The 57,671-nt window shown below is 47.1% G+C and carries 23 protein-coding genes and 1 pseudogene (1 of these 24 running past the window's edge); 5 read left to right on the top strand and 19 right to left on the bottom strand.

Annotation, left to right across the window (positions count from 1 at the left end):
• Positions 1–90: 90 nt before the first annotated feature.
• Genes IXB50_RS10080 through IXB50_RS10090 form a run of 3 tightly spaced genes read left to right on the top strand, consistent with a single transcriptional unit; the run spans position 91 to position 8,150 of the window.
• Positions 91–2,745: a two-partner secretion domain-containing protein gene (locus IXB50_RS10080; protein WP_215608837.1), complete on the top strand. Its 2,655-nt coding sequence runs from the start codon at positions 91–93 to the stop codon at positions 2,743–2,745.
• A gap of 12 nt (positions 2,746–2,757) precedes the next feature.
• Positions 2,758–5,391: a two-partner secretion domain-containing protein gene (locus IXB50_RS10085; RefSeq protein WP_215608838.1), complete on the top strand. Its 2,634-nt coding sequence runs from the start codon at positions 2,758–2,760 to the stop codon at positions 5,389–5,391.
• Positions 5,388–8,150, top strand: a complete 2,763-nt coding sequence (locus IXB50_RS10090; protein ID WP_215608839.1) for a CHAT domain-containing protein — start codon at positions 5,388–5,390, stop codon at positions 8,148–8,150. The genes IXB50_RS10085 and IXB50_RS10090 overlap by 4 nt, the downstream gene beginning before the upstream one ends.
• A gap of 65 nt (positions 8,151–8,215) precedes the next feature.
• On the opposite strand, the gene IXB50_RS10095 is transcribed toward IXB50_RS10090, so the two are convergent.
• The 13 genes from IXB50_RS10095 to IXB50_RS10155 form a co-directional block, all read right to left on the bottom strand.
• Complete coding sequence (locus tag IXB50_RS10095; protein ID WP_215608840.1) at positions 8,216–8,995, bottom strand: DUF928 domain-containing protein; 780 nt, start codon at positions 8,993–8,995, stop codon at positions 8,216–8,218.
• A 142-nt stretch (positions 8,996–9,137) separates the two neighbouring features.
• Positions 9,138–11,444 (bottom strand): CHASE2 domain-containing protein, encoded by a 2,307-nt coding sequence (locus tag IXB50_RS10100; protein ID WP_215608841.1) that lies wholly within the window; start codon positions 11,442–11,444, stop codon positions 9,138–9,140.
• Positions 11,444–12,772 (bottom strand): AAA-like domain-containing protein, encoded by a 1,329-nt coding sequence (locus IXB50_RS10105; protein ID WP_215608842.1) that lies wholly within the window; start codon positions 12,770–12,772, stop codon positions 11,444–11,446. The genes IXB50_RS10100 and IXB50_RS10105 overlap by 1 nt, the downstream gene beginning before the upstream one ends.
• A gap of 282 nt (positions 12,773–13,054) precedes the next feature.
• On the bottom strand, positions 13,055–14,440 hold the full coding sequence (locus IXB50_RS22440; RefSeq protein WP_215608843.1) for a calcium-binding protein: 1,386 nt from the start codon (positions 14,438–14,440) through the stop codon (positions 13,055–13,057).
• A 576-nt stretch (positions 14,441–15,016) separates the two neighbouring features.
• On the bottom strand, positions 15,017–27,364 hold the full coding sequence (locus tag IXB50_RS10115) for a Calx-beta domain-containing protein (RefSeq protein WP_215608844.1): 12,348 nt from the start codon (positions 27,362–27,364) through the stop codon (positions 15,017–15,019).
• Between the two features lie 106 nt (positions 27,365–27,470).
• The gene (locus IXB50_RS10120; RefSeq protein WP_246564358.1) at positions 27,471–28,919 is read right to left on the bottom strand and encodes a CHAT domain-containing protein; all 1,449 of its coding nucleotides are present in this window, start codon (positions 28,917–28,919) and stop codon (positions 27,471–27,473) included.
• 45 nt (positions 28,920–28,964) lie between these two features.
• Positions 28,965–29,936: an endonuclease/exonuclease/phosphatase family protein gene (locus IXB50_RS10125; protein WP_215608845.1), complete on the bottom strand. Its 972-nt coding sequence runs from the start codon at positions 29,934–29,936 to the stop codon at positions 28,965–28,967.
• A gap of 249 nt (positions 29,937–30,185) precedes the next feature.
• Positions 30,186–32,975, bottom strand: coding sequence for a CHAT domain-containing protein (locus IXB50_RS10130; RefSeq protein WP_215608846.1), 2,790 nt, complete (start codon positions 32,973–32,975; stop codon positions 30,186–30,188).
• 10 nt (positions 32,976–32,985) lie between these two features.
• Positions 32,986–36,210, bottom strand: coding sequence for a two-partner secretion domain-containing protein (locus tag IXB50_RS10135; protein ID WP_215608847.1), 3,225 nt, complete (start codon positions 36,208–36,210; stop codon positions 32,986–32,988).
• Between the two features lie 146 nt (positions 36,211–36,356).
• Positions 36,357–38,561: an NHLP family bacteriocin export ABC transporter peptidase/permease/ATPase subunit gene (locus IXB50_RS10140; RefSeq protein WP_215608848.1), complete on the bottom strand. Its 2,205-nt coding sequence runs from the start codon at positions 38,559–38,561 to the stop codon at positions 36,357–36,359.
• Positions 38,562–38,634: 73 nt separating this feature from the next.
• Positions 38,635–39,732, bottom strand: a complete 1,098-nt coding sequence (locus tag IXB50_RS10145) for a tetratricopeptide repeat protein (protein WP_215608849.1) — start codon at positions 39,730–39,732, stop codon at positions 38,635–38,637.
• A 63-nt stretch (positions 39,733–39,795) separates the two neighbouring features.
• A complete protein-coding gene (locus tag IXB50_RS10150; RefSeq protein ID WP_215608850.1) occupies positions 39,796–40,206 on the bottom strand; it encodes a hypothetical protein in 411 nt (136 codons plus the stop codon).
• Between the two features lie 248 nt (positions 40,207–40,454).
• Complete coding sequence (locus IXB50_RS10155) at positions 40,455–41,756, bottom strand: M23 family metallopeptidase (RefSeq protein WP_215608851.1); 1,302 nt, start codon at positions 41,754–41,756, stop codon at positions 40,455–40,457.
• A gap of 997 nt (positions 41,757–42,753) precedes the next feature.
• On the opposite strand from IXB50_RS10155, the pseudogene IXB50_RS22765 reads away from it, so the two are divergent.
• Positions 42,754–43,311: pseudogene (locus IXB50_RS22765) on the top strand (CBS domain-containing protein); the annotation flags it as partial.
• Between the two features lie 24 nt (positions 43,312–43,335).
• Entirely contained in the window at positions 43,336–46,350 is a 3,015-nt protein-coding gene (locus IXB50_RS10160; protein WP_246564359.1) for a PAS domain S-box protein, read from the top strand.
• A 19-nt stretch (positions 46,351–46,369) separates the two neighbouring features.
• Here IXB50_RS10160 and IXB50_RS10165 read toward each other — a convergent pair whose 3' ends face one another.
• The 6 genes from IXB50_RS10165 to IXB50_RS10190 form a co-directional block, all read right to left on the bottom strand.
• Positions 46,370–52,696 (bottom strand): non-ribosomal peptide synthetase, encoded by a 6,327-nt coding sequence (locus IXB50_RS10165; protein WP_215608853.1) that lies wholly within the window; start codon positions 52,694–52,696, stop codon positions 46,370–46,372.
• Between the two features lie 57 nt (positions 52,697–52,753).
• Entirely contained in the window at positions 52,754–56,116 is a 3,363-nt protein-coding gene (locus tag IXB50_RS10170) for a type 2 lanthipeptide synthetase LanM family protein (protein WP_215608854.1), read from the bottom strand.
• Between the two features lie 102 nt (positions 56,117–56,218).
• Complete coding sequence (locus tag IXB50_RS10175; protein WP_215608855.1) at positions 56,219–56,485, bottom strand: hypothetical protein; 267 nt, start codon at positions 56,483–56,485, stop codon at positions 56,219–56,221.
• An 86-nt stretch (positions 56,486–56,571) separates the two neighbouring features.
• Positions 56,572–56,847, bottom strand: coding sequence for a Nif11-like leader peptide family natural product precursor (locus IXB50_RS10180; protein ID WP_215608856.1), 276 nt, complete (start codon positions 56,845–56,847; stop codon positions 56,572–56,574).
• Positions 56,848–57,228: 381 nt separating this feature from the next.
• Positions 57,229–57,480 carry a Nif11-like leader peptide family natural product precursor gene (locus IXB50_RS10185; protein ID WP_215608857.1) on the bottom strand — a complete coding sequence of 84 codons (252 nt, stop codon included), beginning with the start codon at positions 57,478–57,480 and terminating at the stop codon, positions 57,229–57,231.
• A gap of 79 nt (positions 57,481–57,559) precedes the next feature.
• Positions 57,560–57,671: the end of a hypothetical protein gene (locus IXB50_RS10190; protein WP_215608858.1), read on the bottom strand. The gene runs 158 nt beyond the window's last position; 112 of the gene's 270 nt are visible here — the last part of the coding sequence; its start codon lies off the right edge, out of view; the stop codon is at positions 57,560–57,562.

Here is a 57,671-nt window from a genome sequence, read left to right on the forward strand (position 1 = left end):
CTCTGCCGATACTTTCTAGACTCACCTGCCACGATCTCAGTTAGGACCTAAGCATGGAGTTTTTCAGGGGCGACTAGATAAGCTCAATCGTTGAGTTGGCTGTATGAATTTGATGTTTTTCGGGTGGCAAGACCGATGAAATGCTGTTGTTTAAGCAATCTATGTCTTTATAGTTTGGCTAGCAGCATTGTTCTCGTAGCCAGTGCCGTCGCCCATGCTCAAATTTTGCCCGATAGCTCCTTAGGGGGGACTCCTTCAACTATCAGAACTGAGATTGGTTCAGGACGTCTTTTAATCGAGGGGGGTGCAGATCGGGGATCATCCTTATTTCATAGTTTTCAAGAGTTTAATATCGCTCCAGGTGACAATGCCTATTTTATCAATCCAGTGGATATCGAGTTAATTCTCACTCGTGTGACTGGTAACAACCCATCTAATCTCCTGGGGACGTTTGGCGTTTTGGGAGAGGCCGATGTCTTTTTTATTAATCCGAATGGCATCGTATTTGGTCCCCAGTCATCGTTGGATATGGGGGGCTCTTTTGTTGCCAGCACAGCAGAGGCCATCGGATTGGGCGATGGGGGTACCTTTAGTGCCGTAGCGCCAGAGACTCCACCCTTATTAGTGGTTAATGTACCGACTGGGCTGCAGTTTGGAGGGCAACTTGCTCCTATTCTTTATCAGGCACAGCGAGCTAGTCGCAGTCGAGGTCTCAGGACACAGCCTGGTAGGACAATCGCATTGTTAGGAGGAGGATTAGACTTTCAAGGCGCTTTTTTATCAGCCCTCAAAGGTCGGATTGAATTGGCCAGTATTGGATCTGCTGGTCAGGTAGAGGTAACCCCCAACAATCAAAGCTGGAGTTTTGATTACTCTGATATCAGTACCTTTGGTGATTTATCAGCGATCTTGAGCTTTTTCGATGTCAGCATCCTTCCACAAACGTTATCAGTAAATCCAAATCTGACTGAGCGTGGAATTACGTTGCAGGCTTCTGATATAAGCCTGGGACGAAGCACCCTTTTCAATAGCCAGACTCAGACTGATTTAACAGCAGGTGATATTGTTGTCAATGCTCGACAGTTAACCATGAATGATGGGTCTAGCCTGAATGCTAGGGCATTTGCCACAACGACAAACGATATTCGGGGAAATGCCGGGAATATAACGATTAATGCTAGTGAGTCAGTGGTGGTTGAGGGTGGGATAGACTTTGGTTTTTTCTCGTTTCCAACTTTGATTAGTACAAGCTCCAATGGAGAAACTATCGGTTTTTTTAGTGGGATTCCAAATGGTATTTCTTTTGGTGAGGGTGGTGATATCAATATCAATACCCAGCAGCTATTAGTCACAAAAGGGGCAGGGATTACGGCCAGTGGATTATCTGTTGGTGATTCTGGAGATATCAATATTTTAGCTACTGAGTCGATCATCGTAGACGATAGAATATCTGCTACTAATCCAAATAACCCGACTATAATATTGACTGAAACTCGTGGATCAGGCGCTGGCGGTAATCTTAGACTTGATACCGGTTTGTTGCGCGTCAGTAATTCAGCAGAAATCAGTGCCAGTTCCATCGGAGAGGGGCCAGGGGGGGATATTTTAATTAACGCAGACACCGTTGAGGTTGTTGGCAATGCCGAGGTGCAGGCAGGATCCGCAGTCTTTAATCCGGTCAGTGTGATTGGTACGGTGACTTTTGGCGAAGGAGAGGCAGGGGTAATTAACATCAATGCCCAACGTTTGCGGTTAGAGTCTGGCGGCAGTATCACGTTATCTGCTTTTCCAGGTAGTAGTGGTAATGGCGGTGAATTAAGGGTAAATGCCTCTGAAGAAGTGGTGATTGATGGGGTGTCAAAGGAGGGTTCAGCGAGTGGACTATTCGCCAATACGCTGGGTTCTGGGGATGCTGGGACAGTGTTTGTGGAAACCGATGAACTCAGGATTGACAATCAAGGGAGAATCTCGGCTTCAACGGTTAGTAACGTTGCTCAGTCTTCAGGGGGAGTTGATTTAAAGCTTGACCGTTTGTTTTTAGACAACGGTAGTCAAATTCTTGTAGAGACCTTTGCTCAAGAAGGGAGCAGGGCAAATATCACAGTTTCAGATTTTGATGTAATTTTGTTGCGTAATGGTAGTTTGATTACGGCTGAAGCAATCAATAGTGCCAATGGTGGTAATATTCGTTTGGTGTCAGACGATGGTTTTGTTGTGGCTCCATTAGCTGAAGACAGTGACATTATTGCCAGATCAAATTTGGGTGATGGTGGTGAAATTGAGATTGTTGCCCAAAGCATTTTTGGCTTAGAAGAGAGGGTGGCAATTCCGGATAATGGTACGAACGATATTGATGCTAGTTCCCGGTTTGGCCAGGCCGGAACGGTGCGGCTGAATGAGCTAGCGACAAATCCAAATCAAGAAGCTGCAAACTTACCGGATACCACTGGAGTTCCTCAAATTAGTCAGCGATGCAACGCTACTGGAGTATCTAGTTTTGTGGCGACTGGACGCGGTGGGGCACCTCCTGAGACCGCTATGGCTGGGTTATTGTGGGAAACGTTTGAGGATGTGGATGCCCCGGCTCTGTCCGATCAGATTGAGGCTGTTCCTGCTAATGTGAATGCCCTGACAGAGGCTCAAGGCTGGGCCGTTAATGCGTTTGGTCAGGTGGTTTTGACGACCGATGGTGTAGATGCGCTGCCCTATGCGATCGCATCCACACCGCTGTGTACCTATCCATAGTGGGGACTAAGGATGGATAGGTACCTGACAAACATATTGACGACTGGTGTGACTGGAGCGATCACTTTAGTGGCTGGCTTCTGGCCATCTGTTGCCCATGGTCAGCTCTTGTTGCCTGACGATTCTTTGGGAGCAACGCCATCAACCGTTACAGTCACCCCAAATGCCAGGCGTTTTTTGATTGAAGGCGGTGTAGCAAGAGGATCAACCCTATTCCATAGCTTTCGTGACTTTAATATTGCGCCTAATACGGGCGTTTACTTTATAAATCCAGCGATTACTGAGCAGATCGTGGCGCGGGTGACGGGTGATCTACCGTCTAACTTGTTAGGAACGTTTGGAGTCTTGGGCGATGCCGACATGGTTTTTATCAATCCGAATGGGATTGTCTTTGGACCTCGATCAAGATTGGATATGGGTGGCTCTTTTCTGGCTAGTACCGCCGAAGCTGTTGTATTTGGCGATGAGTTTACCTTTAGTGCAACCACATTAGATACTCCGCCACTACTTACGGTAAATGTGCCCAGTGGTTTACAGTTTGGCCAGCAGCCTGGCCCAATTTTATATCAGGCGGTAGGAGGGATTCCTAATCGAGGGTTGACTGTGCAGCCTGGTGAGACCCTGGCCTTGTTGGGTGGGGCGTTAAACCTTGAAAATGCCAGGTTAGAAGCGATCAGGGGGCAAATTGAACTAGGTAGCATCGCTGAAGCAGGTCAGGTGGCCATCGTGCCAAGGGAAATTGGTTGGGCATTTGACTATAGCGACATACAAGTATTTGATAATTTGTTGTCATCCCGTAGCATTATCAGAACAGCGGCAACAGAAAATGATTTTGTTATGCCAGAAGATGATCAAGGTGGGAATATTCTGATTCAGGCTGCTGACGTTAATTTAACTCGCTCTACTCAAGTCCGGGCAGGAACGCTGACCAATTTATCCAGTGGTGATATCACCATCAACGCTCAAAGATTAATGATGGATGACGGTTCATTCCTGACAACAAGGGCCGTTGCAAATTCTTCAGAAAATATTACAGGCAATGCTGGTAATATCTCGATTAATGCCAGCGAATCAGTTGTTTTACAAGGCGCTACTGAAACACCGACAAGAATTGATGCCACGGTTCAAGGGGAAACGGTTAATGCAAACAATGGATTAACTAAAGGAGTTGCCTTTGGCAATGGCGGCAATATTTTTATCAATACTCCCCAGCTATCGGTTATAGGGGGAGCACAAGTTGGTACCGTTTCCTCAACGGCAGGGAATGCTGGCAACATCACAATAAATGCTCCTGAATCCATTGAGATATCTGGGGTTTCTCAATCACGTAACAACATCAGGCGCAGCACGATTGCCACTGGCTCTTCACGATCAGGAACAGGCGGAGATTTAATTATCAATACTGGAGATTTACGAATATCCAATGGGGGGAGGCTAAAGGTTGGTACTGCTGGCACAGGGGCCGGTGGCAGGACGATCATTAATGCTGATACTGTGGGGGTAATAGGGGGGGCTGCCGTACCTGGTAGTGAAACGTTGCTAAGTGCCATATTTGCCAGAACGGGGGATGAAGGGAACGCTGGCACGGTCTGGATCGACGCGCGGGCAATCGAGTTACGCGACGGTGGGCGAATCTCTACAACCGCTTTACCCAACAGTCGCGGGAACAGTAACTCAATCCGCATCAATACGACTGAGTCTATCGAAATTGATGGGGGAATTATTACTGAAAATAGCTTTAATCCGAGTGGCATCTTTAGTAATACCCAGGGAACGGGCAGAGCTGGGGCGCTGGACATTACGACAAATGAGCTGAAAATAGGCAATGGGGGGAAGATAACGGCCTCCACGTTGAATAGGGCAGCTCAGACTTCTGGTGGTTTGGACCTGAGCGTGAACCGTTTATTGTTGGACGGGGGGGCGCAAATTATTGTGGGTACCCGTGCAGATGAGGGTACTGGTGCTACGGTTCTGGTTTCAGATTTTGAGGTGATTTTACTGCGTAATGGCAGTTTGATTACATCGGAAGCGCTCAACAGTGCCAATGGCGGGAATGTGATTTTCTCTTCTTCAGAAGGGTTTGTCATTGCGCCGCCTGGAGAAGATAGTGATATTGTGGCTCGTTCTAACTTGGGGGATGGTGGCAGGATAGACATTGTGGCCCAAAGTATTTTAGGCCTGGAAGAACGATTGGCACTGCCGAACAACGGGACCAATGACCTGGATGCCAGCTCACGGTTTGGGAAGGCGGGAACAGTGAGCTTGAATGAGTTAGGAACTGAGCCCATTCAAGCGGGGGCTAATTTACCTGAGGCCATCGGTGCCGATGAAATTAGTCGGCAGTGTCAGCCTAGGTCCGGTATATCTAGCTTTGTGGTGAGTGGTCAAGGTGGTATACCGACAGAAGTATCTATGCCAGGGCTGTTGTGGGAAACCCTGGATAATATTAATACGAGGGAAATGGCTACAGAGATAACCCTTGATCCTGTTGATAGTTCTCTGCTGACAGAATCTCCTCTGAGGGAGGCCCAGGATTGGCATATGAGTGGAGCTGGACAAATTGTATTAGTCGCTCACACGGCTGAGACGATTCCCTACGCAACTACATCACTTGCTCATTGTTTTTTGGGAGATAGCGCCTTATGAAAGTTCTAATGCGTTATGGGCTATTGACCTGCTTGGGATGGTTAATGGCTATGGGGATAGGATTTGCCCAGATCCCACCAGTCTTACTAGAGTCTAGTAGAGTAAGAACAATTCATGAAATAGTCGGTCAACGTGTAGAGAGTACAGTTGACCAGAGGATTGAGGCGGGTAAACGCTTTTATCAGCAGGGGGAGTGGGAGCGTGCGATCGCAACCTGGCAACCGATTCTCTCTCAGTCTGACCTCACCCCAACCCAACAAGCCACATTGTGGACCTACCTGGGGATGGCCCACCAAAAGCAAGGCGATCGTGCTGCCGCTGATCATGCCCTAGATACCAGCCTGCAGCTGCTCGTGTCTGTTCCTGAGGCTGAGGGAGCTAGCATCCGAGCCCAGGTGCTCAATACCCAGGGACAGCTCGCCCTAGACCAGGGCAGGGCAGAAGCCGCCTTCACCTACTGGCAACAAACTACCCAGATTTATCGCGCCCTGGATTATCCAGCCGGTATTACGGGCAGTCTGCTCAACCAGGCCAGTGCCCTAGAAATGAGTGGTCACCATCGTCGTGCCTGTCAGACCATCTTGACAGCGATTGGTTTAGAGGGGCAGACCTGCGAGCTGACGTCAACCGATGCCATGGTCCCAGTGCTAGAAGCTGTCGAGACTCAGACGGACCCATCACTACAGCTGTTGGCCATGACCAGCCTGGGCAATGTTCTTCGACAAAGTGGATATTTAACCCAGTCGCAACAGATTTTAGAACAAGCAGTCGCGAAAGCCTCATCACCATCTGCGCTACCCACTGTGTTACTGAGTTTAGGTCAGGTAGAACAGGCCCGTTATCGACAATCACTTTATCTCTATGAACAAACGGGAGACGCGCTGGATCAAATGGTTAGCTTGGCTAAGCAGGCCCTGGACCACTATCAAGCGGCGGCAGATCTGACTTCCCCAGAAACCCCCATGGCCGTACAGATCGCTGCACCAACCCTGGAGTTGTTAACCCAGCTGCGGGCTGGTTCAGTGGATGTTTTGGCGCAAGTTAAGCCTCAGGTGACTGCCCGACTCCAGGCTCAACTTCAATTGGTGAAGCGACTGCCGTTGGAGCAGCTACCCCCAAGCCGTTCGTTGATTACTAGTCAAATCAGCCTGGCACGAAGTTTGACCACCCTTGCGACTGGGACAGGTCAACCTTTTACCCCTGGGATTCAGCCCGCAACAGATATCTTGCCGCTGCTGCGTCGAGCCTACACCCAGGCAACTGAGCTAGGGGATGTGGATGCCCAGTCCCAGGCATTGGGGGCATGGGGACATTTGTATGAGGCGGGAGGTAATGAGGTAGAAGAAAACCAGCGGCAGGCTCGACAGTTTACTCAAAAGGCTCTAGCTCTGGCCCAGTCCATTGGGGCAGACCATCTTGCCTATCGATGGCAATGGCAGTTGGGACGTCTTTATCGGCAGGATCAGCCACAGGCCTTGACCTATTACCAGGCGGCGGTGGACAGTTTAGAAAACGTACGGCAGGACCTGGTGGCGGTGGAAACCGATGTACGTTTTTTGTTGAGGGACGCGGTGGAACCGCTTTACCGTGAATTGGTGACGTTGTTACTAGAGAATTCGGTGCCACCCCAAGCTAACTTAAAACAAGCGGTGCGAGAGATTGATGCGCTACAGTTGGCCCGGCTAGAAGATTTTTTGAGTTGTAATCTGACTCAGCAGGTGGCCCTGGATGAGACCCAGTTGGATCCGACTGCCGCAATTGTCTATCCTATTGTGCTGCCGGAGCAGTTGGCGGTGGTAGTGCGATTACCCCAGTCTGATCAGGTACAGTTTTATCGAACGCCATTATCTGCAGAGGAGATTAATCGTACCCTTGATAGTTTGCGGGTTCAGGTGGAACAACCGTTTCTCTCTGATCAGTTTTTTGAGTTGTCACAGCAGGTGTATGACTGGTTAATCCGTCCCATAGAATCGCTATTGGTAGAACAATCTGTCGATACTCTAGTATTTGTGTCAGATGGTGCGTTGCGCAATGTACCCATGGCCGCGCTACATGATGGGCAACAGTTTTTGATTGAGCGCTATGGTGTTGCCCTGAGCCCGAGTCTGCAGTTGCCCGTGTCTCAGCCTTTAGGGGATGTAGGTTTGGAAACGTTGGCGTTTGGTCTGTCTAAAATCCGGACTGATTTCCTGCCCCACGCAGGGTTTAATCCTCTGGATAATGTGGAAAAAGAGTTGGCAAGTATTCAATCTCAAGTGAATGCTAAGAGTCTAATCAATCAGCATTTTACTAGCGATAATTTACAAACGTTGGTAGATGAAGACCCGGCGTCGGTGATTCATTTGGCCACCCACGGTCAATTTAGTTCGAATCCTGGGGATACGTTTTTGTTGAGCTGGGATCGTCGCATTAGTTTGGATGACCTCAGTCAGATGCTCAATCGTCGCACTGGGCAACGGGGGATTGAGCTGTTGATTTTGAGTGCTTGTAAAACCGCGACTGGAGACAGCCGTGCCACGCTTGGGCTAGCGGGGGTGGCGATTCAGTCAGGGGCTCGCAGTACCATTGCCTCGCTGTGGAATGTGAATGACTTGGCCACCAGTGAGCTCATGAGTCATCTATATAGGATTTTGGCGGAGTCTGGCAAGACTAGCAGAGCCCAGGCATTGCGACAGGCTCAGCTTCAGTTGTTGCAGACACCTGGATATCAGGCTCCGGTATATTGGGCGGCCTATGTGTTGGTGGGGAATTGGCGGTAGGGTGCTGTTAGGCAACGCCGTAACGCACCTTATGGGAGTGGTGAATCATGAATTCTGACAGAATATTAAGGCCGGATGGGGGTATTTGCGATCGCACCCAGTCCAACCGAGTCTAAAAAGCTGTACCAGTCCTGCTGACTCCTGTCTCCAGGAGCAGTCTGTTGCAGCGTTGCCAAGCTAGTCAACGCTTCGTGCCAAATGCCGTGGTCAGCCCAGACTTCTGCTTGATCTCGCACGCTATTGCTGTTCTCTAGCGCTGTTGTCAATTCGCTAGTGGGTTCAACCCGGCGGATCAGCCCCTCTACCCGAGGATTTTCAGTTGGACGGTCGGGGGTTTCTAGAATGCTAAACACCCAGTAGTAGGTCTGCCCCATGTCCAGGCTGGCTTCCACAGGAATACCGACAATACTGGCGGTTGCTGGCAATGAAATGGGTTGGATAGCCAGAGCCCGCTGATTTTCATTCAGCAGGGCAAACTGTCCCTGCAGGAGGGCTGCTCCTTCAGGGACGTGGATCCATACGGTGGGATGGGCGGTTGTTGTCAAGGCCAGGTCAGCCATGGATTGCAGATTACAGCCACTGGCTGATAATTGCAGCTCGTCGGTACCGGGTAATAGGGCCACCAGCTGATCGTCACAGTCACCCCGTGACCCGCCCGATGTCCGGCTAACGGGTCTGCCGGTACCCGTAAATCCATCGGCTGGATCGGTGCTGTTGTTAAAGACCATCTGGGCCAGCTGACCAGCTCTAGCCGTGTCAGTGCTGGGTTCCGCTCGTACTATGGGTGTCCAGACAGTTCCCATCAGGACTGCTAAGGCGGGGGCTAGAGGGGCTAACTGTTTCATGGTTAATACAGGTTCATTAATCGATAATCAGCTGGGGGACCTGAGAAAGACCCTGGGAAAGACTATTGTATTTTGTCAAAATTAAATTCTGGACATGGCTGATCCTCAGTAGGATTTTATCGCCTTCCCTGTTGCCCCTGCCCTAGCTTGAATGTGACGAATGTGACGATTTATATCGCAGAGGCGTGACACCGATGGAGATTATCCAGGCCAGGGATGCTGGTATAACTGGGATCCAACCGCCAATGAGGAGGATGCCATAGCCTGTTAGCAAGATGATGACAACGCCACTCCCAGCCAGAAAGACATACGGGCGTAACCATCGGACTAAGAGACCACCCGTTAGGGATACAGTTGCAACCCATAGAATTTCCAATGGCATGGGCCACCACCACAATAAAGGTCGCTGATCCAGCACTGCACTGATCAGCTGACTGGTCATGTGGGCATGGACGACGATCCCTGGCAGTCGCTGATGTTGACCGGGGATGCTATGTCTATCTTTGGTATCAGTGAGGCCAATGAGGATAATGCGATCGCGCACCAACTCAGCCAGCTGCTCATCGTGCTCACCCCTAAGCAAGGATGCTAGAGAGATTTGGGCTGGGTGGTGGTGTCGATAGTTGACCAGCAGCTGATAGCCCCCCAGTTCATTGCCAGGGAGCTGATAACCGCCACTGGTGGGGGCTAGCGCCGGTAGGATTTGGGAGCCGAGCTGGGCCTGCTGAGTAGGGGTAAAGGCCAGCTCAATACCCTCGGTGGCCAAGTAGTGCAGTGCTAACCGCAGACTAAAGGCCGCCTGGGTAGGACAGGCATCAGTCCCATCCATACCAATAATTTGGCGACGTACTCCATAGTCTGGGTCAATGGCGAAGTCAGAAAAACCAACCTGCTGTGGATCCAGGTCTGGAGGTGCAGCGATGCTGGTGGGGGTATCGGTATCGATGGTCCGGCCTACTTCACAGACAGTGATGTACTGTTCGTTGAGGACATTTACCAGGGCTGGTTCATAGGGGGCCTCATGGTAAAAATCAACCCCAATCACTCGGGGGTGATGGGGAGAAAGCTTTTTTAAGACTTGTAGGATGGCTTGATCCGCTAAGGTGCTACCGGTACGTTCGTAACCCTGTTGTTCCTGGTACTGGATATCACTTTCGCTGACGGTGATAATCAAAAAACGATCATCGGCGGGCTCGGTGGGTCGCCATCCCATCAGTCGATCAAATAGGCTTAATTCCAGTGGCTGAAACCCACCGAGCAGTTGGATTACCATGACTAGCCCTGTGACTCCCAGGCTAATCAGGGGGACCTGCCATAGGGGGAGGGGGCTCAGTACAGGCTGAACCGGTGTGATTGTCTGGAGTTGTTGGTTGATCCATGCTTGATCAAAGACGCTGCTATAGATGCGGTTAAATACTTGCAGAGTGCCCTGACGCTGGATAACCAGCCCTGAGAAGCGCAGTTCGATTTGTGCTCGCGAGTTGTTGATGTCTACATTGCCGTGGGTGAGAATCTGTTGGTATAGCCGCAGGAGCTGCTGTGGTTGTGCACTGTTAATCATCAGCCGATTGCGGATGGTGCGCAGGTGTTCAGGGTCGTCCTGGGCTTCCCAATGGTCGAGGATGTGCGATCGCACCACCCCATCCACCATCTGCTGTGGTGAGCCCTCCCATGTGGGACCATACTGCTGCATCAGCCGACACAGCTTTTGGGTCAAAAAAGGCTGACCGCCGGTCCAGTCTAGAATTGCGGCTAGTCCATCCTGGACATCGGTAAAAACAGAGGCTAACCCTGGCACTAAGGGCTGAGCTTCTGCCAGGGTAAACCCCTGGAGCGAAATGGCCTGTCCGATATTAAATGGGGTGGCATGGGGATCGTGAATCAGGTCCGATGGGGTGGCCACCCCCAACATCACAACCGTCAGCTGGCGATAGAGTGTCTGGGTTGCCCGTTTCTCATAATAGCTGCGAATGAGACCAAAGAATTCTTCGGTGGGAAATTTGAGCCCAAGGACACTGTCGATCTCGTCGAAAAAAATAACCAGGGGCTGTTGCAGGTTGGGTAAAACAATCTGGTCTATAAAGGTGCCCAGACGCTGGACAGGGGAGAGATCGTCATGGGCCTGCAACCATTGACGACGATTGACCGGTAGCCTCAAGCTAGCGATCAATATTTGAATGATGCCTCCGTACCACTGCGGAGCCGTAATCTTTTGACTGCCAATGCCCAGGAGTTCGACTTCAACACAGCTAATACCCGCATCTAATAAGCGATCTACTGTGCGGACTCGCAGGGATGATTTCCCCATTTGGCGGGCATTGAGCACATAGCAATAGGTCCCCGTCATCAAGGCCTGAAATAATGTGTCATCGGCCTGACGAACAACATAGCTGAGGGAGTCTAAGGGTAAACTGCCACCCAGCTGATAGGAGGAATCGGAAGCGGGCATTAGGTCGCGTCTAAACAGGCCTGAAAGTAATCACGGTAGAGCCGACAGCGGGGGGCTGCCAGGTTTCCCTGGAGGTTGATAATGCCCATGCTGTGCAACTGATGGGCGAGAATCGTGTCTAAGGCAACGGGTTGCTGGGCGGTCATCACTGTTAACAAACTGTCCTTGAGCTGGGGCTGATCCCGCAGCGTTAGCCAACAGTCTCTCAGGTGGTTGGCATAGATGCCAGACTCAGTGGGGGCGTTTGCCAGTAGCTCTGTCAATGACTGTTCAGGATGCCCCTTGAGATATTCAAATGTTTGTTGCATCAGATAGGGGTGGCCGCCGATCATATCCATTAGCTGAGCTAGATCCAAATGACTTAGCTGGTGTTGGTTGGCAAATGTCTGGGCTTGCTCAGGGGTAAACTCTGGTAGCTCGATGGGGACTCCTACATTAAAGGGAGATTGGTGAATATTCAGGGGAATATAGGCATCGGTGGCATGGACGATGCAAAGTCGTAACTGTTTCCAAATAGGGCGGGTGCGGGTACGGGCTAACTCATACCAGGATCTCAGCAGGGCGAAGAAGTCTTCGTAGATATCGGGATAGCCAAATAGTAAATCGACATTGTCTAAACACAACACCAATGGTGCTTGACTAATGCTTAGCAAATAGTCTTCTAGATAGGTGGAACAACTTACTTTGCTACCCATACCAGCTTTGTCCCAATAGTCATCGATTTGGTGGGGGACACCGAGACTACGACTGATGTTGATACACAGCCAGCGCAAAAAGCGATTGAGGTCAGAAAAGTGAGCTTTACGATCGGCAAGCACCATGCTCAAGCGCACGGTACGTAGCTGTTGCTCTGTTAATTTGGCCAGTACCTGATCCATCATCAGGGTTTTCCCCATTAGGGAGGGCGACTTAACCCGTATAAGTGCCCCTGGCTGCTGCAGGGTATCGTAACAGATGGTTTCCTGGGGTAACCGTTTGATGTAGATCGTATCGTTGGCTGAGCTGGCGGGTAGTGGTCCCGCCCAGGGGACGGTCTGCGCCGCGATCGCGCCTGGCTCTGGGGCAATGCTTTCATGGCGTAGCAGAGCTTCACGAAAGCTGGTTTTACTGACGGTTTCTCCCAGGGCTTCGCTCAAAACACGCCAAAACTTAGCTCCCACATCTCGCCGTAGATAGCTGTCGGAATAGCCCGATCCCTTGGCGATTTTATCATAGGTCCAACCTTCCCAGGCTCCTTTGAGAATGGCGGTTTCAACGTCACTGAGATGACGACCCATGTGGTAGAACAGGGCTTGATCGGCGGTTGCGATCGCAGTTTCCATGTCCATACTTTCCTTGTAGCCGATTGACTACGTGTTCGGGACAGTGCCAGGGCTAGGCAGCCTATTATACTTGGATCCTCGGCAAAATTGTCCCATGTCTTCATGCTGCAAGGGTATATTCATTAGATCATGATCATTTTCCTTAACTGTGGTCTATAGATCATGTCTGTTAATGTCAGGTATTTTTCCACAGCTAACAGCGTTGCACCTTCGCCAGAAAGTGCAACGCTGTTGTTTACCTACCTAAATTGAGATGACATGAAACGTTATTGTCTATTTAGTTGGGCCTTATACGACTTGAATGTTACCGTCAAGAGCCGCTAGCGTTGGCGTATTGCTTAGGGCCGCCAGCAGGCTGGTGCCAGTAGCTCCAGTACCTCCATCACTGTCATAGAAGAGGGCACCGGTCGCAGCGTTGTATCTGAAACCCGAACTAGCCCCCAGGTTACCAGCCATATCTACCAGCAGGTTAGACGCTAAAACACCGATGCTCAGAGCTGCAGCCCCTCCGGTTGGCGCAAAGCCGCTTGCCTGGACATGGATCATATCTTCATTACCAAAGAATAATCCAAATGTATCAAAGTCAGTAATGACATCTCCTCCATGGGAACTCATATTGTAGAGAAAGATATCTTGATCAGCCAAGCTACCGCTGGTCAACGTATCCACCAGCGCTCCTCCGACAATAACATCATTCCCTATACCGCCAATGAGAGTGTCTGCTCCTGCCTTACCCTGGAGGGTTGTTGTTCCTGAAAACCCTGATGCATCAATGGTGTTGCTCCCAATGCCGCCTTCAAGAATAGCGTCCTCAATGTCTACGAGAGTATCCACCTCTACGTTGCCAGCGCTATCGGTAGTGGTAAGACTGGTATCGGTTAAAACAAAATCAAAATCGCCAGATTCCGATAGGGTGTCAGTACCAAATTCGCCATCGATAAAGTCTTCGCCAATACCGCCCGAGAGAGTATCATCCCCAAGACCACCAAGAATGGCATCGTCCTTTCCTCCTCCGAAAATACTGTCGTTGTCATTCCCTCCTGAGAGAGTATCTTTACCAGCACCGCCTCGTAGGGTGTCATCTCCATCACCACCATTAATACTGTCTGCACCAGCATTTCCTTTGAGGAGATCGTTGCCATCAAATCCTGTGATGGCGTCATCACCACCATTGCCTTCAACGGTATCGTTGCCAATACCGCCTAGAATATTGTCTCGCTGTTGACTACCTAGAATAGTATTATTGCCGTCATCCACATTAATAATAGTGGTGCCCGAAAAGGCAGTGGCATCAATGGTGTGGTCACCTGTGCCTGTGGCATGCAAGTCTGCTTCATCCATGCCAAATAGCAGATCTGTGTAAACGGTGCCGCTACCATCGTCTGCAATTAGCTGACTGTCAGATAGCGTAAAGCTATAGTCTCCAGACTCCTCAAGAATGCTATAGCCAGAAAGACCATTGAGGACATCATTGCCTTCTCCACCGATAAAGGTATTTGTTCCTGGTCCTCCGATCAGGAGATCATCTCCTTCTAGACCCTGCATTTCGTTTAGACCTGCATCACTAAGGATTAGATCATTGCCACTGGTTCCAGTGATGGGGGTGACTATATCAGTGTCAAACAGATCACCATCAATCCAGTCATCGTTAATGAAATTGGTAAATGGAAACATTTGAATTGACTCCTTTTGGGTTTGTTGTGTGTTTTTATCCACGCATAAGTTCATTGCGCCACAGGGGTCGCAAGCTAAAACTGTTTATAGTTAAACAATTCTCTAAGAACTCTGGAGGAAAGATGTTTTGGATTCACCTCAGTTTGAATCTGTTTTCTAAACTGGGTCTCTGTCCACAACGCTTATCTTGTTTCTAAACTAAGCTGTAAATTCTGAAGTGTCGTTACAGAAAAAGTCGGCTAAATCGAGGGCCTGACATTTGCAGACGTTGTTGTTGAGAAAGTCTTCTTGAAATAGGAGAGAAATGTCGGTTAATGTCAGGGGGCATTTTTGTCAGATATTTTCTGTGACGATAGCCCTATGATTTCTGATACGAAATCTTGACTGATAGCACCCGATATCGAAGGGCACCCACAAGGGGATGCCCCTACAGAATTGTCCATGTTGAATCGGGGTTAAGGAATTTGGATTTGGTATAACTACAGAATAAAGGCCTCACCAATTAAATTGGTGAGGCCCGAAAATGCTATAGTTTACTGTTGGTTACGGTACCTTGAAATCTAATGATGGGCCTATCTAAAGGCTGCTTTTGGGTCCTAAAATTTCACCAGCACTTAGAGGTAAGTAATCGGCTTCCGTATAAACCAAATTGCCATCAATACGGTGATTAGCCTCTAAGGAACCAAGTTCCCAAACGCTTTCAAAATCAATTGGGCTCGTTAGTGAGTTAGCAAGCAGGTTGCCTGGTTGGGTTAGACTAACCGATTCGACATCGGTGACACGGTTGGTTAGACCATTGCCGTTTACGCTAAGCAAATTGTCGCCCACCGTTGTCGGATTAACCACATCGATGCCAGTAATCGGATCACTAGGAATCTCGCTGCCAATGTCATTATTGTAGAGATAGGCCACGTCATCAGCTGCTAAAGCTGACTTAAATAACTTTATCTCATCCAGTTCTAGGGCACTGACAATAGCTGGGCCGAAGAATAAATTCTTAGTGTTGCTTAAAGAGCCCTGTACGCCAGTGGGATCGAACCTTCCATACTGTTCTCCATCTACGTAAAGGATGCCGCCATTAGCATGATCGCGATCAATCGTAAGGGTAATCTGGTGCCATAGTTGATCCAGAACATCGTTGTTGCTGGTATAGCTAGTCACCTGCTTCGCGTCTGCTATTTGAAGGCTAAGTGCTCCATTGTTATATAGGAGTGAGTACCCCTGTCCAGGACCAGAGGATACATTATCCCATTTGGTGAGAATAAGACCGCTCTCATCGTTGTTTTGAACTCTAATCCACGCACTGATAGAGAAATCCTCTGTGCCGAAGTCTAAGGCGTTATCATCTAGAACGGTTACTAAGTCTGGAACGTTTGTCGGGTTATTGCTATTGTCGAAACGAATTCCACCATTGACGACACCATCTTCCCAGTTGGGACCCACTGGTAATCGCAGTCCGTGATTATTGCTAATGCTATCGTTGACAATGAGTCCTGAGGTTTCATCTAATCGCCACCAGGCAACTGGAACAGTGTCAACGTTGTAGTTGCCAAAATCTACCTGAGTAACGCGCTCACCCGATGCTACAGATACGCTATGGCTGCCTGGGATAGTGCCTGGGGTTGTTTGGATCGGATAGCTTTGTTGCCAGTTTGGCTGCATAACTTCCCCTACGGAGTAGGTGCCGGGCTCTAAATTGGTAAAGGCATAGGCTCCGTCAGCATTAGTGACTGTCGTAAATTCACCTGGATCCAGGCTGCTGTTGTTATTGCTATCTAGATAGATCAGCCAACCGGGTAAACTTTCTTCATTGTCATCCCATATACCATCAAGATCGCGATCATTCCACTTATGACCATGGATCTCGCCGAGGGTATTGGTGATGTTGCCAAAGTTTAGTTGGGTAACCTGATCGCCCGAGTTTATAGATACGGTATGGCTGAAATTGCTTTGTTGGCCTGGATGAGTTTGACTCCAACCATCTGGCAATAGTTCTGCAATGGTATAAGTTCCCTTATTTAAATTTGTAAAGGAGTAACTTCCATCTGATTCAGTAATTGTGGAGATTTCTCCTGAGTCTAATTGTTTATTATCGTTGGCATCGATATATACGGTCCAGTTAGGTAGTCCGACCTCACCGATATTCCAGTTGCCATTGCCATTTTCATCATTCCAGACGCCGCCTGTAATCTCGGCCCCTTCATTATCAATAATCTCGATTTCAGTACCTTTTTGAAAACCCGTCAGGGGATCTGCATCCGTATTCAGTAAGTAAACATTAAAGAATTCGCTGCCTTCTCGGATGTCATCATCATGGATAGGGAATGTGACAGTTTTACTATCTTCGCCTGGGGCAAATGATACCGTTCGAGTGTTGATAAATTCTCCTGATGCAGTTTCTAGTTTGCTCTGGTCAAAATCGACACCGTCAGGAAACATCAGTTCGAGGGTTGTCTCTCCGTTTTTATCCTCTCCAAACTCTATAAAGGGTGAGCCACCCGTAGCGGTACCTTCTTCAAAGAAGAGTTCTACTTCTGAACTAGTGCTAAGATCGCCGGTTCGAAGCACCGTAATTTCTGTGCCAATGGCGGTGCCATCCTCACTAATTTGATAGGTGGGCTGTGAGAAATTCACAACTGTGTCGGTGTCAATGATGGTGACGGTCGCCGTACGTTGAGCACCAATATCAGCATCGTTGACGTTAGTTAAACTCAGCAGGAAGGTTTCATCATTTTCTGCTAAGGCATCCTCAAGGATAGGAATGGTAACTGTTTTATTGGTTTCTCCTGGGGCAAACTCAATGATTTGAGCGGTTGCGTCAAAGTCACTGCCTCCACGAGCGGTTGCGTCATTGAGCTGTACCGTGACATTGGCAGCAGTGCTAACATCGCCACTACGAGTTAAGGTAATCTCTGCATCTGAATTTTCTCCTGTGACACGGTAGCTAGCGGCTGAGAATTGTATCGTTGTCGGCAGCCCCGGTAGGTAATTGCCAAAGTCAAGGTTGTCAATACTTTCTCCCTCATTGAGGTCGACGATGTAGTCTTTGGAGGTCAAGGTAAAGTTATCGACCACGAGGGCTGAGTCAACGATGTGATCGCCTACGTCTACCACACCGACGCCAATGGTATATGTACCGTCGTTGGTAAAGGTATGGGAGAAAGTGCCAAATCCAGTTTCTTGAGGACCGTTTTCAAGAATGACTTCTAGAGGACTTTGAACACTGGCAAGAATGTTGGTTGTGTTGGTGCTGATGGAGAAGAATGTTAAGTCTCTAAAAGGTAAGTAGTCTTCAGTTTTTTGATTCCAATCAAAGGTGAGTTGATCGCCCGCTTCAACGGTGATGGTTTTTGCGATCGCAGATCCCTCAGTCACATTGGTTCTATACAGCTCTGAATCTGGCAGGCTGCTAGACAAATCATCTAAACTACCGCTACTCAACCCGAGAAATGCCTCTAAGTCACTGGTTAGAACAGATCCCGAGTCGGTGTTAATTTCAGCTTGAAAGTCCCCAAGTTCAGCGGGGGAATTTGCGTCGGTTGGTTCTACGCTGGCATTACCAGTGGTTTGCCAATCGGCAAAGGTACCCGACTCAAAATCGCCATTGATGTCAGTTAAAGGGTAGGTTTGTAGCCAACCATCGTGGCGTACCTGAGCCACCGTGTAGGTGCCTGCCGCCAGATTGGTGAAGGCGTAATTCCCGTCGTCATCCGTCACCGTAAAGGCTTCATTGGGGTCAAATTGAGCATTCTGATTAGCATCAAGGAAAAGGGTCCAGCCTGTTAACCCTGCCTCAGAGCTATCCTGGGCAGAATTGTTATTTTGGTCGTACCAAATTTGACCCCTTAGCTCCCCGGATGGGGTATCACCTTCTGCAATAGCAACTTCACTGGTGGTGAGTGAGGCTATGGCTGGAGGAATATTTGCTTCAGTTGTTTTGTCTGAGTGAGAACGACTCGCAGCTGCAATGGTTGAATCTGCCTGATTAGCTATGGACAGGGTACGATTAGCCAATGAAGGCAACTCATCGTTGGCCAGTATGCTGACTTCTCTGTTTGAGGTTGTTACCTGGTCAGAAATATTGACACCCTCTCCGGTCGATGGAGGTGTGGGCTGGTCAGAGACACCATTTTTATCATTGTTATACAGTTCCTGAACCTCGCTAGGGGTGAGACTGCCTGCGAAGAGTTTGACTTCATCAAGCGCTCCCTCAAAGTAGTTAAGGACAGGGTTATCAGAATTTCTGCCAAATAGTAAATCGGATGGGTTGCCTAAGGAGCCTTGAGTACTGGTTGGATCAAATCCACCATCCTCAACTCCATCGATATAGAATAGGCCACCCCTGGGATTATCGCGACCTATGGTGACTGTTATCTGATGCCAATCTAGATCGACAATAGCGCCATTACTTTGATAGTTAACGACATTGGTCCCGTCTGCCATTTGGAAGCCGAGTTGGCCATTGTTGTGGGTGAGCACATACCCCTGGAGGGGACCAGAGGTTGCCACACGCTTGTCGAGAATCGTACCTTCACTATCAGGTTGGATCCTTACCCAGAGGCTGATGGAAAAGTCTTTAGCTCCGATATCCAGAACATCATCATCGGCGATGTCTACAAAGTCATCACTACCATCAAAGGCAAGACCACCATTGACCTGCCCATTCACCCAGGTAGGGCCATTGGGTGGTGCTGGTATTAATGTGCCATCATTGGTGCCAATACTATCCTCGGCATTGTCCCCCGAGGTTTCATCAAGTCGCCACCAGGCGACAGGAATATCATTGTCATCATCCTCAATGGTGACAACGCCTCGATTATCAGCGATGATGGCATTGTTACTAGGATTAAACAGCTCTACACCAAAGGTTTCCGTGGGTTCTGGAATGTCATCCCCCAACATGAATATGTTGTCAATAGTTTGACTTGTTTCACCTGGCTGGAAAGTTATCGTGCCAGTGGTAGTCAGATAATCACTGCCTTCCTTGGCACTATTATCAACCGTTTTAAAGTCAACCGTAACGATAGAACTAACGGGATCTGACAGGGTGACATCCAGTCGCGCAACATCTTCTCGGTTTTCTGTTACAGTGTTGTCTCCAATGGATATTGAAACAGTATCATCATTTTTGATGGTGACTTCAGCCCTATCATCGACTAGCTCTCCATGGCGTGGATTACTCAAATTCACAAAGAAGGTTTCATCGGTTTCGACTGATGTATCGCCATTGACGGGGACGGTAATCGTTTTTTCGGTTTCACCCACTGCAAAGACGATGGTGCCCTGGGTGGTGCCGTAGTCTTTGTTGGCTGTTGCTGTGCCTGCTTCGGTGGCGTAGTCTACCGTCACTTCCTCATTTGCCGACTCCGACAAACTGACTGTGAGTTCTGCCAGGGTGACCCCATTATCACCTTCCTCCAGGGAGACATCGGTAATGGTAATAGAGGGAAAATCATCATTGCGGATGGTGCCCGTTGTCTGAGCTGTTGTGATCACCCCGTCACTGGCATTATTGAGGTTAACTGAGAATGTCTCATCGGGTTCAGGATCTTCGTCTCCAGTGACGTCAACCGTAATTGTTTGTTCGGTTTCACCAGGAGCAAAACTCAGGGTTCCACTGGCAGGGGTGTAGTCGCTATCTGAGAGGGCACTCCCATCCTCAGTTTCATACTCTACCGTCACGGTCTCATCGTAGATATCCGATAGCCTGACGGTAAAGGTGGCCTCAGTGGTGCCGCTATCGCCTTCATTGATAATGATGCCATTGCTGGAAATCTCTAGTTGATCATCATTGCGGATGGTGCCCACTCCACGACCGTCGACAATGGTGGCGTTAATGCTATTGTTCAGCTCAAGGGTAAATTTTTCGTGGTCTTCTATGCGTTTGTCGCCAAGAATATCTACGGCAATGGTTTTGCTGGTTTGGCCTGGTTGGAAGGTGAGGGTGCCACTCTTGGGGGTATAGTCGAGACCTGCGATCGCAGTATCATTAAACGTTGAATACTCCACCGATACCAATGCCGGTGTGGACGCCGAAAGCGTCACTGTAAAGGTGCCCGTAGTGATCCCATTGTCCCCTTCCAGCACGGTGAAATCATCTATGGTAATTTGGGGCACATCATTATCAATAATGGTAATCGTGGCTTGAGTGTCTGCCAAATCACTATTATTGGCACCGCTCAACTCCACTGCCAATGTTTCATCAAGTTCATTCTCAGTATCATTGATAATTTCAATCGAGATCTCTTTTTCCGTTTCGCCTGGGTTGAATGTTAGGGTGCCGCTAGCTGGAGTGTAGTCAGTATTGCCTGATGCCCCCTGGGATTGTGTCCCATAGTCCACAGTGACCGTTTCCTGGCTAGCCTGTGACAAACTGACCGTCAAGTTTGCCGTTACCGTACCTGTGTCGCCTTCCGTGACCAATTGGTTATCGATCGAAATAGATGTGTCGTCATTTTCAATGGTGGCTTGACCACTCCCATCGATAATATTGGTGCCATCACTACTTAACGTCAGGTTGAAATACTCATCTGCTTCTTCTCGGATATCTCCAATAATATCGACAGTGACTGTTTTACTCGTATCATTGGGTGCAAAGCTTAGCTTTCCACTAGCCGATTTATAATCTTGATCGGCTTCAGTGGCAGTGCCATTTGTGGTGGCATACTCTACATCAACAGTATTGAATCGTTCAATAACATCCATGCCTGGAATGTTATGTAGAGTTTCGATAAAACCAATGCCAGTCCCTGAATCTGAGCCTTGAGCTGTGACAGTAAAGACCGCCTGTCTATTGCCACTATCTCCTTCTATGAGAATTACATCATCAACAGAGACATTACGAGGAGAGAAGAAATTCTGAATTGTCAGATCATCACTACGGTTAATTTCACCGTCTTCATTAATATCAATGATCAGGTCGTTATTTCTTCTGGCTAGTCCAGCAGTCCCCTGACTGGGACCTGCTAGAACAAGCGTGGTATTTTCCAAGAGCAAAAGGTCATAACTCCCACCACGATCTCGAATAATGCTACCGTCAGCCTTATTCGCTTTTAACTGGTAAGTATCATTGCCAGTACCTGCCCGCAAATCATCAGCACCGTTGCCGCCAATCAGATTGTTATGCCCCTCTAAGCCATCCAGAATATTGTCCTGGCCATTGCCTTCCAGGATGTCATTAAAGAGTGACCCTTGAATTTCTTCAATGTTGTCGTATTTATCGTCTTCGGCATAGCCTGTAGATTGTCCAGTTTTGCCGACATACACTTCTACGCCTTCTGGAGAATCCTCATAGCTGGCGATATCATAGCCATCGCCGCCATCCAGATCATCTGCTCCAGCTCCCCCTAGCAGAACATCATTGCCATCTAAACCAAAGAACGTATTTTTCCCATCATCTCCTCTTAAGGTGTCATTATAGTGAGAGCCTTCATGTATTTCGATGGATATAAAGGTATCTCCTTGAGCATATCCGGTAGACTGACTGGGATCATTTAAGTCTAGAAAAATACCTTGAGGAGAATCTTCGTAGCTGGCAATATCCTCTTTCTCACCGCCATTAAGGATATCTCCACCTTGTCCACCTATAAGTACATCCTTTCCTTCTTCCCCTTCAAGTGTGTCGTCTCCGCTACCACCTTTAAGAATATCCTGCTCTTTACCACCTCGGAGAGTATCTTGACCTTCCAGTCCAATTAGGAGGTTTTGTTTGCTATCACCGATTAATGTGTCGCCATAGATAGAACCTTCCAGGTTTTTAATGGATTTATAAGTATCCCCTGCGGCATCTCCAGTATTGCTACCGGGAGCATCAAGACTAGCCCGGACCCCTTTCTCTGCTGTGATATAGCTGGCAATGTCCTCACCTCCACCATCACCATCCAAAGAATCAGCCCCCGGTCCCCCAATTAAAATATCGTCCTTGCCGCCACCTTTGAGAGTATCATTGCCAGCGCCTCCCTCTAATCTATCAACACCACCATTACCTTCTAGGGTATCGTTGCCACTTCCACCGATGAGTAAATCATCACCATTACCCCCTTTGAGGTCAGCTGCTACCAGGACATCCTCATCCAACTTTATAAAGTCGTCGCCACTATTTTTTTCAACAACAATTCTGTTGATATTGTTAAACTCTTGTCTGGCTCCATCGGCAAATACTAAAAGAGTTTCCTTGTTTGCTGATCCTGATACATGCTCAACGGTAAAATCATCATCTTTATTATTCTTCGTTGCCAGTGTTAATACTTGATTACTGACTGTTCCTAAGTCAGTAATCAGTTCACCATTATTACTTTCTCGGCTGCCATCACATCCATGGTTAAAGTTCAGGATTTCTAAATCGGGGCTGTCGATACGTTGTGTATACGCAAATGGCTTCCTACCAATCTGAAAGTAAGCAAAGAGACGTGCTGACAAGTCTCCATGGACATCAAAAAGACAGAGAGGATTGGCAATTAAATCCAAAAATTCATTAGCACGAATTTTGCCATCGCCTTCATCATTTGGATCATTCAGGTCAAAATCTACACTAGCGTAAACTCCACCGCCAGCTCCTGCCTCCAGAAGCCCTGCATTGAGTACTGCAGATGCTTCAATATCTCCTGTGAGACCTAATTCTGCGGTGTCATTGCCGGTACCATCCGGATTCTCGGTATCACTCACATAGAACCCATTGAAAATGTCATCAATAGTTCCTCCCTCTGAGAACTGGCGTAATCCGTAGGTGTCATAGCCAAAGCCAGATAAAGAAACCTCAGCACCAACACCGAATCCTAAGTTAATACCAAAGGGGCCAATGATTGGAAAGTATTGGTTATGACCCAAGTCGAAGTTAAATGTAGGTAGACCATAGGTAAAAAGATTAATATCTTGACCGAGTAAGAGATTAAAGGCCTGCAGTGGGTCAGTGAGTAAGGGGAATTTTAAGCCTTCTCCTGGAATTTTATTGATTTCAGCTAAAAATGATGATTCAGGACTATTTTCTGGTATTTGTGACTCATCAAATATCTCAGTGATATTTGGAATCACGTCACTGAGACTGACATCACTGAGATCAGAGTTAAGGTCTCGAATATCGAAGCCATCAAAATCAAAACCCCCTAAATCAAGGTTAAGAGTACTCCCCGTTGGAACACTATTGATAACCTCGATAAGTTGGTCTAAAGACTCGATAAATTCAATACTGCCTTCATCAAGAAGTTGCAGTTCCTCCGCAAGATCTAAGAGACTAAACTTAGTAAAGCCTAGATTAATGTCATCAGTTAAAGCATTAAGGACAGGTTCAAGCGGCTCGGTGATAGTTTGAACTGTGTCTAAAACTGGACTAACAAAGTTATTAAAGAATGTTCCTAAATCTAAGGTGACATTGTCGAAGCCAACGGTAGGTGCAGCTCCTAGATCCTGCAAATTATTTGGGTCAATTTCACTATCAACATCCCAACCAAAGTTGAAATCCGTTGCAATGGAAGGAAAATTTGCATTTCCACCGAAGCTGGCATTTAGACCAAGGTTGATACCTGTGTCTAAATCCAACTTAGCATTTACAGTGCTTGACGATGCATTCAGAATTTCATCTAAAGTGAGTTTGTCAGCATCAGCGTCATCAGTTGCGGTTGGATCGATTACATTGACAACAAAACCGGCATCAAGTCCACTTCCTTTGTCGGTGACGTCTACTTGCAGAAAGCCTAACGTCCCAGTTGCTTCGAACTCAGGTGAAATGTCTAATGTAACTTCAATTTCATCCTCTGAACTGGTGTCAAAATAGAAGATATCATTTGAATTTATGCCGAAGCCCAATTCCCAATCAAGTATAAAGTTTCCCTGCAGAGTACCATCAACCTCTAACCCCAGCCCTGGAATACCAACATCCGCTGCCATGGGAGTATCTAGTAAATCGTAAGTTTTGCCTAATTGGAGGTCAAATTCCAAGTTCAGGTTGGCTAAGTCTTGCAGTTGCTCTATATCTGTGATGTTGATTTGTACATCGTCAATGTCAATGACCGAATTATTATCAATGTCTTTGAGGATATTAATTCCATCGGGACCGATAGCCTCAAAAATAGCCTGACGGATGGGACCTAACGGTTTGCCTAAAATTCCGTCCAGTTCATCAGCAAGCCTGTCACTGAGTTCAATAATAAAGTCTTCTATAGTTTCATCTAGATCTGAACTGCTAAGATCAAGCTCAGAAAAAGTGGAAGAGAGAGCATTTTTGACGCCAGCAAGGAAGTCTGCAGCGACTTGTTCCAGGTCTGGATTAGTAAAATCAAGACTTAGGGCTTCATCCAGTAATGCTCCTAATAATTCTTCAATGTCACCATCCGTAATGGTTGAAACATCAATGATGTCTCCTAATAAATCTGTGATTACATCTTGTACAGGTTGTAGGACTTCGGCAACGATGGCACTTAATTTTTCAAGTATTGCATCTTGGATTTCTGTGACAAACTCAAGTGGTACAGAACTTAGAGAAGCTATCTCACCCAATAAAGGCAAGGTGCTGCCACCAATATTCTCATCTATCCCAGACTGAAACTCAGATAGTTTTTCTATGCCATCTTCTATGGATCTAAAGATATCTCCGATATTACCTAGGACTGAGCCCAATCCATTTTTGAGATTCTCTAATCCACTAATATTTTCATCTGCTGCTAATGTTTTAACAAGGGAAGCATCATTATTGGTGACAGCTACTATTCCATTGCCAAAATTTTTGGCTCCACTAGCGCTAGATTCTGCTATTCCTTCCTCATCTGTGGAATCATCATCCTTAATAGTCATGATTCCGCTATTTAGCGTTTCTTTGGATATCAGTGCATTTTGGGGATCGAATAGTTGTATCTTAAATGTCTCATCATTTTCTGGTTTGCCATCCCTTATAATCTCGATGGTCACCTCTTCCGATGTGGTGTCTCCATGCTCAAACGTGATAGTTTTTTGACTTGCTTCACTGACGCGCTTGTAGTCTCTTGTGCCAGTTAACCATGACACGAAATCACTTTTTGCTGCATCAATATCTTGCTCAGGGTTATCTTTAACTGTTCTATATTTAACGGTTACTTTATCATTATCGTCTGTAGGATTATCAACAGTAGGGCTTGTAAGAGAAAGGGTAAATGTTAAATTTGTTGTCTTCTTTTTTTCTCCATCTATAGTCTCTACATTGCCTTCTATTACTTCTACATCCTGAATAGATATTTCAGGTAAGTTGATGTCCCAGCCGAGATCCTTTAAAGTACCAAGTGTGACTGGATCAATAGTACGGTGACCAGGTCCCCTAGCAATTTCGGGGATCACAAGTGCATTCTGATGAGCCTCTTTATCAAAGTGGGAAATACTACTATCGTCGTCCCAAGGATTTGGAGCATAAAGCTTAGGAGGACTGCTCTGATTATTAGCGATGGCATAAAGCTGTTCTGTGGAGTTATCGCCAAAAACGAGATTATTACTGACTAAACTAGAGGCTCGATCGCCTTGAACATTGATCTCTTCGAGTTTTTGAGCTCTACCTGTGTCATATATGAAATGATCATAAACGGTTTGTCCCTCCGTATAGCTCCATGAGCCATCCTGCTTTGCCGAATCAAAAAATCCTAATCCATGTGCTAATTCATGTAAGGTAATACCAACGAGATCTTGCAAATGTGTTTGCGAATGTGGAACCTCATCAACTCCAAACCAGATATTAGCACCAGTGAAATCAGCACTGGAGGAATTAATAGTAATCCTGATATCAGATGCGTCAGTAGTTAGACTGGTGTTTGAAAGATGCTGGGCTAATGCCCGAGGATAAAGGTGATTTTCTATTAAATTATTGGTACCCGTAATTTTAGAGGTGTCTATTAAGCTAGTGGGTGAAGCTGTTGCCAAGTTTGTGCTAACGTTTTGTTGAAAGTCTACAGCTACTTTGACTGGTTTGTTCGTATCAATATTCAGTAAACGAGACCAGTTATAAGCTGCCTCTTGAATGGGGAGTCTTGCAATTTCTGGTAATGAATCGTCGTAGTATAATTTTATTTTCTGATCTGGTGTATCAAGGATTGTAGGTGTAAACAGAGCAATAATGTCATCCCCTGATAGGCTGCCAACTGTTTCAATAAAACCATCTCCTTTTGTGTCATCGTAGTCATTAGCAAAAAAGTTGAGGATGTTTAGATCATTATCTGTATCTATTTGACCATTTTGGTCGAGATCTACAATTAGAGTCTTGCGATCGCGTCCAAAGCCAATATGATTTGCAGATAAACGTTGTAGGCTGAAGTTATCTCCATTGATTGTGAGTTCATCAATACCCCCTGCATCCAATATCTTGGAACCGGCTGCGTCAGCCAATCTTGCAGTCCCGTCATGAGTTAGTTGCGTTGGACTAATTGTAAAATCTAAATCATATACATCAGCTTCAGTTCCCCCATAGTAATTAGTTCTGCTTTGCTCGATCGCAACTGCTTCCCCATCCAAATTAACGACAGTCCAATCATCCTCAGTTTTCAATTGTTGTAATTTATCATCAGCTAAATTCTCTCCTCGAACCAAAGCTGAAAAAATGGCTCCTTCGTCTCCGACACTATCGGTTTCATTTAAGTGCCAATCTAGATAGTGTCCTAACTCCTCTAAGAAGACATTTGCAACGGTCTCCACCGCATTAGCACTTAAAAACTCTTCAGCCAGATACACGACTCCTGTAGAACCTGAGAACGCACCATTTGCTCCATTGATTTCAGCTGCCGAACGCAATTCAACATCTGGCCGACCGTCTCCATTGACCAAATCTTGAATTAAATTAATGGCAAGCTGTGGATCAAACGCTTCCCCAAATGCGAGAGTTAGTTTGCTGACTAAATCTGCTGCAGTCAGAAACTGTTGAAGTTGTTCTGAAATATTTAACCACAGTGACTGGAGGCTTACACTTGAAGTTGTCATGATTCAACTCCTGTTGATTGTTTTCAAACTGCTTTAACTGAATCTTGCGCAGACCTCCGTAGCCTCCGATGGAGCCTATCGTTAAAAGGACAAAACAAGTCAGGATTTACCAGGGACTACTGATCATGGTGAACCCGGCCCAATAAAAGGGATGGGAAAGATTCTCATGACCGTCTAAATCCATCGGTAGTGATACTTCACCCCGTGATAATTTGAGCCGATTTGCTGCTAAATGAACATCTCCCCGCAGCATTTTGAGTTGAGCCTGTTGCAGAGCTTCTGCCTTGGTGGGCATTGCAGTAAGCCCCTGGTAAAACTCACTCATTAGGGCCATGGTGCCCACATCACTGACATCCCAAAGGCTGGCAACGGCGGATTTGGCTCCAGACTGGAGGGCAACGCCTGCAAAGCCTAGTTCTGCCTCAGGGTCACCGATGGCTGTTTCGCAAGCACTCAGAACCAACAATTCAGGAGAGTCTTGCCACTTGAGTCCACGGAGTTGATCCAGACTTAGTTTGGTGTCCCAGAGCTGTACATAGGAATTATTGGGTTGACCAGGTTTAAAGGCAGCATGGGTGGCTAAATGAACAATATCAAACCCACGATTTGCCAATAGGGTATTGACGTTGTCTAGGGTAAAGCCTTGATTGAGGAGTGAGCGGCCTTCCCAGGGAGCTTGGGTTGTACGAGCTGATCTCAGCTCCCATAGTACATTGGCCAATTCCATGGGTACAGCCGGTAATGGTGTCTGGTGCTCAAATTCAGAACTTCCCATTGCCAAAACTTGGCCCTGTTGGAGGCTGTCATAATCAGTTTTAATCAGATTAAAGGCTGGAATCTGGGTCAGGCTGTATTTCTCGATTAAGAACTGATTGCCATCGTGGAGGGCTGACATTGATAGACCTCTGATGCCGTCTCCCAGGCATACCAGCAGCATATCCACCCCAGCTGTTTCTAAAAATTCTGCTTCGAATGGTGCTAAGAGCCACTGGTGTAGCTGTTGTGCGCTGCGTAGGTAAGTGTGATTGTTGGCATGGCTAATGTTTTTTTGAAAGGTTCGAATTGTTTTTAGTAGGACAGCATTGGGTACATCGTAAAGATCTCGGACAATAGGTTCACCATCAGGAGTGATCAACACTAGGTGTAAATGATCGCCCCTGGGAATTGCCCATAGAACGGCTGGTGTGGTGCCAGTTTCTTGGCCAATGCGGGATAAGGTGTTGGCAATGTCCTCTGGTGTCTGGGTAACGTCAGCTAAGTTTTGCTCGAAATAAGTTTCAAATTCTGTTTCTAGACTACGCTCCATACCCAGAATTTTTTCACTCAGGGTGGGCATTTGAGCTAAGGCCGGTATGCCTTGGCCGCTTGCTAATATCGCTGCCAAGCTTCCTAATAGACTGTAGCCTACTTGGGTGAAGTAACGAGGTGCAATGCGATGCTCCTCTGGAGCGGCTTCGCCAACGTGCAAGCGCTGACTTGTCACTTCGCACAAAGTTTCCAGAGATCCATGCTGAAGGTGATTAAAAGCATGCTTTAGCCAGACCGTCATTTTCATCAGTAGCACCTACATTGCTCTGATAAAAACGTTAGGTGCCAGCCCCTAATTTGTCGTTACAGAAAATGTCGGGAAAAAACCATACCTGACATTTCCAGACTTTAGCCACAAGTCCGTAATCACAGGAAAATGATCTGATCCAGTTTCAGCGCCAGTGCGGCTATTGACCACGGTGACCTCCGGACTGACTAAACAGTGATCGATGGGAATCTGCAAAGGCTTGATCATGCTCTGAACTACATTGGGTAGACCGTAGTAGCTAGCAACCGCTGGCCAGGTGGGGCGAATGCCAAATCCTTGACGGGTGTTCTTCAGACCGGTTTTATGAATTAGCGCTTGATAGTAAGGGGACCACATGGTGATATTGAGATCCCCGAGAAAGATAACTGACCCTGTCTGAGTTTTAATGTAGTCCCCCGCATCAGCCAATAATGTATTGCGAGACTGAAACATTCTGTGTTCCATGGGAGGCAGCGGATGGGCTGCTACTAGAGAGAGGGATTGGCCATTGATGTTTAGATGGGCGACCAGAGACTTCCGAGTATTTAGACCAAACTGTTGCAGATGTACGTCGGTAAGGGGATATTTGCTGTATAGCATGAGGCCAGAGTCGGCAGCAATGTTTGTGCTGTACGGCATTGTCTTTCCCAGGGAGGCTAACTGCTGTTCCATGGCGTAACCCACTTCTATAAATAGAGCCAGGTCAGGTTGTTCCACGTCCATGAGAGCTAGGGCCTTAGTCGCATCCTTATTGCTAAAGTTTAGGTTAGCGACTAAGACACGATAGTTGGCCTGAGTACCTATGTGGGACGGGACATACCAGGGAAGAACCTGCGCCGATAGAACGGCACTACAAACAAGAATTGCTAATGAGATCCGAAAATGTCTTAGGAGTAAAGTGAGTCCTGCAAGTATGAGGGTGGCAACGAAGTATTGCACCTGGAAGTGAGAGAGAATCTCTAAGTATAGCGACCAGCCAAAACGGTTTGTGAGCAGAGCTAGACTAGTGATGGCCACAACAAGGACTAGGCAAGTATATGCAAAAATATGTGAGAATCGTTTCATCATTTCAAGAATTGCATAAAGATGCGTTTGTATGGAGCCACAGCAAGGTTTGCTAAGAGTCTGATTGGTCTTGGCTACACCCTGTATCTAAGAATTCCAGAGTAGTGGCCAGAGCTTTTTCTAACCTTGAAAGTAAGTCTGTTTTGTCAAGTTATGACCAGTTTCCTACCAGTACGTAGGGTGCCCAGTAAAGGGGGCCTTTTATGACCAGTTTCCTACCAGGACATAAGGTGCCCAGTAAAAAGGGCCTTGATAGCCAGGGGTATGTAATAGGTCAAGCTGGGCTTGACGTAGGACTTCGGCACGGGTGAGCTGTTTAGTGGGATTGCCTAAAATTTCATATAACCGCGTCATCAGTGCAGCGGTTGATTGGTCATCAACGAACCATAAAGAGGCAATGGTACTACGAGCTCCTGCTTGGATGGCGACACCGGCTAAGCCTAAGGTGGCACGATTATCGCCACTGGCTGTTTTGCAGGCACTGAGAATTAATAGCTCGATATTGGTTGTATCTGACGTGGTCTGATTTTGGAGGATTTGGCCAAAGTCATTGAGGGTTATACGTTGATCCCAGGCAAGTAGAAATGTTTCATTGGGGTCGGAGCTAAACTGTCCGTGGGTGGCCAAATGGACTACGGGGGAACGGTCACTATCACCCAATGTTTGTAAATTTGGGGTGGTAAAGTCTTGGTTTAGAAATTGACGGCTGGGTACCTGGGTTTTGATGGCTGCTAACTCGGTCTCGACGTTGGTGAGAGGGGCAAACCCTTTGTGGGGTTCAAAGTCGGGGCGAATGTCTGATAGGCCGAATGCGATCGCATCCAACTGAATCTGGCTCAACGGCTTAGATGCTGGCAGCTGCAGCCCTGGACTCAGGGCAATACTGTAATCCTCAATCAGAAATCGTTCACCGTTGTACAGTACAGCCATGGGGACATTGCGCAGGGCTCCATCCGACACAAACACCAATGTGTGGATCTGCTGCTGAGTCAAAACGGTTTCAAAGGGACGGATCAGCCAGTCATAAACTTGCCCAGATCGTTCTAGAAAAATGGTGGAACGATATCGATTTTCAGTTTGTTGACGTAGCTGCGTGAGAATTTGACCGACTTCGGTTTTAGGGATAGATACGCTATGAAACTGAAGCTCATCTGACTGGGGCAGACGCACAATCACAGCCACCTGATCAGACAAAATGATTGGGTAGATAATGGCGGTTGACGTATCAACCTGTGGTTCACTAAGGGCGATGGTTTGGGTGAGGTTACAGCTCAAAAAGTTTTCTAATTCTGTCAGCTGTAGTGCATCAATATCTTTAATGGCTTGTAACAGATTATCCTGGGATGGAATTGATGCCTTAGTCTGATTGAGTCGCAGTGCTACTAGTTCTCGGTAGAGGGGTTCCACCGTATCTCGAAATGAGAACTGTGCACCTGATTCAATCGCGACTAGATCTTGTCGTAGAGTTTGTAAGCTATCAGCGGCGGCTTGGTAGTAGTTAATGGCCTGGTCGGTGGACTGTTGAGCGGCATAAATCCGTCCCAGCTGCCATTGCCATTGGTAAGCAATGTGATCCGTTGATTGAGCCAGCTCCAACGCCTTGGTGGTGAGTATTTGCGCCTGCTGGAGGAGCTTGGCATCAGAGTGTGGTTGTTTCGCTGACTGTTCATAAAGTCCACCCAATGTCCCTAGAGCGTAAGACTGGGCGTCAGTGTCATTAATGGCCACTGCCTGCTGTTGTACTTGACTCAGCAGGTCAAAAATTTCTGTAGCAGAGGGTCTGATAGTTGTTTCGGGAGATTTTTGGAGGGCAATGTAGCTTTTGGCCAGGTTGATTTGAGTGTAGAGATTGGTTCGGTTAGGGGCAAGGGACGGCAGACGTTTTACCGTTAAGAGTTGGGTTTGTAGTTGGAGCCGTAGCTGTGGGAACAGGCCCTGAGAAAATTGTCCCAGGTGCAAGTTTACTAACAGGGTAAACTGTTGAATGACGGTTTGACTGAATAGGTCTGGGTGCTCTTTCACAAGAGCTTGGGCAATTTCTTGGGTGTTTATATAGTGGGCTAATGCATTCTCTGCATGGGTTTTAAGGGCTGCTTCATCTCTTGGTAAACTGGTTTGACTGTAGCGATAGGCGGCTTGCTCATAGAGAGCTTGTTCTGTTTTACCCAGGCTCAATAGTGATAACAGTTTTTGGTGTGGTTTCTCCTGGCTGTTGGCCAGGGTTACACTTTGTTTGAGTAGCTGCTGTGCTTCAGGGAGCTGTCCCGTTAAGCGCATAACGTTGCCTAAACTACGTAACCCTAGAATCTTTAAGGTGTTGTCAGATTCTTGCTCAAACGCTTGGATAATCTTGTTTGGAGCTGTATCGCTATGGCTAAAGTCACAGCTTTGTTCGGTTAGGTTAATGGCATTTAGAAGACTTTGGCAAGCCCGCCGGTAGTGACCAATGGTTTCCAGGGCTCGCGACTGGTTGATGAGGCTGCCGGTAATGCCTGGCTGGTAGTCTAAGTCTTGATAAATTTGGGTTGTCTGTTGCCAGGCTTGGAGGGCGGTTTCCGTACGACCTTGGGTAAAGGCCAACTGTCCTTGGGCATTGAGGGTTTGAGCCATTAGACGAGCCCGCTCACTGTTTTGGGGTAGACGGTCTAAGCTGGCTAGACTATTGGTGATCGCCCGCTCTCCTGCTTCCCATTGGCCTGTTTTCTGATAGGCCAGGGCTAAATAGGCCCAAATTGCGGCTTGTTCGGATGCATGGATGGTTGGGGTGTCTAGGGCCGTTTGCCAGGTTGCGATCGCATTCTCATACTGCCCTTGTTGGTAAAAGTGTTGGCCCTGTTCTAATAATGAGGTTGAAGTTGCTGCAACCGATATCTCTGATGATTTATCTACTAGCAGCGGTTGTGGCTGTGGTTGTGACAGGGCAGGCAGGCCTATGAGTATCAGACACAAGCTGAGAACAAATAACAACAAGGCACGTAGTGGATGTTTCATAATTCATCGATTACCCCTGATGTGAACATATAGCGGGTGTGGACATTGGCTTGCTAGATATCTCTGCTGTGGCTAAAAGCACTACATGACCGTTAGGGTTTCTTGCCCAGCCTTGGGCTTCTGTTAAAGCAGACTCAGGGGTGATCGATTGGGGTCTAGGGGCAACAGCCGTGGTGGTTTCTGAACTGGGAGTGTAGAGGTCTTCCCAGAGATCTTGGGATGCGATCGTATCCTCAGGCCCCAACGGTTTTCCCCCACGCCCAGTCGATATAAAACTAGACGAACCCTGGCTAGCATTGCAGTGCTGACTAATGCGCGGTGTACCTGTTTCAGTGGGTAATTCAGCATTACCTCTAGTCGGGTCAAGGGTTAGGGTATCAATATCTACTTCACCTGCTGCCCCAAAGGCAGAGCTGGCAGTAATGTCATTGCGTATCGGTACCTCGTCGGTCTGAAACTCAATACCGTAAATCCCCTCTGCTGTTATTTGAACATTACCGCCCTGCCCCAAAAACGCATTGGCCGTAATGTTACTATCTTCGCCTGGTACAGCAACCAGAAAATTTGTTTTGATATTGACATTTCCCCCATCGCCGTTAGCTTCGGCAAGACCTGCTGTAGCCGACAGATTACTTCCATTGCGTAACAACACCACATCATCTACATCCAGAGTGATGATGCCCCCCTGGGTGCTGGTAGTTTCAGTGGAGATCAGCGCATTATTGTCGAGGGTTAAAAAATCGGCAAAGAGTTCAACATCGCCGCCTCTGCCGGAACCCTGACTATCTAGCGCAATCTTTGCCCTGTCCTGGATGGTTACTGTGTTTGCGTCTACAAAGATGCTGCCACTATTACCGGTAGAGGTTGCCGTAGTATTGGCAAACAAGCCACTGTTTTCACCAGCCAGAATGATTCTGTTTGCCCTCGGCACTATAATGTCACCAGCATTGCCTATATCTGATGTTGTGACAATGATCCGTCCACCTTCCAAGATCTCTAAACTATTGGTGTTGAGCAAAATCTCACCGGCTATTCCATCATTAGCAATACTGGCATTGAGCAAAGCACCTCGACTGATTTTGAGCGCTTCTGCCGAGATTGTGATATCACTTGCATTACCAGTTGCCTCAGACTGTACTGCTGTGAAAATACCGCTAGCTCCCACTGCGGGGTTTACGCCGTCTACAACAATGTCTTCCTGAACCGTGACTGTAATTGGAGCGGCATTGCCAATGCTATCACTGAGAATAGAAGTAGCTAACGCCCCACCATCAGCCAGCGAAAGGCTGTTTGCTGTAAGCGTAATTATTCCTCCATTACCAAAGGCAGGTACGGTTTGATCATCGTCCAAACTTTCACCAACACTACTAAACAAGCCGCTACGTGCTGGCACTAATACTCCTGGTGTAGAGCCTGTTCCTAAATCTTCAACAGCTCCATCAATGCTTACGTCACCTTGGACATCGACTGTGATATTGCCAGCATTGCCCAAGAAAAAGGTATTAGCTGTAAACTGAGCCCCATTATTTAGGGTGAGACTACCTGCCATGACTTGAATATCACCCCCTTCACCGACGCCGCCCGTATCTACATCGGTAAAAATGCCTGTAACTTTACCGCTGGAGTCAGCCCCATCTAAAAAAAAGTTTTCAGCTACTTCAATCGTTACATTGCCAGCATTGCCTTCTCCAGAGGTACCAGTTTGAATCCTACCCCCTCGTGTAATCTCTATTGAATTAGCAGAAATAAACACATCGCCAGAAAAGCCAACGGCCTCTGACCGATTGTTTACGAATAGACCGCTGGAGAATCCATCTGCATCCACCCCATCAATGACAATATCATCACGTATTTCAAGCTGGACACCCTCTGTTTGTCCAACAGCAAAGACACTGGAAATCAACTGGGCACCATCTAAAAGTTCAAGGGAACCAGCTTGAACTGTAATTTTCCCAGACTCGACATTATCTGGGGAGACAACAATATTAAAAAGAGTACTTGATTCGGTCAGTGTTACCTTATCCTGTACGTTCACTAGGATCTCACCTGCGTTGCCATTTCCAAAGCTACCAACGGTAGCGAAGGCAGCATTTTGAGCTATAAAGTTTTTGGCTTCTATACTTAGACTGCCACTGTTACCCATTGCACCCGAGCGCAAGGTATTGGTGATCATATCTATGAAAAAGGGACTAAAACCTGTAAGGATAAGATCATCTGTTGCACTCAAGATAATGTCGCCCCCCTGACTATTGGCAGTGCCTAAACCAGGAGCAATACCAGCAAAGAGACGACTACCTGAGATGCCAATATTTTGTCCTGAAATGGTGATACTGCCTCGATTGTCTGACCTTACATCTAATATCGCCTCATTCTGAATAGTGACATCGTTACGGGCTAGAGTTGTCGGTACATTGAGTGACAGTGGTGCATCGGGCACCCGAGTACCTGGGCTAGTCCCGTCTGAATTGGTGCCATCTGTGATGATGGCAACTTGCCCAGAGCCTGCAATTCCTAACAGATCAATATGTCCGCCCAGGGCGTTGAGCCAACCACTATCGATCAGCACTTCTCCTCCAGCTAACAACAAGCTCTCACCATCAGGTACTCTCAATCCAAAGGTCTGTCCTCCAGATGCATTTATTCCAGCAGGCGCGACAGAACGGTTAATGATTTGCCCAGGGTCTGTCTCGCTAAAGAATAGGGCTGAGGGATTGACCGTCAGGATTGTGGGCACTTGTGGGTCAGATGCACTGAAGAGACCTTGGTTTTCGAACTGAACCCCTGCTGCGGTTGTGGCCACAAAAGAACCGCCAATGTCCAGTTGGGCGTCAGGACCAAAGATAATACCATTGGGGTTAATCAAAAAGAAATCAGCTGCACCAAGCACGCCAAGGGTGCCTAGGAGTTCAGATGAGGTATTGCCTGTGACACGGGTCAAGATTGTTTCAATGCCTACCGGGTTGGCAAAATAAACTTCCTGTCCAGTTTCAATCGTAAAGTCTTGAAAGCTGTGAAAAAGATTTGTGTTATTGGTTACGCCACCTTCAATGCGCTCGCGAGTAGCACTCTCTGGTACCACTACCGATGGATTTGTTCCTAAGGACCCATCTGGAGTAACTTGAGCACTGGTTAGCTGGGGAAAGGTGTGGATGAGTGCGGTTGCGATCGCAACCGCGCGCAATACCAGTAGGGCATTTTCAGCTACAAACCATTTAACTGGATGGAAGTTGTTCATCACATTGGGGCCTTAGAGGGCTTGGGGCTAACGTAATGTACGGTTAAGAATGACGTTCAACGCATACTATTGCAAGAAGTATAGCGGTATCTTAAGGAATAACTACGTTAAAAGACAAAGTTCTCAACGTTTTCTCTAAATACTTTCTAGATAGCCTGAATCAGTTGGGTATAGAGCCCATTGTTTTGCCACAGGGTGTCATGGCAACCTTGCTCGACAACCCTACCATGGTTCAAAACAACGAGCTGATCACAATCGCGAATGGTGCTCAAGCGATGGGCCACGATTATATTGGTGCATTGCCGCCGTTGGAGATTTTGGCTAATGTGCCGTTCAGTTTCAGCATCCAGGGCGCTAGTCGCTTCGTCCATTACCAAGATCGATGGATTATGTACCAGGGCACGGGCAATTTCTAACCGTTGCCGTTGTCCTCCGCTCAGGTTATGCCCCCCCTCCATTAATTCACCCTGCAATCCACCTGAAATAGACCGCACCACCTCATCGATTAGGGCATCTTCACAAGCCTGGATCAGCTGTGGTTCTGTTACCCGATGATCCCATAGGGTGAGGTTGTCCCGAATGGTGCCTCCAAATAGGAAAATGTCCTGTTCTACCAGAGCCAGGGATTTTGCCAAAACAGGTCTAGGAATTGCCGTTATCGGCATCCCATCCAGCAGAATTTCACCGGACCAGGGCTGATAAAGGCCACAGATCAGTTTAGCCAATGTGGATTTACCCGAGCCACTGCCCCCCACCAGGGCCAAGCTTTCTCCAGGACGGAGGATCAAATTAAAGTTTTCGAATAGGGGTGGTGCTACTCGAGAGTAGCCGAAGGTTACCTGGCGCAGTTCGAGGTGCCCCTTCAGCTGTGCTGGAGATGACCATTGCAGCTGCGTTTTGGAGATATTTTCTATGGATAGTGGCTCTAGTTTGAATGTGTCAGGGGCAACCATCGGGTCTAAGGGATGTTGCAACACATCTTCTAAACAATTTAAGTCCCCTTCCAGTTCCTGTAGACGGCTGCCAAAGTTCACTAAATCGTTAATGGGCATTTGAAACTGTTGCATCAAACTTTGAAAGGCAACGACCATACCAATGGTCAGTTCACCATTTATCACCCGTAAGCCACCGATTAGCAAAATCAGCAATGTTGTTAAAGACGTCAGAAAAATAGGCAAAATACCGAGGGTCTGATTAGCAAGATCGAGTCCTTGCTGAGTGTTAATCACCTTGGCATAATAACCAGCCCAGCGGGTAAAAAAATCGGACTCAATGGCAGATGCTTTAATGGTTTCCATACTTTTGAGTCCAGCAATGGCTACACCATGGGCTTTGCCTTGATCAAGCTGCAGCTTTAGGCTGGCGTCAATGCGATGGCGGGCAATCCACTGCAGAGCGAATACGTTGAGTAGGGAAAAGATAATGCCTATAATCGTGAGCAGACCATCATAGGCGAACATGACACCAGCGTAAAAAATCAGCATAATGCTGCTGATAACGGTGGTGGCCAGCTGGCCAGAGAGGACATCGGCCACTCGGTTATTGATGCGCAGGCGATTGCTTACTTCTCCAGCTAATCGATGGTCATAGAACGCTACCGGTAGCCGCAGGCTTTGCCAGAGAAAACCGCTGGCCATGGTTGTCGCCAGTTTAATCCTGAGTTGTCGCAGAATCTTTAATTGCAGCAGCGACAGGATTGTCTGGAGCATAAGGGTAAACGCCATTACCAGGATTAATGGACGCAACCAATCGGTGCGATGATCTACCAAAATTTGATCGACAAATATTTGGCTAAAAACGGGCAGAATAATGCCAGGAATAGCCAGGAGAAATCCGGCCAGGATACAGTAGAGAATGGACCCTCTGGAAGACTTTAATCGTTTATTTAAGGCTAACCATAGACTAGGCTTTTGGCCGCCTGACTGAAAGTCTGGTCCTGGTTTTAGAGTAAGGACAACACCGGTAAAGGCCTCGTCAAATTCTCTAAGGGATACAGTGCGAGGACCAGTAGCTGGATCGTTAAGAAATACCCGATCGCGACCGATACCTTCAACCACGACAAAATGACCAAAATGCCAAAATACAATGTAAGGCGGTTTGAATTGGCCGAGTTGTTCTAATTCTGCTTTGTAGCCATTGGCTTCTAGACCGTAGCGCTGAGCTGCTTGGATAATATTGCTGGCTTTACTGCCATCCCGCGAGACGCCACATTCCACCCGTAGTTCGGTGAGGGGCACTATGCGTTTATAGTAGGCCAAAATAATGCCCAGGGCGGCGGCTCCGCATTCGACCATTTCCATTTGGAGGAGCGTGGGGGTGTGAACGCGTTTGGTTCGGAAGGGGAGTGGCATAGTGCTTTGGGAGAGGGGGAGAGGGGTTTGCAGAGACGTTCCATGGAACGTCTGTACATCTGAAGGTTGGGATTTAATGGATTTTGTTGCCTAGGACGATTTGCAGAGAATTGGCGTTGGTTTGGCACAGGTGGGTGTTGGGGTGATCGGGACCGACGGTATGGGTAAAGATTGAGAAGGCACGCTCAAATAAGTTAGCGGCTTCGGCCAACTGGTTGGTTTGCTGTAGTAGGGATGCCAGATTGTTGATACTGATGGCTACCTCAGGGTGGTTGGGGCCCAATAGGTCTCCTTTAATGGCTAATGCTTGACGGTAAGACTGTTCTGCCTGTTGGAGTTGCCCCTTGGCCTGTAGTGATGCGGCCAGGTTGTTGAGGTTAAGGGCAACATCGTAATGGGTAGGGCCATACTGTTGTTTGAAAAATGAGATCGCAGTCTCAAAATAATTGATTGCCTCATCCCATTGTCCCAGGCCATGCAAGATTGAACCCAGGGCTGCGCCATCGGCAATGGTTTGGGCATGGTCCGGGCCGAGTAATTCTAGATGGAGCTGATAAGATTTGCGGGCATCGGGTTCGGCTTTAGCATAGTGACGTCGAGCGTGGTTTAGTCCTGCTAAATTATGATAAAGGGTAGCCACTTCACGGTGGTGTTCGCCATAGTGTTGAATTAGATCAGCTAAGGCAGTTTGATAAAGGTTTTCGGCGGTATCAAAGCGGCCCCAGTACTTATAAACAATGGCCAGATTGTTGATCAGGCTAATCCAAATGGGTTGATGGCGTAGGCCATGGTTTTCGGCTAAGGAGATTGTTCGCTGAAATGTCTTTTCAGCTTGGAGATATTTACCTTGGATGCGATATAGATTGCCCTGCTGGGATAGAATCTTTAACTCTAGAGGGAGAGAGATTTTGGCAGGGTAGGTGAGTTTGATATCATGTAAGGCTGATTGGGCTGATTGTAGCTCGATTTGGACTTCATTGTAGTGGGCTTGGGCTTCCAGGCTAGTAATTAGGTGGCTTTGTAATTTGGCTTGAATAACTAGGCCTGCTAGTGGAGGTGGTAATTGGTTTAATAGCTGGGTGCAGCGTTCTATTACTTCTTTATGCTGGTGTTTTGTTTGGCAATGGGTGATGGTTTGAAGTTGGTGTTGCCAATCAGGTGTGTTGCCCATGGTAATGTTCTCTAATTGCGTTGTGGTTCCCCTGGATATCAGGAGAACCGTAAGCATTACGAATCAGTGTCGTTTTATCTCGGAAGATACCATTGTTTCATTATGATTAGCGGAAAGAGCGTCATCCCCATACTCATCTTCAGATTTACCTTCACCGTTACCACCTGAGATCGCAGCTAGAGCATCTAAATTTAGCAGAACAATTGCAGGTGACTTAGCTTGAGTAGTATTTGTAGAGGAAATAATTGTCTCATTATGGTTCAGTCGAACACCACTAGCTTCATACTTATCTTCGGGGTTGCCTGTGCTGTTACCACCTGTGATCACGGCTAAATCATACATACTAAATTCAACAAAGTTAGATTGCTCAGCAGTATGGTTAGATAGAGTTCTCTCATTAATCAAGTGATTAGTATCTTGGCACTGTTGATGTAGATTTGGATGCATTAGTGAATCTGTGATTTGGTTTGTCATGGTCATAAATCCTTAAGAATTCTGTTTTCCAGATTAGTTGGCTGATATGAGGTTCTATAGGCATGATCCATATTCACCCCATGCCTATACTTTACAAAGTGCTGTTTGAGCAGTCATTACAGGAAATGTCTGGTGTTTGAGGTTATGTGTCAGAAAATGTCTGTTTAACCCATTATGCATAAGTCCACTGTCAACTCTGAAAACAGAGAGAGCTGACAATGGACTCGCTGAGTAAGCGTAGCTATCGCTTACATGAAACAACGTTCAACGGTTTTAACCTGATCGCCATCTTCTGGATGGTGGGTAACTACTTCAGCTTCATAGCAACGTTGATTGCCAGGAGAGGCTGGTTCAATACCGGTGAAGCCAATGTTGAGCTGATACCAGCTGCTGTCGCTACTACTGGATGGATGGGGAGTGGCTGTGATCAGCTTATGGTCAAAGTCAGCGTAGCGATGACCATTGGTGAAGGTGGTACCTGCGTTTTGTTCTAAAAAGAAATCAGGACCGGTGGGGTTTGTACCGATGAAGTAAGGATTCTCATCTTTCTCCGTATTCCATCTTGAAGAGCTAGTGGGGAAGGAGGTATGTTGCATACTCCAATCATCCACAACAAATTCATTGTTGTTGACTTCGTAGGCGGCAACATAGGTTCCCTGGGTGCTGGATTGGTCTGTGTAGGTGCGCTCGGTTGAGCCAACAGTACCGTCATAGGCTTTGAGGGTGACTGACTTGAGGTTAAAGTTATAGCCAGCATCTGCGGTTAAATTTACCCAAACATCGCTATCGTCAAGGTTAGGGGTTTCAGCAATTTCGACCGCTAGCGGATCGGCTCCCGTTAGTTTTGCATAGGGTAGATAAAACATGGGATTACGAGCATCCTTCGCATAGGAAAACCGACCAGATGTATTGCGTCCAGCGGCTGATGCCCGTACATAGGGATCACGAATCTCAAAGTGCAGATGGTCAAAGTCTCCTGCCTGGCTAGTGCCGGTCCAGGCAATGTGCTGACCTTTGGTTACCTGGGTGGGCTGACCATTTTGATCCGTTGCCGCTATTTGCACGTTACTAACGTGATTATAAATAGAAATACGACAGGGATTTGTATTTGAGCAGTGAGTAGCCCCATTGGCAGGATGGAGTAGGGTGATTTTGCGATCGCGACTACTCTTCTGGGTAATGGATTTGACATAACCATCGGCGACGGCAAAAACGGGATTATCACCATTGTTGTCTGGGGTCGCTAAATCAATGCCACGGTGAAAGGAAACTGCTCGACTGGTGGTATTAAAGTTGCGATATCCAAAGCCATGGTGGATGGGAAAATCTGTTTTACCGTCGGTGTCGATACGTTGACTATAGTCACAGGTGGTGCCTGTGGAACCATCATCCCAGGCATTGCCCAGTTCTTCTTTAATTCGTCCGCATAGGGGCCAGGTCATGGCATCCCATGTATTTGTTGTTTGGGCAGAGGCCGGTTTAGGGTTTGGTAGATTGAAGGTGATGATAATTGCGATCGCAATTAAAATTTTCAATAGTTTACTACGCATTAGAATCTCCTAAAGATATACTTTCGGTTAATGAGTGTTGAAAAAAATTGTGTAATAACACACCCCTAAGATAGGAATTGAAACGGACATTGTCGTTACAGAAAAAGTCTGGTGTTTTGAAACAAGCTGTCAGGAGAAATTAGTTGGATAATGCTCCTCAATGAACTCAATCAGCTGTCAGGGATCTGTGTAAAAAAAGTACCTGTTGTGAGATAACGTCAGTAGCTGCTGTCCCCTTTGCAAAGTAGTAGGATTGATTCTTTAACCAAAAGAATTTCTATTAGTGAGCAGCTGTCAAAGTAGCTTGAGGTTATTCAGGCCCTCAAGGCCTGAAGATTAGGGGCTTCGGAAATTAATCCTCCCAAGCTCTTGTGGAAGAATAAGAACTCAAAGTCCCTCAGAATTGGGGGGATTTAGGCAGAGTTGTTTAAAAAATCATCTAATTCTATACATAGGTCTAATGTCAAAAATCCAAAGTTATAGTGTCAACAGCTGGACTCTAGTTTCCTACCCAATCAGGCTTTCTTGACTTGCGTGAATATACGTAGCTATTAATCTTCAATCCATAATAATATCAAGTCGTCGAGAAGGCCCACAATATGCATTTCTGCACAGTCTTGAAATTACAAGGCTTACAGCTTATTTTATCTGGTCGTATATTATGGTTATTCAATCTGACTTGATATAAGATAAGATAAGATTATCTATCTATTAAAAAAAAGAACTTTATTCTCAACGAATAATGATTGATCCTAATCTTCTAATTATTCAATCAAATATAAAGGTTTTAGCAGCCCTTAAGCAAATGGGGCATAATGCTGACATAAATTTGGAGCTAGCCCAGACTAATTCTTCCTCTTCGGCAAGAATTCCCAAACGTTCCAGCTATGCCCTAGTTTTAGAGTCGGAAGAACTGGTAGGTATCTTAACCGAACGAGATATTGTTCGCTTGACAGCTCAGAAAATTGACCTTGCCAGTACCGCAGTGTCCGATGTCATGACTCGGCAATTAATTACCATCCAAGAAACAGAGTTAGACAATCCCTTCGCTGCTCTAACTATTTTTCGTCAACATCGTATTCGCCATTTACCAGTCTTAAATGCTCAAAAACAGGTCGTTGGAGTTGTTACCCAAAAAAGTATACGCAGTTCCTTAAAATCTAGAGATTTGCTGAGACTTCGCCAGGTCAGGGAAGTGATGTCTGACAATGTGGTTACTGCCATACCCAAGGCTACAGTATTAGACTTGGCCCAATTAATGGCAACTCACCGAGTAAGTTGTGTTGTGATTGTAGAAGATCTAGCTTCGAACGGGACATCTATGCTCTCTCCCATTGGGATTATCACAGAACGAGATATTCTTCGATTTCAAACCTTGGATCTGGATTTGAACATGCTTGAAGCTCAGACAGTTATGAGTGCTCCACTCGTATGTATGAAACCTCAAGATGATCTCTGGAAGCTCAATCAAACAATGGAACGGTTGCATGTCCGGCGGTTAGTCGTTACGGATGACCGCAACGTTCTAGTTGGGATTATCACCCAAACCAGCATTTTGACGGCAATAGATCCCATCGAAATGCAGAATACAATAATGATTCTGCAACAAGAGGTGGAGCAGTTGAGAAATGAACAGACTCAATTATTACAGGAGCAAAACCTTCAATTAGAAAACCAGGTCACTGAAACCGAGGAACGATTTCGAGCCATTTTCAACCAGACATTTCAATTTATTGGCCTACTAAACCCAGACGGTATTTTGCTTGAAACCAATCAAACTGCTCTGGAGTTTGGTGGCTTAAAACGGGAAGATGTTATCAATCGTCCTTTCTGGGAAACCCATTGGTGGCAAATTTCATTAGAAACCCAGCAACAACTTCAAGCTGCAATTACACAAGCTGCCCAAGGAGAATTTATCCGTTACGAGGTTGATATTCAGGGCATCCATGGAAAAATCATCACCATTGATTTTTCCCTTAGACCGGTTGTAGATGAGGCTGGCAGCGTCAAATGGTTGATCCCAGAAGGGAGGAATATCAATGATCTCAAGCGCACTCAAGAGGAACTAAAACAGAGTCAAAAACACTATGCTAACTTGGCAGAAGCAGCTCCTGTGGGTATCTTTCAAACCGATGCAGATGGAAATTGTTGTTATGTTAATGAACAATGGTGTCAAATTGCAGGTCTTTCAGCGGAAGAAGCCATGGGAATGGGATGGGTTACTGGGTTACATCCTGATGATCGACAACGCGTAGCAGCTGAATGGTACCGTGCGGCTCAAACAAATGACCTGTTTCGCTCAGAATATCGATTTCAATCTCTATCATCAGGACAGGTGACTTGGGTTTTAGGACAATCAGTCTCAGAAACAGACCTCAATGGGCAAGTTAATGGCTATATTGGCACTATCGTTAATATAACTGAACGGAAGCAAGCTGAACTTGAACTCGCTCAAAACAAAGCTAATCTTGAAATAAGCGTTGATCAGCGAACTGCAGAGTTAGAAGTTAGCAGACAACGACACGCCGACATGTATCAAAAAACGCCTGTTATGTTTCATTCCATTGATTGGCAAGGGCGAATCCGCCATGTTAGTGATTACTGGTTGGAGAAGTTAGGATACACCCAAGATGAAGTAATTGGACATAAATCAACAGAATTTCTCACTCCAGAATCTTGTCACTATGCAGAAACAGTAGTGCTTCCAGAATACTTTAAGACAGGCGTTTGTTCTGATATTCCTTATCAGATAGTTACCAAAGGTGGCCAGGTAATCGATGTCTTGTTGTCCGCTAACAGCCATCAAGATACCTCGGGACAGAGAATGTCTCTGGCAGTTATGGTCGATGTAACTGCCAGTAACCAAAAGTTGTACCGGGAGAAAGAGCTGGCTCAGGTAACCCTGCAATCAATTGCCGATGCCGTGATTACCACAGACGCTCAGGGATACATTGAATTTATCAATCCTGTTGCAGAAGAATTAACCGGTTGGAAAGCGGCTGAAGCACAAGGAGTTCCCTTAACTCAGGCGTTTCGTATTATCAATGAAATTACACGTACTTCGGCAGAAAATCCAGTTGAGAAAGTTTTACGTGATGGCCAAATTGCTGGATTAGCAAACCATACCGCTTTGATTTCCAAAAGCGGTATTGAGTATAGCATTGAGGATTCTGCAGCACCGATTCGTAATCGCGCGGGCGACATTATTGGAGCGGTTATGGTGTTCCACGATGTGACCCACGCTCGCCAACTTCAGAGAGATTTATCATGGCAAGCTAGCCACGATAGCTTAACAGAGTTAGTAAATCGGCAAAGATTTGAGCAAGAGCTTGATGTAGCTCTCCAGAGCTTAATACACGATGATCAGACTCATGTTTTATGTTTCTTAGATCTAGACCAATTTAAGATTGTTAATGACACTTGCGGTCATACGGCAGGTGATGAACTTTTGCGTCAGGTTTCTCAACTCTTGAAAAAGCAGATTCGTGCAATAGATCTTTTAGCTCGACTCGGGGGGGATGAATTTGGAATTTTACTTAAACAATGCTCCTTAGAAGCTGCACAAGCGATCACCCAAAAGGTCCTATCAGCAGTACAAGACTTTCGATTTGTGTGGCAAGATAAAGTGTTCAGTATCGGCGTTAGTATTGGGCTTGTATCTTTGGATATGGAAAGCATCTTGACTGAAGTTTTAAGTGCTGCCGATTCAGCTTGTTATGCGGCAAAGAATAAAGGTCGAAACCGTATCCAAATCTATGAATCCCATGACTTGGAGCTGATCAATCAACGAGGAGAACGACATTGGAGTCTTCAAATAAAACATGCCTTAGAAGAAAATCGATTTTGTTTATATCGCCAAGTGATTGCCTCTACCACCCATCCCCCTGAAACGGCTTATGAAGTACTTTTGAGAATGGTTGATAGCCAAGGAAATCTGATTACTCCAGAAATGTTTATCCCCGCTGCAGAGCGTTACAATTTGATGCCAGCGATTGATCGTTGGGTTATTAAAACTTTTTTAGATTATGTTGAACAAACTTTGACTGGATATGAGGATGAGACAATATCTGATATTCATGCCAATAAGCTTCACTTTATCAATCTTTCAGGCAATAGTATTGGGGATCCTCTATTCTTGGAATTCATTAAAGAAGAATTCAAACAGCATGATTTTTCTCTTCAAAACATTGGGTTCGAAATCACGGAAACTACAGCAATTTCAAACTTACAACAAGCCACTCACTTTATCCACGAGTTGAAACAACTCGGTTGCCAATTCTCTTTGGATGATTTTGGTAGTGGAATGTCTTCGTTTGGTTACCTCAAAAATCTGCCGGTTGATTACCTTAAAATTGATGGTCATTTTATAAAGGACATTATTGCAGATTCTGCCACTTATGCGATCGTAGAATCGATCAATCATGTTGGTCATGTTATGGGGCTTAAGACAATTGCAGAATATGTTGAAAATTATCCCCTTCGAGAATGCTTAGACAATATGGGGGTCGATTATGTGCAAGGTTTTGGTATTTCTCGACCGGCACCTATTATCTCTGTATCTAAATCGAGCCTTTATGAGTCTGAGTGTCCATAAGGATATCCTACAAACAATGTCACGCGGGTACTCTATTTATTTGCTGGTCCTTTATCTGAGTATAGGTATTTTGCGGAGATGGAAAAAAACCACAATCAACAAAGTATTTGAGATGACGATCGAGGAGTGCGTTGTCTACTGGCGGACACACCAGGTTGCTACCTGCCAAAGCTTTCTGGGTATACCGATCATCGAATTGTGGTAAACGGTCTTCAAAATACATTTCGACCACGCTTAAGCCACAGTCAAGCTTTTCAACAAACAACGGTACAAACGGTGCGATGGGTACATCAGGACAATCGATGACATAGCGGGTAAGTTTCTCGCACCAATCGTCATATTCGCAACGCTCGATTGGATAGCCAATGACCCTCAGTCGTTCGATAACCTGCGACATACCACCAGCACAGAGATTGGTGAGATGATAGGTTTGGCCAGTGGCCGCCTGGGTTGAGGCAATATGCACAATAAGTTCGCTGGCATAGTCAACCGGGAGCATATCGACACAGAAAAAATTCTTTGGGGCAATCCCGAGGTCGACAATGGCATGAAAAATACAGGGTGTGATCAGATCGTGGGTCTTCCATCGGCCAGTCTGACTATGGCCGGAGATGTCTTTTGGGCGATAAATAGTCACCGGTAACCCCTGCTGCTGGGCTGCGAAGAGAATTTGTTCAGATACCCATTTACTTTCGGTATATCCCATACAGATATCCTCTGGATTGGTAATTGGGTCATTTTCGTAAACTCGTTTGGCCCCATGAAACTGGGATACGGCCCCAACGGAGAGTGTTGATACGTAGTGTACAGGAGTTGTACAACCGTGGCTGGCTAAGCGGATAATCTCCTGGGTACCGTCTACATTAGCTCCCCGCAACGCAGAGTAAGGATACATAAAATTGACTTGAGCACCGTTGTGCAAAATCAAATCAATGGTGTTTGCCAGGGTATTAAAACCTGCCTCAGAAAGGCCAAAGCGCGGTTTTGACAGATCGCCTGGGATAGGGATAATTCGATCTTGCCAATCCGACTCCGGTGAGAACATCGGAAAGCGAGCAAGGGCCTTTTCAATGCGAGCCCGTGCCTGAGCCACATCGTCTCCACGGACTAAGCAATGAATCTGTGCTGTTGTACGGTGTAACAAAACTTGCAGTAGGGCGATACCCAAAAAGCCAGTTGCACCAGTGAGCAATACCTCTGAAAATCCTCCTACCTGTTGCGAGCTGGCAGCTGAAATCTCTATCGAGGGATCCAACTGGGCCTCAGCGAAGAAATCTACTTGTTTATGTTTAGGCAGCTGTCCATGAGGGGCAACAAACTCGGTTAACCAAGCTGCATATCGTTTGACATCGGGATATTCCAAAAGTGCCCGTAGCAATTGGCCATTGGTCTCCAACGATAGACTAAAGTGTTGTTGAATATCGAGACACAGGGCAACGGCTAGTAGTGAATGTCCGCCCAGGGAGAAGAAGTCGTCATTCACACCTACGTGATCGAGACGGAGATGATTGGCCCATAGCTGGCATAAATGTTGCTCATATGCCGTTCTTGGCAGCTCACCATCTGTTGCTGATAATCTCTGTTCAGGGGTTGGTGGTGGCAGGGCTTTGCGATCGATCTTGCCATGTGCCGTTATGGGTAAAGTGGTTAACACAATAAATCCTGCCGGTAGCATGTAGTCGGGCAACCGTGACGATAAAAATGCTCGTAAGTGGTTATGGCTAATGTCTTTCTCATTAGCTACGACATAGGCCCATAAACACGTATTAGTCTTGTTCTCCGGGTGACAGATTACAATCGCATCGCGAACTGCTGGATGGTCAACAAGGACTCGCTCGATTTCACCCAACTCAATACGAAAACCGCGAATCTTGACTTGATGATCTATGCGACCAAGGTATTGAATGTCTCCGTTGGGTAAATAGCGCCCCAGATCACCCGAGCGATAGAGGCGACGTCCACTGTCTGATACCAACGGATGTGCTACAAAGCGCTCCGCCGTGAGTTCCGGCAAATTTACATACCCCAGAGTCAGACCGCCACCACCCACATGAATTTCTCCTGGAATTCCGATTGGGACCGGCTGTTGATATTGATCGAGAAGACGCATTTCGAGATCGGGTATTGGACGGCCAATACAGCTGGTCTCGCCGCTCTCGATATCTGCCAGGCGAATTGGACGATAGGTGACATGCACGGTCGTCTCAGTAATACCGTACATATTGATGAGGGCGGGAGTTTGATCGCCATGGCGTTCAACCCATGGCTGTAAGGCTGATGGCTCCAGCGCTTCGCCACCAAAGATGATATACCGCAAGCATAGTTCAGCCTCTCCAACCCAGCGGGCATCAGCCAGCATCAACTGCTGAAAAGCTGATGGGGTCTGACACAACACAGTGACCTTGTGTTTGCATAACAGTTGATGAAACGTATCGGGTGCCCGACTGGTTGCATGGGAGACAACGACCAATTGTCCTCCGTGCAAGAGTGCTCCGTACATTTCCCAAACCGCAAAATCAAAGGCAATCGAGTGAAAGAGACACCACACATCGCGCTCGTTGAACTGAAACCACTGTTCTGTAGCGGCCAAGAGACGCATGACGTTGCCATGGCTTGCCAAAACCCCTTTGGGTTTCCCGGTGGACCCTGATGTGTAGATGATATAGGCACCACTATGGACATCAGTTAAGTGTACAGGGGTAGCCTTGGCATATTGCGCCAGCATAGTACTGGCCTGGTCAAGACATAGGGGATTAATGTGCTGAGGCAAACGCGATAGGTGACATGAATGGGTGAGTACTAACGCGACGTTGGCATCCTTGAGAATAAATGACAAACGAGTCTCTGGATAGATGGGGTCTACGGGGACATAGATGCCACCAGCTTTGAGAATACCGAGAATAGCCACCATCAGGTCAACACAGCGTTCCATGCACAGCCCTACAGGAATCGCAGGGCCCACTCCGTGGCTCTGGAGGTAGCAGGCCAGCTGAGAAGAAAGGGCATCTAGCTCACGATAGGTCAGTGATTGTTGTCTATCGTCTCCATCGATAACTGCGATCGCATCAGGTGTCCGCTGAGCCTGGGCAGAAAACTGCTGATGCAGTGTTTCACTGACCGGGAAGTTGGCGCGTTTATCTCCCCACTTGGTCAACAGCGCTAGCTCAGTCACCGGGATATAGTCAATGGCCATCAGCGGCAGTAGCGGATCTGCCACAACATGCTCAACCAGGGTGCAATAATGCTGTGCAAGTCGCTCAATGGTTGCAGTCTCAAAGAGATCCGTATTGTACTCAAAGCGAAGCCGCACGCTGTCCAGCCATTCTTCGACTTCGACGGTTAGATCAAATTTAGAGGTACCACTGTGTAGATCGTACTGGTCGAAGCCCCAATCAGTCCTGTCGTTTGAGCACGCAGGCTCCATCACGAACATAAGCCGTACCAGGGGACTATTTTGGCTACGTTCCCACGGCAGTTGCTGTACTAGCCAGTCGAAGGGCACCTCGTGATTTTGTGCGTTTCGCAAAACATGATTGACGCGATTGAGCAATTCAGCAAAGCTGAGATTCCCAGACAGCTCGACACGCAGTGCTAACGTATTCAGGAATTGGCCAAAGACACCTGCCAACGCAGGATGATTTCGTTCACTGGAAACTGTGCCAATAAGGAGATCCCCTGCGCTAGTGTAGCGATGGATCAGGGTTAGAAAGGCCGACAATAACGTTACGAAGGGTGTTACGCCATGCCGGTGACCAACTGACTGGACAGATTTCCATAGCGGTGCAGGTAGTTGTATGCAATGAGATTTTCCACGAAATTGTGGCTGTGCAGATCGTAGCCGATCCCCTGGCAGCTGGGTTTCCTCCGCTCCTTCGAGAGTCTTTCGCCAATATGCGAGTCGCGCTGACAAATCTGTTTTCTCCAGGACTTGACGTTGCCAATGTGCATAATCCGCGTATTGAATGGGCAGTGCAGGCAGATCAGGTTTTTGCCCCAAAGTGCAACAATCATAGAGTACTGGCAATTCGCGACGCAGAATGCCAAAGATAGACTCCGCATCAATGGCAATATGATGAAACGCCAGGTAGAGACGTGATGTATCAGCATCAATGTGGACCAACAAACCGCGTATCATTAAATCTGTGGTCAGCTTAAACGGTGTCTGCAGCATCTTCTGGGCCGTGTGCCGTGCCACTTGTTCTCGCTCCTGAGCCGATGGCAATGACTGCAGGTCTAGAACTGGAAGGTGGAAACGATACGAGGCTTGGATGGTCTGATACGGTTGTCCATTCTCGTCGATATGAATTGTTGTCCGAAGCACCTCGTGACGTCTGACAACATACTGCAGGGCCTGTTCCATCGCAGTTGTTGAGATCGCACCAGGCAGAGTCACCGTCAGGGGCTCATTGTAGAGGGGCATATGATCTAGTTGTTGCGCGATGAACCACATCCGCTGTTGTGCAAACGAAAGCGGTATGGAATCATGGCGAGGTACAGCTTGCAATGGTATGTTGCCTGACTGTCCAAATTGAGCACTGATCTCGTCCGCTAGGACAGCGACAGTTCTAGCGGAGAAGAGCTGTCCTATATTGATGGCGACTTGGAACTGGGTGTTGATTGCTGCAACCAATTCCGCTGCTAGTAGAGAGTCTCCACCTAGCTCAATAAAGTCATCAACAATACCAACCTGATCAATATCTAGAACTGTAGCCCAAAGGTCAGCTAGCTGCTGTTGCAAGTCTGTGCAGGATGCCTGGAAGGTGGCAAACACTCCGGTTGCACCTCGTCCTAAATTGGGTAGAGCCTTACGGTCAAGCTTGCCATTGGGGGTGAGTGGTAGTTCGTCGAGCGCCACATAAAAGGTGGGAATCATATGGGCCGGTAAACTACGTTGCAGAAACTGTCGCAATTCTGCTCCATTGGGAGGTGGTACTGAGTCAGCTACAAAGTAGGCCGCTAATTGGTTGCGATCGCTGGCGTCAGATCTGATGGCTACCGCAACAGAATGAATACTTTCATGTTGTTCCAATACTGCCTCAATTTCACCTGGCTCAATGCGGTACCCACGAATTTTGATCTGGTTGTCAATCCGACCCAAGAATTCCAAAACCCCATCTGAACGCCATCTTGCCCGATCTCCTGTTCGATACAAGGTAGGTTCAGCCAGATGGGGAGCTGCCACAAATCGCTTGGTAGTTTCCCCAGGGCGATTGAGATAACCGTGAGCCAGTCCATCCCCTGCGATACATAGTTCACCAGATTGCTCGCCAGCAACAGACCGTAATTGTGAGTCCAAAATGTAGACTCGTGTTTTAGAAATGGGACGGCCAATCGGAATCGTTTCTTCTTGTAGATCGGCTGGGGTAACCGTGTGTATGGTAGTAAATGTGGTGTTTTCAGTGGGACCATACCCATTTACTACGCGAGTGTTGGGGCAAGCTGCCAAAAATTTTTGAGCACACGTTGGCGAGAGCGTCTCACCGCCAACAATGAGCAGCTTGAGACCAACCAGGTCAGACAGCACGGTATGCGTCATCGCATGAAACAGAGCAGTGGTCAAAAAAGCACTGGTAATTTCATATTCTCGAATAGTCTCAGCCACCTGAGATACTGTTTTTACCTGAGGGGGGCAAACAACCAAATGTGCGCCATTTAACAAGGGACCCCAGATCTCCAGGGTCGAAGCATCAAACCCGATGGGGGCAAATTGTAGCCAAATTTCTGTATCGTCAAAGGGAGCCCAATTAGTTCCACAAACCAAGCGTATAACCCCCTTATGGGGTATGCAAACAGCTTTTGGGTGCCCTGTAGAACCAGACGTATAGAGAATGTATGCCAGATCGTCAGAATGGGTGTGATTAACTGGCGGTGTAGGGGTATAGTCCCCCTTAGCTAATACATCATCCAGGCAGAGTACGGTTCCCTCAAATTGTGGTATGTGATCCACAAATTTCCTCTCTACGAGAATGAGGGTTGGTTTAACCTCCGCCAACATCAGCGTGATTCGCTCAGTGGGATAACCTGTATCTAATGGCAGATAAGCTCCTCCAGCTTTGAGGATAGCCAAGAGACCTGCCAATAGCTTTGGCGAGCGCTCGGCACAAATGGCAACTGGCGTGTTTCGATCTACACCGAGCTGACGGAGTTTGTAAGCCAGACGGTTTGTTTTGAAATCAAGCTCTCGATAGGTGATAGATTCGTCACCACAGGTTAGTGCTTTGCGCTCTGGATTTCGTGCAGCACACTCTGAGAACAGTTCATGAATACATTTGGAATGTGGATGGAGTTGTTGTTGCTCAGACAGTAATGACTTACCTAGATGAACCGATAGATGAACCGATGACATGGACACCCCCTAAAGCTTGACATCAAATTATCTATATCTATAGCCTCGAACGCTTGTTTACTCCCACAACAACACTGAAGGGATTTGCTCGTGGGCTAATCGCAATAACTGATAGCCGATGCCAGCGGTACCTTGGAAAAAGCCAGGATTAAAAACAGACTTGGGTAAATTGGCAAATAGCTGATATGCACCTGCCTGTTGAGCACGAGCCACAACAGCCGTAGCTGTTTGTAGGGCCGTCTGTCGCCAGGGATGTTCTGTAAGCTCGATGTTGTTATTATTATTATAGTGCTGAGCGCCAGCGAGCAGGACCTCAGCCAGGCCCAGGTTACCGCAGCATAGGTGATCGGTACCTTTTACCCCCTGTTGTTGGGTGGTATGCAACGCAATTTTTAAGTCTTTTTCTAGCTCCACTGAGGAGACAAATTTCATCGCACCGATGCGGCCAAGGCCAATACCGGCAGCACCATGGCACCATTGCACGGGAAAGGTGGGCTGATTGTCCGAGAAAAAATCACGTAGATCTGGCCAGTTGGCCTGGGCCTGGGAAAAGAGACTACGCTCATAGGCCATGCCTTCCAGGGCAGCCTCTCGGTAGCGAAGGTCATTGGTAACCCCATAAAGACGCAATAGGGCATAGGCAATGCCGGTTGCCCCATGGGAGAAGCCTGTTAAGGGTTTTTCAAAGATAGTTTTCCATGCTCTGGGGCCTGCAATTGAGTCGGTCTGGTAGCTGAGCAGGTGATCACCACAGGCAGCAGCCTGCTGCAGAACCGTCGCATCATCAGTGACCTGGTACAGGGGCAACAAACCCAGAATGCAGCCTGCAGCTCCCCCGATAATATCCAAGGTTTGGTCAGCGGCAATGAGTTCTGGGGTGATTGCTGTCGCTAGAGTTTGGGCATTGGCTAGCAATGTCTCATCGTTTAAGAATCGGCTAATTTTGATAACGCTATAAATCAACGAGCCGACACCACCGGCACCGCCCAATCCCATCAGTCGTATATAGCGTTGCAGTGATAGCGTATCCATCACCTGGAGTCGGTCGGTTAAGGGCTGTATTACCCGTAGTGCTAAATCCTGGTAGTGAGAGTCTTGGGTCACCTGATACAGTGCGGCAAAGAACAGGGATACCCCACAGCGACCATCATATAAACTGTCATTGAGCATCTGCTGTTGAAAACGTTCAGCCTGGGCCACAAACCCCATGCCAATCCAGTTGAGACTACCATTGGCATCCTGTAGTGCCCTGGCTTCTAGGTCTATGGCAATGTCTCGGGCGGCTTGTATTAGCTGCTGACGGCTTAATATAGGGCCATTACTGGTGGCCTCAGACTGGGTGTCATGGCCACCCGGTATCGTTGTTGGGTGGGCTACCTTTGCATAGAATGCTCCTTGAATAATGGCGACCTGTTGCGCCAGATTAGCCTCATTCAGGGTCTGAATCTGTGCGACAACGGCTTGATAGCTGGACTGCTTAAAATAATTGGTAATGGTACGACCATCATTGAGGGGGAAGACCGTATCACTGATATTGGCTGTAAAGAAAGGAATATCCAGCTGTTCCATTGCCTGTCGTTCGGACTGTAGCAGGGGCCAGGCATCCGGTTTGTCATTGGCGAGGACAAAGGCTCGGCTGAGGTGGTCTAGCTCGATGCTAAAGTCAACACCATACTTGAGATAGTCTGGGGTGCAGGCTTGACGCAACAAAATAAAGTAAATGCGAGTAGCCCGCAGAATAAATCGGACCCGCTGATGTTGTAGGTTGACTAGGGGACCCTCGGTAGCCAGTAATTGCGATTTTTGCCCCATCAAGAAGTGGTACATTTGCTTAAACCCGTCCACAATTTGATCTTGATAGTTATTGGAAGACAGGGGCATATCTTCGAGATGGGGGACATTTTTATTGATAGGCAAGGTCACTGTTTCGGAGCGCAGATGCATATTGTCGGTATTAATCGCGTACCAGCGCGGCAGTTTGTAGGTAGATTGGCTCTGCTCAGTGTAACCAAGACCACTAATATCATTGGCAATGCGCTGATCGGCACTAAAGTCCCAACGGGGCAGGAGACCAGTGCGCAAGACTGAATCCCGAAAGAGCTGGGCCGACTCGGTATCCAGAATGTCCATCTCAGGAGAGTTTTCGATTAAATTGGCATCATGGTGCAACAGGGTTTCCATGTCGATCAGCACCAGATGTTCGCCACTGGCAATTAAATTTTCATGGTGGCAGTCGGTACCCCGTAGCACATAGATTAAACAGGACAACATGCCTGAGCGTTGGTAAAACTGTTCAACCGCATCGGCATCGGCGCAGGGTAAATGTTCAACAAATTCTACCCAGCCATAGTGCTCACGGTTGAGTACCTGCAGTACCTTGAGATCTAGCAACTGGCTGTGGTGATTACACCAGGTGAGAAACTGATTCCAGGCAACTTCCATGCCCAGGTCTTTGGGTTTATATACGAGCTTGAGGCCTGAGTCGAAGGTGAGCAAGAATACGGTGCGGCCCTGATTGTGGGGATCAGATAGGGAGGTTTGAATGGTGTCGACTTTGCCCAGAAGGGTGGCGGTGGACTGTTCCGATAAGAATCGTTGTTGAATGTCTCCATAATCTTGGGTTAGCCGCTGAATAAATTCTGTTGTAGCGTCTACCCATAGGTCTACGGCAACGGCAACAAGACGTCCGAGGACTGGATAGGTTTGAAAGATATGGAGTAGGCCATCCTGTAATAGCTCCTGAACAAACTGTTGATATTGGCTATTGGATTCGTCTGCTTCAGGATCGTCAATGCCCAGGAGGTTTAGCAGGTTTTGACCAAAGCTACGGTCTTTGGAGAATTCAAAGTTGAGGGTTTGGCTGCTCAAGCCAGAGAGTCGTTGCAGTAACGACCGTTCCAGGGCAGTGTAGGCTTGATCTGAAAGGATAGAAATTGGCAACGTGGCTGGGTTGAGCTGTGAGGCTCCTAGCCGGGTGAGTAATCGCTGTCGAGCGACGTGGATGGCAGGCAGCCAAATGTCTTCGAAGGGAATGGGGTGGTCTGGATCGATGGGCCAGGGAAAGATTGGGTCTGATACTTCAGTGGAGGCGGTTTGGATAATGTGTCGTAGAGTGTCGGTCCAGGGGGGCAAGGGGTGTTCTGGGGAAAGCTGGACGTTGCCTAGATAGGGTCGTACGGTATCCAGGGTAAGCCCATCCCACTGGAGGCGTTTTTCTAAAATGTCTGGTTGATTTTCATGGGCTACGGTTTGACACCAGCGATCGCACCGTTGATCAATCTTTGTTTGGCTGTTTTGATCGGGGGTGGGGATGTAGCGATCGCTATCCAGTCGTTCCCAAAGAAAGCTGGCATCGGCGACAATCTGAGCCAGGTCAGCATCGGTTAAGTGAGCCTTTTCCATGATCAACGTATGAGACATTTTAGCTGTCCTCTAAATTGGTTGGGGTGGGATGGGGAATATGGTTTTACGTCCTTTTAGTTAAGGGGAGTTGGTCGATGTAGAATTTTGTTGCATCAGCGTTTAACAGGATTGAGTATTGCAGACCGCTTGGGTATGTGACTCGTACCCGTCAAATCCTCCAGTGATGTAGAGGAGTTCGGCTTCACCTAGTTTCGTGGGCTTGAATTGGTCTTGTAATATTTTGGTAAGGCTGTTATTGGAGATGTGAGATCTCTGTTCGGCATTTGCTGTTTTGATTAGGGAAATAACATCTGCCAAACTATTGGCTGCCTTAAACTGTTGATGTAGTTGAGGAGTATTAAGTAATGCTTTGATTTGATTTAACATAATTTTCTCCTTCTGAGATTAAGAGCACTTTGCCCCAAGGTTGTGCTATTCCCCTTGGGACTGTGATTTTCTATGGATGATGAAAATTACTTGACTTCACAGACGTCTGTGCAAGTAACAACGGATTCAGGAGGTCCGTCAGCACCTGCTATCGCTAAAAGGTCTGCCTCTGAAAGAGCTCGCACTTTGGAGTACATATTAGAGGTTGAGATGATTTGAGATAGGCTTTTGTTAGAGAATGTATATCCTTTTTCAGTGCCAGCAGCTTTGAGTAGTGCGATCGCATCTACCAAACTATTAGCTGCCTTAAGTTGTTGACGCAGTTGAGCGTTACTAAGTAAAGCTTTGAGTTGATTCAACATAGTTGTTTTTCCTTATGAGAAGTAAGATTCTATTTGGGTTGAGTGGGTTTCGGTTACTTGCGCTAACGGTTAACCCACCCCGTTGCCCCTCCCAGGAGGGGATAGGTTGTCTCGTTTTGCTTACATTATTTAGGAATTTATTGAGACCTTGTTCCTTAGTAATCATGTTATGGAGAGTGAGGCTAATTGTCGTTACAGGAAATGTCTGGAAAGTAGCAAGAAATGTCAGGTGATGTCAGGATACTTAGAAAGTAAAGAAGTCTATGTAGGCATTGCACACCTCACATAGACTTTGTTCAAAATTAACTGAAGCTGATTTTTAAGTAGATCAAAACACTATCATAGTAGCCTTGTAGGTTTGATGATCGCACATCTTTAAAGTCACATACAGTCCGGACCTGTTGGAGCTGGAGGTTGAGGTACTTTGCCTCCAGCCACTACAATCAGTTCTCTTTCATTCAAGGGTTCAAAATTATTTTCCATCAATAGAGAGAGGCTATCACTGGAGAACCTATATCCTTTCTTGATACTAGCTGTTTTAATCAGCGAGATCGCATCTGCCAAACTATTGACTGCCTTGAGCTGTTGACGTAGTTGAGTGTCATTGAATAATGTTTTGAGTTGTTTTAACATGGTTGTGTGTCCTTATAAGAAATTGGTTTTCAACATTAGAATTCGACAAGATAGGCATGACCTATTCTCCGTGAACTTATTAGCAACCACACCAAGTTACAGCGCCGCTACCAGTACATCCAACTATCGTCGGCGAGCCTCCTGATACGTTTAGTAATTCTGTTTCACTCAGTTGTATGGGGTTCAGCAGA

It is taken from the genome of Leptothoe spongobia TAU-MAC 1115 (genome assembly GCF_018739885.1).
GTDB classification, from domain to species: Bacteria; Cyanobacteriota; Cyanobacteriia; order Phormidesmidales; family Phormidesmidaceae; genus Leptothoe; species Leptothoe spongobia.

Bases quoted from the DNA above. Each gene is read 5' to 3' on its own strand.
- IXB50_RS10135 (WP_215608847.1), bottom strand. From the start codon at position 36,210: ATGAACAACTTCCATCCAGTTAAATGGTTTGTAGCTGAAAATGCCCTA.
- IXB50_RS10120 (WP_246564358.1), bottom strand. From the start codon at position 28,919: ATGAAAATGACGGTCTGGCTAAAGCATGCTTTTAATCACCTTCAGCAT.
- IXB50_RS10180 (WP_215608856.1), bottom strand. From the start codon at position 56,847: ATGTTGAATCAACTCAAAGCTTTACTTAGTAACGCTCAACTGCGTCAA.
- IXB50_RS10145 (WP_215608849.1), bottom strand. From the start codon at position 39,732: ATGGGCAACACACCTGATTGGCAACACCAACTTCAAACCATCACCCAT.
- IXB50_RS10185 (WP_215608857.1), bottom strand. From the start codon at position 57,480: ATGTTAAAACAACTCAAAACATTATTCAATGACACTCAACTACGTCAA.
- IXB50_RS10085 (WP_215608838.1), top strand. From the start codon at position 2,758: ATGGATAGGTACCTGACAAACATATTGACGACTGGTGTGACTGGAGCG.
- IXB50_RS10140 (WP_215608848.1), bottom strand. From the start codon at position 38,561: ATGCCACTCCCCTTCCGAACCAAACGCGTTCACACCCCCACGCTCCTC.
- IXB50_RS10150 (WP_215608850.1), bottom strand. From the start codon at position 40,206: ATGACAAACCAAATCACAGATTCACTAATGCATCCAAATCTACATCAA.
- IXB50_RS10175 (WP_215608855.1), bottom strand. From the start codon at position 56,485: ATGTTAAATCAAATCAAAGCATTACTTAATACTCCTCAACTACATCAA.
- IXB50_RS22440 (WP_215608843.1), bottom strand. From the start codon at position 14,440: ATGTTTCCATTTACCAATTTCATTAACGATGACTGGATTGATGGTGAT.
- IXB50_RS10105 (WP_215608842.1), bottom strand. From the start codon at position 12,772: ATGGACATGGAAACTGCGATCGCAACCGCCGATCAAGCCCTGTTCTAC.
- IXB50_RS10165 (WP_215608853.1), bottom strand. From the start codon at position 52,696: ATGTCATCGGTTCATCTATCGGTTCATCTAGGTAAGTCATTACTGTCT.
- IXB50_RS10100 (WP_215608841.1), bottom strand. From the start codon at position 11,444: ATGCCCGCTTCCGATTCCTCCTATCAGCTGGGTGGCAGTTTACCCTTA.
- IXB50_RS10130 (WP_215608846.1), bottom strand. From the start codon at position 32,975: ATGAAACATCCACTACGTGCCTTGTTGTTATTTGTTCTCAGCTTGTGT.
- IXB50_RS10115 (WP_215608844.1), bottom strand. From the start codon at position 27,364: ATGACAACTTCAAGTGTAAGCCTCCAGTCACTGTGGTTAAATATTTCA.
- IXB50_RS10160 (WP_246564359.1), top strand. From the start codon at position 43,336: ATGCAGAATACAATAATGATTCTGCAACAAGAGGTGGAGCAGTTGAGA.
- IXB50_RS10095 (WP_215608840.1), bottom strand. From the start codon at position 8,995: ATGAAACAGTTAGCCCCTCTAGCCCCCGCCTTAGCAGTCCTGATGGGA.
- IXB50_RS10090 (WP_215608839.1), top strand. From the start codon at position 5,388: ATGAAAGTTCTAATGCGTTATGGGCTATTGACCTGCTTGGGATGGTTA.
- IXB50_RS10170 (WP_215608854.1), bottom strand. From the start codon at position 56,116: ATGTCTCATACGTTGATCATGGAAAAGGCTCACTTAACCGATGCTGAC.
- IXB50_RS10155 (WP_215608851.1), bottom strand. From the start codon at position 41,756: ATGCGTAGTAAACTATTGAAAATTTTAATTGCGATCGCAATTATCATC.